This window comes from Bartonella sp. PS7NMGDW, from assembly GCF_042193585.1.
Classification (GTDB): Bacteria; Pseudomonadota; Alphaproteobacteria; order Rhizobiales; family Rhizobiaceae; genus Bartonella; species Bartonella grahamii.
This window is the reverse complement of the sequence record NZ_JBHILX010000013.1, coordinates 1-42531: the sequence shown is the minus strand read 5'-3', so window position 1 is coordinate 42531 and position 42531 is coordinate 1. Positions and strand designations below refer to the sequence as shown.

The 42531-nt window shown below is 36.3% G+C and carries 36 protein-coding genes, 3 tRNA genes and 1 pseudogene; 23 read left to right on the top strand and 17 right to left on the bottom strand.

What is annotated here, in order from left to right; translation table 11 throughout:
* Both ACFIKJ_RS07560 and ACFIKJ_RS07555 read left to right on the top strand, forming a co-directional pair.
* Window positions 1-226, top strand: a pseudogene (locus tag ACFIKJ_RS07560) (DNA adenine methylase); the annotation flags it as partial.
* A 64-nt stretch (window positions 227-290) separates the two neighbouring features.
* Window positions 291-677, top strand: coding sequence for an XRE family transcriptional regulator (locus ACFIKJ_RS07555; protein ID WP_375653761.1), 387 nt, complete (start codon window positions 291-293; stop codon window positions 675-677).
* Window positions 678-766: 89 nt separating this feature from the next.
* Here ACFIKJ_RS07555 and ACFIKJ_RS07550 read toward each other — a convergent pair.
* From ACFIKJ_RS07550 to ACFIKJ_RS07540, 3 genes are all read right to left on the bottom strand, one after another.
* Window positions 767-841, bottom strand: a tRNA-Val gene (locus ACFIKJ_RS07550).
* Window positions 842-937: 96 nt separating this feature from the next.
* Window positions 938-1300 (bottom strand): cell cycle two-component system response regulator CpdR, encoded by a 363-nt coding sequence (gene cpdR / locus ACFIKJ_RS07545; RefSeq protein ID WP_005773448.1) that lies wholly within the window; start codon window positions 1298-1300, stop codon window positions 938-940.
* 789 nt (window positions 1301-2089) lie between these two features.
* Window positions 2090-3007, bottom strand: coding sequence for an alpha/beta hydrolase (locus ACFIKJ_RS07540; RefSeq protein WP_375653759.1), 918 nt, complete (start codon window positions 3005-3007; stop codon window positions 2090-2092).
* Window positions 3008-3287: 280 nt separating this feature from the next.
* Between ACFIKJ_RS07540 and ACFIKJ_RS07535 the strand changes: the two genes are divergently transcribed.
* Window positions 3288-3755: an Hsp20 family protein gene (locus ACFIKJ_RS07535; RefSeq protein WP_375626440.1), complete on the top strand. Its 468-nt coding sequence runs from the start codon at window positions 3288-3290 to the stop codon at window positions 3753-3755.
* A gap of 262 nt (window positions 3756-4017) precedes the next feature.
* Here the strand turns inward: ACFIKJ_RS07535 and ACFIKJ_RS07530 are convergent.
* A tRNA-Pro gene (locus ACFIKJ_RS07530) sits at window positions 4018-4094 on the bottom strand.
* A 605-nt stretch (window positions 4095-4699) separates the two neighbouring features.
* Here ACFIKJ_RS07530 and ACFIKJ_RS07525 point away from each other — a divergent pair.
* A complete protein-coding gene (locus ACFIKJ_RS07525) occupies window positions 4700-5065 on the top strand; it encodes an iron-sulfur cluster assembly accessory protein (protein WP_015856470.1) in 366 nt (121 codons plus the stop codon).
* A 70-nt stretch (window positions 5066-5135) separates the two neighbouring features.
* On the opposite strand, the gene mazG is transcribed toward ACFIKJ_RS07525, so the two are convergent.
* The 8 genes from mazG to ACFIKJ_RS07485 form a co-directional block, all read right to left on the bottom strand.
* Complete coding sequence (mazG, locus tag ACFIKJ_RS07520) at window positions 5136-5951, bottom strand: nucleoside triphosphate pyrophosphohydrolase (RefSeq protein ID WP_375626442.1); 816 nt, start codon at window positions 5949-5951, stop codon at window positions 5136-5138.
* Between the two features lie 33 nt (window positions 5952-5984).
* Complete coding sequence (locus ACFIKJ_RS07515; protein WP_375627364.1) at window positions 5985-6914, bottom strand: lipid A biosynthesis lauroyl acyltransferase; 930 nt, start codon at window positions 6912-6914, stop codon at window positions 5985-5987.
* A 6-nt stretch (window positions 6915-6920) separates the two neighbouring features.
* Complete coding sequence (locus ACFIKJ_RS07510) at window positions 6921-7949, bottom strand: zinc-binding dehydrogenase (RefSeq protein ID WP_375626444.1); 1029 nt, start codon at window positions 7947-7949, stop codon at window positions 6921-6923.
* Window positions 7950-8007: 58 nt separating this feature from the next.
* Window positions 8008-9282, bottom strand: a complete 1275-nt coding sequence (locus tag ACFIKJ_RS07505; protein WP_375626446.1) for a beta-ketoacyl-ACP synthase — start codon at window positions 9280-9282, stop codon at window positions 8008-8010.
* 14 nt (window positions 9283-9296) lie between these two features.
* Window positions 9297-10472 carry a beta-ketoacyl-ACP synthase gene (locus tag ACFIKJ_RS07500; protein WP_375651990.1) on the bottom strand — a complete coding sequence of 392 codons (1176 nt, stop codon included), beginning with the start codon at window positions 10470-10472 and terminating at the stop codon, window positions 9297-9299.
* Window positions 10473-10482: 10 nt separating this feature from the next.
* Window positions 10483-10767 carry an acyl carrier protein gene (locus ACFIKJ_RS07495; protein WP_375626449.1) on the bottom strand — a complete coding sequence of 95 codons (285 nt, stop codon included), beginning with the start codon at window positions 10765-10767 and terminating at the stop codon, window positions 10483-10485.
* A 215-nt stretch (window positions 10768-10982) separates the two neighbouring features.
* Window positions 10983-13301, bottom strand: a complete 2319-nt coding sequence (locus ACFIKJ_RS07490; RefSeq protein ID WP_375627352.1) for an NADP-dependent malic enzyme — start codon at window positions 13299-13301, stop codon at window positions 10983-10985.
* A gap of 1134 nt (window positions 13302-14435) precedes the next feature.
* A complete protein-coding gene (locus tag ACFIKJ_RS07485) occupies window positions 14436-18995 on the bottom strand; it encodes a hypothetical protein (RefSeq protein WP_375670406.1) in 4560 nt (1519 codons plus the stop codon).
* 656 nt (window positions 18996-19651) lie between these two features.
* Here ACFIKJ_RS07485 and hfq point away from each other — a divergent pair.
* From hfq to ACFIKJ_RS07465, 4 genes are all read left to right on the top strand, one after another.
* Window positions 19652-19891, top strand: coding sequence for an RNA chaperone Hfq (hfq, locus tag ACFIKJ_RS07480; RefSeq protein ID WP_005773461.1), 240 nt, complete (start codon window positions 19652-19654; stop codon window positions 19889-19891).
* Window positions 19892-19945: 54 nt separating this feature from the next.
* Entirely contained in the window at window positions 19946-21283 is a 1338-nt protein-coding gene (gene hflX / locus ACFIKJ_RS07475) for a GTPase HflX (protein WP_375627354.1), read from the top strand.
* Window positions 21284-21432: 149 nt separating this feature from the next.
* Window positions 21433-23259 (top strand): hypothetical protein, encoded by a 1827-nt coding sequence (locus ACFIKJ_RS07470; protein WP_375627355.1) that lies wholly within the window; start codon window positions 21433-21435, stop codon window positions 23257-23259.
* Between the two features lie 131 nt (window positions 23260-23390).
* Entirely contained in the window at window positions 23391-24482 is a 1092-nt protein-coding gene (locus ACFIKJ_RS07465; RefSeq protein WP_375648212.1) for a COX15/CtaA family protein, read from the top strand.
* Window positions 24483-24504: 22 nt separating this feature from the next.
* Here the strand turns inward: ACFIKJ_RS07465 and argC are convergent, their stop codons facing one another.
* On the bottom strand, window positions 24505-25437 hold the full coding sequence (gene argC / locus ACFIKJ_RS07460; RefSeq protein ID WP_375627357.1) for an N-acetyl-gamma-glutamyl-phosphate reductase: 933 nt from the start codon (window positions 25435-25437) through the stop codon (window positions 24505-24507).
* Window positions 25438-25758: 321 nt separating this feature from the next.
* Here argC and glyA point away from each other — a divergent pair, with 321 nt between their 5' ends.
* The 6 genes from glyA to nusB all read left to right on the top strand — a co-directional run bounded on the left by glyA (window position 25759) and on the right by nusB (window position 30295).
* Entirely contained in the window at window positions 25759-27072 is a 1314-nt protein-coding gene (gene glyA, locus ACFIKJ_RS07455) for a serine hydroxymethyltransferase (protein WP_375626463.1), read from the top strand.
* A gap of 11 nt (window positions 27073-27083) precedes the next feature.
* Entirely contained in the window at window positions 27084-27566 is a 483-nt protein-coding gene (gene nrdR, locus ACFIKJ_RS07450; protein WP_015856456.1) for a transcriptional regulator NrdR, read from the top strand.
* Entirely contained in the window at window positions 27559-28686 is a 1128-nt protein-coding gene (ribD, locus tag ACFIKJ_RS07445; protein WP_375627358.1) for a bifunctional diaminohydroxyphosphoribosylaminopyrimidine deaminase/5-amino-6-(5-phosphoribosylamino)uracil reductase RibD, read from the top strand. The genes nrdR and ribD overlap by 8 nt, the downstream gene beginning before the upstream one ends.
* Window positions 28668-29285, top strand: a complete 618-nt coding sequence (locus ACFIKJ_RS07440; RefSeq protein WP_375626467.1) for a riboflavin synthase — start codon at window positions 28668-28670, stop codon at window positions 29283-29285. The genes ribD and ACFIKJ_RS07440 overlap by 19 nt, the downstream gene beginning before the upstream one ends.
* Before the next feature lie 81 nt (window positions 29286-29366).
* Window positions 29367-29822 carry a 6,7-dimethyl-8-ribityllumazine synthase gene (locus ACFIKJ_RS07435; RefSeq protein WP_375627359.1) on the top strand — a complete coding sequence of 152 codons (456 nt, stop codon included), beginning with the start codon at window positions 29367-29369 and terminating at the stop codon, window positions 29820-29822.
* A 2-nt stretch (window positions 29823-29824) separates the two neighbouring features.
* Entirely contained in the window at window positions 29825-30295 is a 471-nt protein-coding gene (nusB, locus tag ACFIKJ_RS07430) for a transcription antitermination factor NusB (protein WP_375626471.1), read from the top strand.
* Window positions 30296-30371: 76 nt separating this feature from the next.
* On the opposite strand, the gene ACFIKJ_RS07425 is transcribed toward nusB, so the two are convergent.
* Window positions 30372-30851 carry an outer membrane protein assembly factor BamE gene (locus tag ACFIKJ_RS07425; protein WP_375626497.1) on the bottom strand — a complete coding sequence of 160 codons (480 nt, stop codon included), beginning with the start codon at window positions 30849-30851 and terminating at the stop codon, window positions 30372-30374.
* Window positions 30852-31072: 221 nt separating this feature from the next.
* On the opposite strand from ACFIKJ_RS07425, the gene ACFIKJ_RS07420 reads away from it, so the two are divergent.
* The 5 genes from ACFIKJ_RS07420 (at window position 31073) to ACFIKJ_RS07400 (ending at window position 34961) form a co-directional block, all read left to right on the top strand.
* The gene (locus ACFIKJ_RS07420; protein ID WP_375626473.1) at window positions 31073-31630 is read left to right on the top strand and encodes a DUF177 domain-containing protein; all 558 of its coding nucleotides are present in this window, start codon (window positions 31073-31075) and stop codon (window positions 31628-31630) included.
* 145 nt (window positions 31631-31775) lie between these two features.
* Window positions 31776-32846 (top strand): phosphate acyltransferase PlsX, encoded by a 1071-nt coding sequence (gene plsX, locus ACFIKJ_RS07415; protein WP_375626475.1) that lies wholly within the window; start codon window positions 31776-31778, stop codon window positions 32844-32846.
* 49 nt (window positions 32847-32895) lie between these two features.
* Complete coding sequence (locus tag ACFIKJ_RS07410) at window positions 32896-33870, top strand: beta-ketoacyl-ACP synthase III (protein ID WP_375626477.1); 975 nt, start codon at window positions 32896-32898, stop codon at window positions 33868-33870.
* Between the two features lie 77 nt (window positions 33871-33947).
* On the top strand, window positions 33948-34262 hold the full coding sequence (locus tag ACFIKJ_RS07405; protein ID WP_375670405.1) for an integration host factor subunit alpha: 315 nt from the start codon (window positions 33948-33950) through the stop codon (window positions 34260-34262).
* Window positions 34263-34457: 195 nt separating this feature from the next.
* A complete protein-coding gene (locus ACFIKJ_RS07400) occupies window positions 34458-34961 on the top strand; it encodes a MerR family transcriptional regulator (protein ID WP_375627360.1) in 504 nt (167 codons plus the stop codon).
* Window positions 34962-36084: 1123 nt separating this feature from the next.
* Here the strand turns inward: ACFIKJ_RS07400 and thrS are convergent.
* From thrS to ACFIKJ_RS07385, 3 genes are all read right to left on the bottom strand, one after another.
* Entirely contained in the window at window positions 36085-38061 is a 1977-nt protein-coding gene (gene thrS, locus ACFIKJ_RS07395; RefSeq protein WP_375648216.1) for a threonine--tRNA ligase, read from the bottom strand.
* Window positions 38062-38172: 111 nt separating this feature from the next.
* The gene (yidD, locus tag ACFIKJ_RS07390) at window positions 38173-38523 is read right to left on the bottom strand and encodes a membrane protein insertion efficiency factor YidD (protein ID WP_375627362.1); all 351 of its coding nucleotides are present in this window, start codon (window positions 38521-38523) and stop codon (window positions 38173-38175) included.
* Window positions 38524-38952 carry an iron-sulfur cluster assembly scaffold protein gene (locus ACFIKJ_RS07385; protein ID WP_375626485.1) on the bottom strand — a complete coding sequence of 143 codons (429 nt, stop codon included), beginning with the start codon at window positions 38950-38952 and terminating at the stop codon, window positions 38524-38526.
* Between the two features lie 125 nt (window positions 38953-39077).
* Between ACFIKJ_RS07385 and folE the strand changes: the two genes are divergently transcribed.
* From folE to ACFIKJ_RS07365, 4 genes are all read left to right on the top strand, one after another.
* Window positions 39078-39698 carry a GTP cyclohydrolase I FolE gene (folE, locus tag ACFIKJ_RS07380; RefSeq protein ID WP_375620182.1) on the top strand — a complete coding sequence of 207 codons (621 nt, stop codon included), beginning with the start codon at window positions 39078-39080 and terminating at the stop codon, window positions 39696-39698.
* A gap of 139 nt (window positions 39699-39837) precedes the next feature.
* A tRNA-Leu gene (locus ACFIKJ_RS07375) sits at window positions 39838-39922 on the top strand.
* 191 nt (window positions 39923-40113) lie between these two features.
* Window positions 40114-41286 (top strand): alpha/beta hydrolase, encoded by a 1173-nt coding sequence (locus ACFIKJ_RS07370; protein WP_375627363.1) that lies wholly within the window; start codon window positions 40114-40116, stop codon window positions 41284-41286.
* Window positions 41287-41421: 135 nt separating this feature from the next.
* Window positions 41422-41928 (top strand): hypothetical protein, encoded by a 507-nt coding sequence (locus ACFIKJ_RS07365; RefSeq protein WP_015856440.1) that lies wholly within the window; start codon window positions 41422-41424, stop codon window positions 41926-41928.
* Window positions 41929-42531: the final 603 nt, after the last annotated feature.

The following is a 42531-nucleotide window of genomic DNA, read 5'->3' as shown; positions in this document are numbered from 1 at the left end:
GTAAAGAAGAAGTGTTACAGCTCTGGGAATTTTGTTGAAGATGATTTTGTGAGTATGGCAAAAGTTCTCAAAAGCATCCAAGGTAAATTTGTCTTGAGTCTGAATGATAGTGATGAGGTTCGAGAGATCTTTAGGGATTTTGACTTTTTAGAATTAGAGGCCCTTTGGACATCTGGTTTTGCTAAAAAAAACTCTTCGAAAAGAACTCTTGATTCGTAATAACTGAAAAAAATCATAAAAAGATTTGTTAGAATCAGAAGAAATATTTTTTCTCTAACAGGACTTTTTTGATGCTTACATCCTTTGGTAAAATTTTACGGAAACTTTGTCTTGATCACTCAGAACGCCTCTTAGATATGGCTAAGAAATTAGACATATCTGTAGCATTTTTATCTTCTGTCGAGATTGGCAAAAAATCTGTTCCTGTAGGACAAAAGATAATTGAACTCTATGCTTTAGATCAAGAGAAGGCTTTACTCTTAAGAAAAGCAGCTTATGCTTGTCGCAAAAGTTTTACAATCAAGACTTCTGATCGGTTGAGGCGTGAAGCTGTTGGCATGTTTTCTAGATTTATAGATATTTTTACACAAGAGGATTTAGAAAAATTCAAACAAATACCAGAAGTAATTCGCGAATCAAACAGAGAGAAAAATGCTACCTTTGTAGAGAAATGTTAAAAAACCCTATTCCTCTAACTTTATTCAGACATTCCTCACAGTAAAAAAGATGTATAAATACAGCAAGTTATAGGATAAGAAAAAGAATCTGGTGGGCGTGACAGGGATTGAACCTGTGACCCCTACGATGTCAACGTAGTGCTCTCCCGCTGAGCTACACGCCCATTCATTGATGTTGCATACACCATATAGAATGACAAACGTCAATGCCTAATTTCGTTTTCTCTTTCAACAGATGCAAATAACTTAAAAAATACTTTTTAAGCAGCGATAAGGATCTTTTCAACCTCATTGACGAGTTCACGTAAGTGAAATGGCTTAGAGAGAACCTTTGCATCAGGAGGGGCATCACTATTTGAATTGAGTGCTACCGCTGCAAAACCTGTAATGAACATTACTCGTAAATCGGGGTCAATCTCAGTAGCACGTCGTGCGAGTTCGATTCCGTCCATCTCTGGCATCACAATATCAGTCAGGAGAAGGGAAAATGGCTCTTCTTGTAAACGTTCATACGCGCTAATACCATTATCGAAATCGGCGACTTCGTAGCCTGCACGTTCTAAGGCTTTTACGAGAAAGCGACGCATATCGTTATCATCTTCTGCGAGCAGGATTCGTTTCATGATTATGTTCCAATGGCTCCATTTGTCAGAGTTTTGCCGCATCAATTATACAATATAGAGTATTTATAAAAAAGACGGTAAAATGCTCATAATTGAAATGAATGGCAAAATGGTTAATTCTTACATTCTTATTCAGAATACAGCATATTCGTTGTGAGTTGGTTAAATTCAAAATATATGTGATTTTGAAAAAAGAAGGGGTTCTCTAGAACTTTTAAGGTGATTCATTGCTATCTTTTAAATTCGCTGATTGTTATCAGAATTTCATTAAAAAACTTATGAAAACCGTTACTGTAGGGACTTGCTATATCGAGAAATTAGAAGAATATTATGTTAATTTATTGTTTTTAAAAAGTTCTCCTAAAAATAGAAATTTTATAGTTATTTGTTTTTATAGAGATTTGTAATAAATATTATAAATGCGCTTTATTTTCAGTTTTTTTTCCTTAAATAGATAAAAACTATTATTTTTCTAAATATAATATTAAATTAACACTTAATAATATATCAAAAATAGTATTTTGATGATTTATTTATAAATATGTATCATGCTATATTAAGATAGATTTATTATCTTCATTTTTATTAATTATACAAAATATTTTTATTTATATAATAGTTTTTATTAGAATGCCTGGTGAAATATTTAGGTCATGGCTTGCCTGTAGAGGCTAGAAAACGAATCATATGAGTGGTTGGAAAGTAAAATCCGTTGTATTAAGAAGTGTTTGTAGATCCAACACTCGTAGAAATTTTTTTATGGGGCGGAGTGGAAATTAAGATTTAGTGTTATTTTACAGATACATTATCGGGAATAAATGCATCAAATGCAGCCCAAAATTGCTTTTTATAATTTTCATTAACCATGATTGTGTCCAGTTCAGCGCCTGTAATAGTAATACTTTCTGTCAGGTGTGTGTGTTGGCATAATTGCCGCACTTCAATGTTATTTGCAATATTGTTTTGATTGGCAAGAATAAAGAGTGTTGGAATTCGTAAATCTCCGTGGAGTACATTTCTTTTCATAGAATCGATCGCATTAAATACCGATGCCATCCATTGGGATGTTGGGGGCTTAATGGAATGGAACGGCACTTTATGCATGTGTCCCAATTGTATATTGTTTTGTTTTGTTTTGTTTAATTTTTTCCCATCTTTCGCTGGTATAAAGCCAAGACCTATATCAGAAAGAAATTGTGTTAATTTATGTTGAAAACCATTCGTTTTATTACCGAATGGAGCAAAAAGGGGAGAAACACAGAGCAATTTATTAAACCGATGATTAATGAGATCTAATCCGCTAAGTGCCATCAATCCACCTATACCATAGGCGAGCATAGAGTAAGGAGGCGGACAATTAGGATAAACAATATTTTTAAGAAATTCATATAAGTCATTAATATCACTATTTATATCAAAACAATGATGTCGGCTTTGTTTTCTTATCTTGAAGGATTTTTTTTCTTGATCAAACCAGTCAAATATTGCTGTATGAAAACCGCGGTTAGAAATTTCATTTATTAATAAAAAATATTTTTCTAAAGTACTTGCGTAGCTTTTTAGAATAACAATTGTTCCTTTAGATTTTTCTACCTCAGGATATGTTATCGCAAAACGAATTTCGTGATCTATTGCTATTTTAAGAGTACCATGATGGATATTAGGAGGAGTGGAAGCCCAGTCTATGGGATAAATAGGTGTTTCCAATTGAAATCCTTTACAGTGTATTTGCCGCTTAGTGCAACGTGAGATAATGATAGGACTTTGACATTTATGTAATGAAGAAAAAGGATTTAAAAAGGGGTATATTGCTTTTTAGATAGTTTTTATCAATTTAGGTTCCAAAGAGTTGAAATAAAGAAAAACAATTACCAGATAATATAGTGTGGTTGCCATGATGGGGCCGCAGGTTCACAAGTAAGTTTGCCATTTGGGAACTTTGTGAATTAATTGTTAAATTATAGTCGCTCTAGAGGAGGGCAATATTATGCGTCAGGTAGATTTTTCACCATTTTATCGTTCCACAGTAGGTTTTGATCATCTTTTTAACTGGTTTGATTCTAGAACACAACCAAATGAAGTTTCTTCTTATCCCCCTTATAATATCGAGCGTTTAACTGAAGATTCTTATAGAATTTCTATGGCTGTTGCTGGTTTCTCTCAAGATGAAATTGATATTGAAACGCATTGTAACCAGCTGATCGTTAAGGGAGACAGAAAGTCTGAAAATGATGATGAAGAGCGAGAGTTCCTTTATCGAGGTATCGCTTCGCGTGCTTTTGAACGGCGTTTTCATTTGGCTGATCATGTTAAGGTTATTGGAGCAGAACTTGGAGATGGGCTTCTTCATATTCAGCTTAAAAGGGAAATGCCAGCTGAATTAAAACCCAAAAAAATAACCGTACAGATGTCACCATCCATTACAAAAAATGATAACAGCGATATTGTCGTGTAGGAAAATTTAGAAAATATGAGACCGAATAATTATAAATTTTTCTGAAGAATAAAAAACGCGAGGCAAAAGGTCTCGCGTTTTGTGTGTGTGTTCTCCTCAGAACGAAGCTTATTTTAATAAAACCGCTTATTTCGAGTTTATGATAAAATGTTATTGAACATTATTCTAAGTTGAAGAAAAAATCCATGTATGTGCTAATTGAAATGCATGATAATCCACTTTTTAAGTAAGCTTATTTTTTTATTTTATAGCATTTAAAAAATGGTCGGAGCGGCGGGATTTGAACCCACGACCCCTTGACCCCCAGTCAAGTGCGCTACCAAGCTGCGCTACGCTCCGAGTTTGTGTAAAACGATTAAATGACTGTTTCTTTAAAGGCAAGAGAAAAAATAAACAGAATAAAATCTAAAATGCTCTTGCACTTAGAGCTTTTGAAAGTAAAAATTTTAGACATCACTATTTTGTTATCAATTCAAGATACATAACGAATCTGTAAAATTCTTTGTAATCATTAAATTTTTAGCTCTATAGTTAATAGATCTATGCATTTAATTACTTTTGCAGATTGTGAAGGGTAAGATTGGTGGCTTTAGGGGTATGAATTGGAGAAGGGGGGAGCAAATGAGTACGGGAGGTATATTTTTTCCTTATCTAATCGTTACTTTTCTAAAAAGATAAAGATTTTCAAAAGGAGAGGAGGGAATTATGGTATTGAAACGTTTTCCTTTGTTTAGAGTTTTTATAGACGAGGTATTTTGCGTTTTATGTGGACAAAAAATTGTAAGTTCTGGATTGTATAATCATAAATCTCATTTTACGGGTACGCGTTTTTATCCAAATAAACAAGGTCAGAATACTTTAATTTATGTTTTGTTGTTTTTTTTCTAAAATACTATAGAGGAAAAACTTTCAAAGTGTCTATTGAACTAAGAAAAGAGTAAATGATGAGCCGTTTTTCGGTAATAAATTTGACAGAAGCAGCAGTGGATCGTGTTAAAGCGATTATGGATGCAAAAGATGCACAGGGTATTCTTGTTGGTATCAAAAAAGGTGGTTGTGCAGGGATGGAGTATACAATTACTCTTGTCAAAGAAAAGGGGATAGATGCGGATGTTGTTGAAGTGAATGGTGCCCGTGTTTTCGTAGCACATGATGCGGTGTTATTTTTATTAGGGACGCAGATGGATTATGAAGTGACAACGCTTCGTTCTGGTTTTGTCTTTAAAAATCCTAATCAAGTTTCAGCATGTGGGTGTGGCGAATCGGTGGAACTTCGTCCTGCTACGCAGGATCAATATAAAACAAATTGAGCTGAGCTGAATTATAATTCAGTAATTTTAGAGGAACTTGTTCTTTGAGGTAGAAGAAATCTAGTATTTTTTATTGTTCATTTTTAGCTTGCTTCCAAAGCGCTTCCATTTCATTCAGGGATGCGTCAGTGAGTGTTTTAGATTGAGTGGATAGCTTTTCTTCAATATAGGCAAAACGGTTTCGAAATTTTATATTCGTTTTTTTTAATGCTTTTTGTGAATCTATCCCTAAGTGGCGTGCGAGATTAAGGAGAATAAAGTAGAGATCTCCAAACTCTTCTTCTATCTCTGAATTTTGTTTATTTTTGATGGCTTCTTTAAGCTCTTCGAGTTCTTCTTCTATTTTTTCAAAAACTTTATCACTTTTTTTCCAATCAAAACCTACTTTAGCTGCTGCTTCTTGTAAAGAAAGTGCCTCTTGGTTTGCTGGCTGGATTTGTTTTACTTGTGCGAGTATGCTTGTGGAGGAATTGTTGTTTTTTTCTTCGCACAAACTTTTTTGTTCAACCTGTTCTCTTTTTTTTATATATTCCCACTCCTCTTTTATAAATCCTCGTTTTTTTTGCTCGGCATTTCCAAAAACGTGAGAATGGCGTCGAATCATTTTTGCCGTGATTGCATAAACAACATCTTCAAAAGTAAAGCTGCCTTCTTCTTGTGCAATGGTAGCATGATAGATAACTTGTAAAAGGAGATCTCCAAGTTCTTCACAGAGATCCTTTCGGTTTTTTCGTTCAATGGCATCGATGACTTCGTAAACTTCTTCGAGCATATAGGGTATGAGGGATTCAAAAGTTTGTTTTTTATGCCAGATACAACCGCTATCAGAATTTCGTAATGCAGTGATAATTGCAACGAGATCTTTGATGTCTTTTGAGGCTAACATTTGCACTTCCTTTGTAAGCAATAGAGCCTTATGTTAGATGTCCCAACGTCTATGTAACCACATCCATTGTCCAGGATATTCACGGACCCAAGATTCAACAATATCATTTAATTTTTGCGTAGAAGCAGCTATATCGATATCATTTTTTTCATCACGTGGAAGTTCTATATGTTCATATAATTCTAAACGATGACGTCCATTGGGCAAACGAATACAACGTGCTGGATAAATATCACAGTCATATTGTCGAGCAAGTTTTATAATTAAGGGATTTGTTTTAAGAGGTCTGTTAAAAAATGTTCCCATGATACCGCGGCGAAATTTTTGATCAACGAGCATACCAACATTTTCACCTTCTTCTAATTTGGCTGCTAGTGCCCATGCTGCACCGGCCTTGGAGGGAATAAGATGCCCCATAGAAGTTTGTCGTGCTTTAAGGACTCGTTTGGCAACATAGGGATTATTGGGTGGTCTAAATAATACCGTAACATTAAGATCAAAACTTTGTGCACAAATAGGCAGAAGTTCAAAATTTCCAGTATGTGCGGTGAAAAAAATATGTGGTTTTTTTTCATTTTTTAATCGCTCAAATATTTCAACGCCTTTAACTTCAATGAAACCTGGCTCGTCCGCATGAGGATCAAAATCAAAAATTTTATCAAGAAAAATATATTCGGCTAGGAAACGTCCTATATTTTCCCACATTTCTATTGCAATCGCATGGAGTTCTTGCTCTGTTTTTTCTGGATATGCACCTCTAAGATTTGTAAGTGTGATTTGATGACGATGTAAAAGGGGACCAATTTTTTTTACCAACCAAGAAAAAAAAGAGACTCCCATTTTGGCAGGAAAGCATTTTAGAATAAATAAAGAACCAAAGAGCAGATACGCCCATAACAAGTAGGATATTTTTTTAGCTATAATTTTAATAAGATATATGAGATTTTTAAGAGAAAGCTTCATCATGATTTAATCGACTTTAAGGATAATTTTACCAAAAACATCACGACTCTCCATTCGTTTTAAAGCTGTATCAATTTCATCCAGCCCAACAATTGTATCAATGACAGGGTGTACGGCTTTTTGTGCCATTTTTTGCATGGCATTTTTCATATTTTCCATACGGCAGCCAAATGAACCGAATATCTTAAGCTGTTGCTGGAATAATTGCATGAGATTTATTGGTGCTGAAACACCAGAGGTAGAACCGCAAGTCACTAAGCGTGCTCCTTTTTTCATACATAACAAAGAACCGTTCCATGTATCTACACCAACATGCTCAAAAACAACGTCAACACCTTTTTTTTGGGTTAATTTACGCACTATACCTTCAAAACGATCTTTACGATAATTAATCACATGATCTGCTCCAAGAGAGTGTGCTTTTGCAATTTTTTCATCTGAACCTACAGTTGTGATAACTGTACAGCCCATGTGTTTTGCAAGTTGAATGGCTGCAGAGCCAATACCTGAACCACCAGCCTGTATCAGGATTGTTTCTCCTGCTTGTAGTTTTGCGTTATCGAAAAGCATATGTTCTACGGTACCAAAAGTAATTGGAGCAACCGCTGCCTGCAATTCATCACATTGAGGAGGTGATGGAACTAATAAACGTGCTGGCAAATTGACAAGCTCACACGCAAATCCATCAAGGTGAAAACCGTAGACTCCCTTTACATGGCTGCAAAGATTATCCCGTCCTTCATGACAAGCTTGGCATACTCCGCAGGTTTGTGCACCATAAATTGAGACAATCTGTCCAAGTTGGAGATGTTCAACGCCATCTCCTATTTGTATAACCTCACCAGAGGCTTCTGCACCAATGATGAGTGGCATTTTTCTTTTCGCAAAAGCCATGCCACGCCATCCCCATACATCAATATGATTAAGAGCAACGGCTTTTATCCGCACAGTTACTTCACCTAGACTAGGTGAAGATGGCGGGGAAATATTAGTGATTTCAAGCCGACGATCATCGAAGAGCTGCAGTGCACGCATTACCATCCCCTTTAAATATGTTATTAGGTTAGCGTTATAAAATTTTATTATTAAAGGATTATCCTTTATATGCAGTGATGACAAGACTCATATTTTGACCACCAAATCCAAATGAGTTGGACAAAACCGCATTGACACAGGCTTTACGGCTATGATGAGGAACAACATCTAAAGGGATAGCAGGGTCAGGATTATCATAATTTATTGTAGGTGGAAGTATCCCCGATTGAATGGTTAAAAGCGAAAAAACCGCTTCTATTGCACCAGCAGCAGTTAATGTATGCCCAATCATTGATTTATTAGAAGAGACTGGAATATGCTCTAAAAGATCACCGAATACTGTTGATAATGCAAGATATTCCATTTTCTCATTTTCAGGTGTTGAAGTTCCATGTGCATTAATATAATCAATTTCATTGATGGTTATTTTTGCATCGTCTAAAGCTTTGCGAACGGATTCAATTGCTGGTGATGCATCGGGTTTTGAACGTGTACGGTGGAAATCATCGGCTGTTTCTCCACAGCCAGCTAAAATTCCTAAAACTGTAGCATTACGGTTTAATGCGCTTTGAAGAGATTCAAGAACAAAAGCACCTGAGCCTTCTGCCATAACAAATCCATCTCGATCACGGCTAAAGGGTTTTGCTGCTTTTTCAGCAGGATCATTTTGGGTTGAAAGAGCGGATAGTAACGAAAAACGGATGAGAGATTCTGCTGAAACTGATCCATCTGTCGCAATTATGAGAGCTCGATTTGTCTCTCCCCGTCTAATAGACTCAACACCTAATTGAATTGCTGTTGCACCAGATGCACAAGCAGTGGAAAGTGTAACAGGAAGTCCTTTTGTGCCAAATGTTTTTTGAAGTTTTTCTGCAATTGCACCAAATTGTGTGGTTTCAAAAAGCGTTTCATGGAGTTTATCCTTACAGACTTTAAGAAGATGTGCATAAGAAGGTTCATTATTGAATTCTTGCTCTTGATCAAGACTAAAACGTGCGGTCCATTCAAGTTCAACAGGAGGAGCTGCTAGAAAGAGTGGTCCATTAAAATTTTTTATATCAATAGCAGCTTGTTCCAAAGCTTCTTCAGCAGCAAGATGTGCAAGCTTCTCAGAAAGAGCTGAAGCACCAAGTGTACTTTCTTTGAGAAAATCAATTGTTCCAGCAATATATGTATTTAATCCCTCAACGGGAAAACGTGTTATTTTGTGGATACCGCTTATACCGCTTGTTAATTTTTGCCAATTTTCATGTTTCCCTTGTCCCAGTGATGTGACAATGCCTGCCCCAGTTATTGCGACAAGTGGACGCCCAAAATGATCATGATATTTCACGATAGAAATCCCCTTCAAACAGCTGTAAGACGCACAATACCTTCAGCTCTTTTTATGCCAATAGTTGTAACAAATATTTCACGTACTTCTTTAGAAAAAGGTTTTTCATGAGGACTTAACGCTGGAAAACAGTGTTTTTTTTCAATTGAAAGTGCTGCAAGAGCTAGAGCTAGAGGAAATTGTGCTTCCCGCATATAACCAAATAATGTTGTAATGCCACGGTAAGATAGATCAGCATCATCAAGAGCATTTTGTTCTGCTTTTGTTGCTTCGTGAGCTCCTGAGGCTGCTGAAATGGCTAGGGCAGATTTAGCACTCGCAGTTTTTAACATTGTTGCAATTGATTCTCTAAGTGGAATTTTGGTTCTATCTGTTTGGTCTGTAATAATTTGGCTAATTTCAGCATAAGCACGTGCGTTGCGCTTTTCTGCATGTTCTCCACTTTCAAGAACTAGGAAGATACCACCAGAACCGGCTATAATACCGCCGCCGGGGTGGATTTCACGATTCCACACTGGGCTCCATCCATTATGGGTTAAAAGACCACCAAGCTCATGCGCCAACAACATATCATAACTTTGTGCATTATAGGAACCTCCTACAAGAGCATGGGTACTTTGACCTGATTTAATACGAGCTACAGCAATTTGAAGCGCAGAAAGCCCACTACCTTCTTCTCCCATAAATGTACGAGATGATCCAGTGACTTTATGAACAATTGAAATGTTTCCTGCCAAAAGGTTTGAAAGTTGTGCTAAAAATAATGTTGGACGAAGTTCGGTTGAAAGAGCAACATTTAACATAGAAGCATGATCGGCAACTGTGCGCGCTTTAGAAAGAATCTGTGTATCAACAGTAATATCACGCTCTCCTCCACTTGCTGCTACGATCATATCCATTGTTGAAGTGAGTTGTTCATTATTTTTCATGCCAGCATCATCAAGAGCAAGACCAGCCGCATAGGTACCAAGACGCTGCCATGTTCCCATTTGCCGTTGATCACTTTTTTTAGGAATTTGTAAACTCCAATCAATTTCGGGCAATTTATGAACCGTGTAGGGTGAAAAAGTTGTACAATCTAGGTTTGGTGTACGGATTGGATCGTTTAAAAGATTCCAATGTTGATCAGTTCCTTCCCCCAGAGAGCTTATGAGGCCTATACCAGTGATGAATACAGATTGATCATGCATGGTGAAAAAATTACTCCGCCTGTTTTAAGGCAACGAGATCATCAATTTTTGTACAAAGGTTTTTAAGAACAAAGTATTCTTCTGTTGCAACGGTACCTTCGTTGACTTCTTGTGTCCATTGTTCTAGAGGGACTTTTATTCCGAAAGCTTTATCAATAGCGAAAACAATATCAAGAAAATCAAGACTGTCGATTCCTAGATCGTCAATTGTATGACTTTCAGGTGTAATTGTATTGCGATCAATTTCACTGATTTCTGCAATGATATCAGCAACTTTATCAAACGTGGAAGGCAATGTACGGATTCCTTATTATAGAGTTAGTAAATTCAAAATACATTTAATATTGTTCTTCTAGCCTTTTTTTTATTTTAAAAAAAGACTTAATCCAAAATATAGCTGTCTTTATCTATAGAGATAAGAGGTTTACAGTATCTATAGAGATAAGAGGTTTACAGTACATGAAACACTATATCTCAATTTTTAAAAAACTTTGAAATTTTATTGCGCATTTATTTTACGAGACTATTTTTTCTATTGGCCGCAAGGACAGCAAGGGCTGTTATATTAACAACTCCCCGTGAAGTTACTGAAGGCGTTAAGATATGGGCGGGACGTGCTGCCCCGATTAGAATAGGACCAACATGGAGTGCATTTGTGAGGCTTTTAACAGTGTTGAGCGTGATATTGGCTGCATCAAGTGTTGGAAAGACAAGCAAATTAGCTTCACTTTTAAGACGAGAATCAGGAAAAACACGATCACGAAAAACTTTGGAAAGAGCAGTATCACCATGCATTTCACCATCTGCTTCTAATTCAGGGTGTAATTTGGCAAGAATTTCTGTTGCACGTCGCATTTTACGCGCACTTTCTGTGTTTTTAGAACCAAAGTTTGAGTGTGATAATAAGGCTGCTTTTGGTGTTATTCCAAATGCTTCAACTTCTTGAGCTGCCAATACAGTCATTTCAGCGATTTCTTCTGCAGAAGGATTTTCATTGACGTAAGTATCTGTGAGGAAAAGAGTACGTTGTTGAGAGATAAGCAAACTCATAGCAGAAAAACGGTGAACATTAGGATCAAGACCAATAATTTGTTCAATTAATTCAAGTTGACGTTCAAAACGTCCTTCTAAGCCGCAAATCATTGCATCTGCTTCTTCACGCATGACAGCAAGGGCAGCAATAGCCGTTGTTGATGTTCTCACTACAGTTTTTGCCATTTCAGGCGTAACACCACGTCTTCCTGTATAATGAAAAAATAAATTAACATAATCACGAAAACGTGGATCATCTTCAGGGTTTGTTAATTCAAAATCTATACCAGGACGAATTCTTAAACCAAAGCGTTTTAATCTCGCTTCTACGACATGTGGACGGCCGATAAGGAGAGGCGTTGCTGTTTGTTCTTCAATGACAACTTGTGCTGCACGAAGGACGCGTTCATCTTCACCATTCGCATAGATGACGCGTTTACGTTTTGCTGTTTTTGCTGCAGCAAAAACAGGTTTCATTGTTAAACCAGAAAGAAAGACAAATCGATTGAGGATATCATAGTAGGCTTCCATATCTTCAATGGGACGAATGGCGACACCAGTTGCCATTGCTGCTTTAGCAACAGCGGGAGCAATACGCAGTATTAAACGCGGATCAAAAGGAGAGGGGATCAGATAGTCTGGTCCAAAATTGGGTGGTTCTTTTGAGTATGCACGTGCTACAACATCTGAAGTTTCTTCACGTGCAAGGGCAGCAATCGCATGAACAGCGGCCATTTTCATTTCTTCATTAATTGCACTAGCACCTACGTCTAATGCACCACGGAAGATATAGGGAAAACAAAGGACATTATTAACTTGATTGGGATAATCAGAGCGTCCTGTACAGATCATTGCGTCTGGTCGTATAGAGCGTGCTTCTTCAGGCATAATTTCTGGTACTGGATTAGCCAGTGCTAAAATGAGTGGATTTTGAGCCATTCTTTTAAGATATTCAGGCTTTAAAACACCACCCGCAGATAGGCCTAGAAAAATATCTGCATCATCAATAATATCAGATAAAGTTCGTGCGTCTGTTTTTTGTGCGTAATTGATTTTCCAACGATCCATAAGGGTCTTGCGATCTTCATAAACAACTCCCTCTAAGTCACTAAGCCAAATATTTTCAACTTTCGCCCCAAGACGAACCAAAAGATTAAGACAAGCTAGGGCAGCAGCACCTGCACCTGAGGTAACTATTTTTGCATTTTCAATTTTTTTTCCTGAAAGATTTAAGGCATTTAATACAGCCGCAGAAACAATAATGGCAGTTCCATGTTGGTCATCATGAAAAACTGGAATATTCATTTTAGCACGAAGCTTTTCTTCGATGTCAAAACATTCAGGAGCCTTAATGTCTTCAAGATTAATACCACCAAATGTAGGTTCTAAGGTCGATATTGTTTGCACCATTTGTTCTATATCGGATGCATCAATTTCAATATCAAAAACATCAATATTCGCAAATTTTTTAAATAAAACTGCTTTGCCTTCCATAACTGGCTTTGACGCCAGTGGACCAATGTTTCCTAAACCAAGAACAGCAGTTCCATTGGATATAACAGCGACTAAATTAGCACGGGAGGTATATTGAGCAGCAAGATTGGGATCTTCATGAATCGCAAGACATGGTGCTGCAACGCCTGGAGAGTAAGCAAGAGCTAAATCACGTTGATTATCAAGAGGTTTTGTTGCTTGTATTTCCAATTTTCCAGGTTTTGGGTATTGGTGATAAAAAAGTGCGGCACTGTCAAGTTCAGCTTTTGGTGAACTGAAATCACTATTTCGTTCTCTAGGCATTTTTATGATATCCAAGTTAGCGTATGTGTATATGAAATGTTCCATCTACGATAAGGTTTTGTCCACTAATAGATCCTCATTTCTCTGAATATCAAAATGCATGAGCATGAGCAAACTCTTCTGGATCGTAAAACCAGTTTGATGATTCTTTTTGTTTGTGTGCATGAATAATTTCATTGATAGCAGCACTTTTCTTTCTCTCTCCTTAATAAAACTCATAAAAATTGATTAGTTTACAAAAAAATAAAATATTTTCTAACGATTACATTATCAAGCCATTATTTTTTTGCAATGTTTACAAAATAAGGAAAGAACAGAAGAACATTTCCTATCAATTTCATCCATTTTTTATAAAATATATATTTTATTTAAAGTTTCATACGGAGGTACAAGAAATTTTAAATAACAATTTGTAATTTATAAATTGTTTATTCAGCTATTTTAAAGGAGACTGGAATGTTGAAAATGGAAGTGGTGTTGTTCATTGTTTAATTGGATTCTTAATAGTGAAAGCTGTATTTTTTATATACTAACAATTATGTGTTTTAATAAACAAAGATATGGCTGAAATGGCTGTAATTGCGGATTTTATAACATGAAAATCATATATTTTCCATAACGCTTTTCTTTATAATTTATAATGCATCATTTCGTATGTTGGATGGGAAATTTGAATACAATAAGATTCTTTTATTTAAAATTCACCTAATATAATAAAAAATATTTACTTACATAATTCAAACGAGAGTAATGTGTGGATAAAAAACATTAAAAAAATAAATAGAAATGTTTCTATGAGCTATTTTAATGTAAAAGCACGGAATTTTTTCACAATTAGCAAAAATAATTATTACCTATTTTGTACCTTTATGAAACTATGAAAAATAAAGGAGTTAAGAAAAAGATAAGGAAATAGAAAATATGCTTTATCATTCTTAGAATGATATGTTGTTTTATAAGTCATTACGCTTCTTTAGGGTTATTGCTTAGGATATCACAGAAGACCGCACGCCAATTATCCCAGCCTTTGAAGTACAAAGCTGCAGTTAAAAGCAAAGTACTCTACAATGAGCCATTAAAACAACTGGAGAGGAAAAAAGTGGAAAAAATATCTTTTTCCACTTTTTTTATTTTTTATTGGATTCGACCACTTGCATGAGCAAGCATAGTATAAACTTTTCCGGTATCTGATATCAGGTATTTGCGAACTGAGCTGGAAGAACCAGAACTGCGCGATATATCACGTAAGAGTTTTTCAAAATCTGTAACATATTGATTCACTGAACGTTTAAACTCAAAATCGCTCATATATTTTCTCTTAATCATTTCAAATATTTTTTGTCCATTTAAGGTATAAAGGCGTTCTGTTACGATGTTTTTTTGTCCACGTTGATAATGATCCCATAGCTCAACAATGGCATTGTGATTAATAGCTTGCACTATACCAGAAGCTAATGAATTAAGAGAGCAGTTTGCAGGAGATGGTTTTGTTTGCACTGATGTTAAAACATCATCACTAGGGGGAGCATCATAAAACGTTTCTTCACGTGAAGCTCTTTCTAAGAGATTTGACACCCATTTATTTGGTCTTTTTTTGCTTTGATCTTGTTGCAGAATAGGCTTAGGTGGTACGATCTTTTTAACGGACTCAGTGGATTTGTCACTTCTTTGATTAAACATTGATGATGCAGGAAATTCTGATATCAGCTGTTTTTTTGCGCCCTTTTGATCATTTTGTATAACACTGACTAGATCTTGTAACGCTGTAATCTGTTCATTCAAAGCTGTGCGAATTGTTTGCGTTGTTTCTTTTGTCTTTTCCGGAAGTTTTTTAACATTTTCATTGATATCATTATTAATCTTTGAAAGCTCTAAACGAACTTCATCAGCGGAGCGACGTATGTCTTCTGCTGCTTCTGAAAAACGCGCCGATGCTTCACTAACAAGCCTATTAAGTGATTGTTGGAATGAATTTGTGGAGTTACGTGCATTCTTATCAGAGCGTTCAAGTGCTGAGTTGAAGATTTTTTCATAATGCCCAATCATTTGATTAATTTCATGAGACTTTGAAACAAGAGCATCACTTAATACAGAAAGCGTATTATGTTTTTCTTCAAGTGTTGCACTCAGTGAATTTTCAGACTGTTCAAGAACATGAATAGTTTGGGAAAGTGTTTTTGCATGTTCACCAAAACTGCTCGTTATATGATTAATTTGTTCAAAGGTATTCTTTGAAAGTCCTTGCAGAATTTCAACATTATTATTGAGCACTTGATTTGAGGCTGACAGACGCTCTGCTACTTGGTCCGTGTTGCGGAAAAAATTACTCGCACTCTCATTAAACTGACCATCAATATTTTGAACAGCTGATAATAAAACATTACTATTTTCGTGAAAATTGTAAATTGATTGATTCAACTGTGTTAAGACGGATGAGACATTATTAACAAGTTCTTCCTTCATAACCGTTATTGTTTGAAGTGTTTCAGAGTTAGCTTTTGTTAAGCTATTCACTAAAAATTCATTGTGTGCATAAATTCTTTGTTCAGCTTCTTGTGTGGAGAGAGAGAGTTGTTCACCGATATGCTGTGTTAAAGAATCAATTGATTCTGTCGTATTTTGCGCTGCTTGATTTAAGTGATTTGTCAGCTCTGTTATTTTTCCAACATGTTTTGAAATTTGTGTTGCTGTTTGATTTTCTGCAACTTCCAGACGGCTCGTTACATCAGAAAGTTGATAACCTAAATTATTTTTAAAATTTTGCATAGAGTGATGAAGAACATCACAGCGTTCATTAAGAACTTGCTCTATTGCTGTTGTTGATGTGTGAATGGTTTCGTTCAATAATGCTTGTGCATTATGACTGGCTGTTGCGAAAGCTTCGACAGTATGCGCTGTTTGTTCAGACAGAACGGACAGAACTTTTTCACTGGTATCATAAACAGTTTTTTTGACATTTGATACAATGCGATTGCCTGATTCTGAGAGAATATTTTCTGCTTGTGCAGTAACATTTGTAACAGATGAAAGAATTTGTTCACTCGTAGAAGAAAGAATATCAGAAGCTTTTATAATCTTATTATGCAGGTTATCTGTAACTATATTAACAGAGTCTTCTAAGGTTACACGCATATTGTCAACACTGCTTTCCAGTGCTTGTTGAATTATCTGACTTTGCTCATTATTAAGCATGAGAGACGTTTTTAACGTGTCAGAACGTTCCTCAATAACAGATGTTTGCATATCAATGGCTTCACAGATTTGGCTAAATTTTTCAGATAAGGTTTCCTCTAGCGTTGTTGTTCGTTCAAAAATTTTGTGTGCACGATCTTCTAGATCTGTATCGAATGATTCCATACGTGTTTCAAGGGTTTCAAAGAAAACACCACTCGATTGAGAGAGAGTGTTCTTTAAAATTTCGGCATGGTTTTCAAGGTTTTTGATATGATCTTGAACCGTTTCAGTAATGTTCTTATTATTGGCGACAATTGCACTTTCAACTAAATCTATTTGTTGTTTCAATGCAACATCGACACGTATATCACTTTTTGCAATGAGATTATGGATTGTTTCCATGCGTTGCTCAAGTGTGCGTGCTTGATCGGCAAGAACTTCATTGAGAGAAAAACTATTAATCGCTAAAGAGTCACGCAGAGCATCGGCACGGATATCAATGTTTCTCGCTTGTGCTTCTAAAGCATCTTGGGTTGTATTGCAGCTTTGTACAATGACATCTTGTAGTTTTTCAGTGCATTGAATGATGTTTGTAATATGATTTTCAGCTTGTTTATCAACGACTTGAATATTGTCAGCCAAAACTTTTTCAATATGAGAAGTGTTTTGGGACAAGACATCAATTTGATTTCTTAATGTATCCGCAATTTTATTCTTCTCGTTATCGAGCATGTCTGCCATAAGAGCTCGTTGATCAGAAAGTTGTACTTTAAAATCTTGTGAACGTTCTTGGATGATATCAACAATGGCATTGTCGACATACTGAATTTCTTCTCTCAGGCTTTCTTTACTTTTATCAATTGCAGAAAGAATAGCTTCACGTCCATTTGTAAATGCATGGGTAATGTCTGCTGTTTTTTCTTGGAGGTTTTCATTTATTTTCAAGACATGAGATTCCAAGAAGTTACCAAGTTTTTCAGCATTATCCTCTAAAGCCTGACTGCGTTCTATAAAGGAATCAATGATGGAATCACTATGTTCTTTAAGAGAAAGATCAACAGTGGCTAAACGTTGTTCAAAGGCTCCAATTGCTTGCGAGGTTACGTTATCAAATTTAGAAGAGAGTTTATGTGCTTGGTCGTCGAGCTTTAAGATCTTCTCATCAAAATTCTGTAGAGATTGATTATTACGATCAATAAGAGCTTGATCCAAGGCTTTAAACTTTTCATCGACAGCGTGCAAAGTTTGATCTGTTACTGCTTGTATATGTGTGGCAATTTTAGCAACATGTACTTCCGCTTTTTCAGCTGTTTCATTAAAGGTTTTTTCTATTTGCTTTTCATTATGATCAAATCGTTTTGAAAAACCATCGAAGTTTTTTCCTAATTCATGAAAAAATTCTGTGTTTTTCTGCTGAATTTGTGTTGTTGTTTCGTTAAATTTTTCAACAAGCTGATTTGTTACGCCATCACCGGCATAGGAAAGTTTTTCAACAAGGTCTTCACCTTGTTTTTGTAAAGTTTGAGAGAGAGTTTGTGCAAGCTTCTCAACATTGGTTACAATTTTAGAGGTAACTAAACCAAATTCATCACTCAGTTGTTCTTGGGTTCCTTTAATTGTTGATTGTACGCGATCTGCGTGATTCAAAATGGCGATGCGTTCATTGCTCAATTCTTTGATTAATGTGTGAATACGTGATTCATTCTCAGCATAGGCTTGTTCTAGGTTGTGAACTTCACCTTGTATGATTGCTTCAAGTTCAACAGCACGTCCGAGGGTACGTTCAATACCTTCGTTCATTGCCGCTACTTCTTCACGAATGGTTTGCCCTATAGCAATAGCTTGTTTTTCAGATAAATGTTGTGGTTCACTAAGGCGCTGCGCAGCATTTGTCATAAGAAGAGCAATATTATGCAAGTCGTTTGAACGTTTTGTTAATTGAGCAACGCCCCAAGATATAAGGATAGGAATTGCTGTTCCGGCTGCTACAGCGAGTCCTGTTGGGGATGTAACAAAAGTGCTGATATTGGATAAGGAGCTGAGTCCGGTAGGTGCGAGCTTATGCGCAATAAAAGCTCCTCCCGTTGCCCATAAAGCACTAAGCGCTGTTGTATACCAGTAGACTCGAGAGGAAGAACGCTGCTTTAATAGTCCAAAATTTACAGGGGTTGTTATATCATCATTTGCAGGAAGAAGTTTTGTAGATAACAATGTATTATGAACAGTCCCACCTGAAATATCAGGTGAAGGTTTTGGAGCAAAAAGCTGTTCAACAACGGATTTATCAACAACAGCTTCATCATGAATATTAGAAACAAAAGTTGACGTACCGTTTTCAGCAAAGAATTCTTCTTCTGCCATTGCAATTTTTTGAATCAGATCATCGACATTAACAATATTTTCAGAATTATTTGATGATATTGTTTCAAATTCTGTGTCATTGAAATCAAAGTTCATAGCTTTTGTGAGGGCTTCTTCAACTTCAACTTCAAATGTTTGCAATTTGGTTCTGCGTGCCATACTCGCCTCGTACTCTTACAGACGGAAAAGGGATACGTCCTCTTCCACATAATCTCTACATACTAGCTGTTAATTATTTAGAAAGGAATATGCTTAGGGAAAAATTTTAAAAACTTATCAAGATAAAGTTAACGCGGTTTCTTATACCCTGTTTAAAAATGTTATAAAATATAGTAAAAACAATTTATTATTTGAATCTAACAAAAACAAAAATACTGTTTACAACTTGTGTTTATAAAAAACTTTATAAGCCGCTAGTCTTTGAAACAAGGATAATTTAATAGCCGTTATATACACAGTTAAGGTGCGAACACCTCTCTATTAATACCGATGATCGTTAATAAATATTGTTGTCCGTTTACTTTTATTGATTCTAAACGAAGCAGATTCATCATCACATATAGTCTGTAATAGCTTAGGATATATAAAAGTATGCCTTTGGACTGTAAGATTATAAAAGAATAAACGTGGAAAAATTTTTAATTTAATATAGCTTTTTGTAAGTTGCGCTTTATTATTGCCTTAAAGAGCCGTTTTTTCTCTAATTTCAGTTGTTTGTTGCTAAATTTTGAAGCTTCTACGTTGACAATTAGATATTTTTCAGTCGATATGCATGCACGAATATTTTATGCAATCGAGATGAAGGTGTAAGAATAATGGCAGAGCGATCACAACACCTGCAAGATGTGTTTTTAAATACGGTGCGTAAGCAAAAAATTTCCCTTACAATTTTTCTTGTCAATGGCGTTAAACTCACGGGTATTGTAACTTCATTTGATAATTTTTGTGTTCTTTTGCGCCGAGATGGACATGCGCAATTGGTTTATAAGCATGCTATTTCTACGATTATGCCTGGACAGCCTGTGCAGATGTTTGAGGGTGAAAGTCCTGAGTAAACATATCATTTTAAGATAAACCTCTTATCCCATTTTAAAAGTACTTAGATTGCTATGATAAATAAAAATGAGAGATTAGGAGGGGTGTTTTCGCAGAATACAGGGCAGGTGCGCGCACTTGTTTTGATACCGATTTTTCAAGAAAATAGAAGTGAAAGCTCTTTGAGAGAGTGTTCTATATCTTCTCGTGTTAAAGAGTCATTAGGCTTAGCGCGTGCTATAAGGTTAGAAGTTGTTAATTATGAAACGGTTAATATTGCAACGCCTCGCTCTGCGACTCTCTTTGGAAAAGGTAAAGTAGATGCGTTAACCTGTTATATAGATGAATATTCTATTGAGCTTACGATTGTAGATCACTTTTTAACGCCAGTACAGCAGCGTAATTTAGAAAAATTATGGAATTGCAAAGTTATCGATAGAACGGCTTTGATTCTTGAAATTTTTGGGGATCGTGCACGAACAAAAGAAGGAGTTTTGCAAGTAGAGTTAGCGCATTTGTCTTATCAAAAAGGGCGACTTGTGCGTAGTTGGACGCACTTGGAAAGGCAACGGGGGGGACGTGGCTTTCTAGGTGGACCTGGTGAAACGCAAATTGAAGCAGACAGGCGTCTTTTACAAGAGAAAATTATTCGTATTCGACGCGAATTGGAAACGGTTATTAAAACACGTGCACTACATAGAGCAAAAAGGAAAAAAACATCTTATCCTGTTGTGGCACTGGTAGGATATACGAATACAGGAAAATCAACTCTCTTTAACCGTTTAAGTGGTGCAGATGTATTAGCAAAGAATATGTTATTTGCAACGCTTGATCCGACTTTGCGCAAAGTTGTTCTTCCCCATGGAAAAACTATTCTTTTGTCTGATACTGTAGGGTTTATTTCTAACTTGCCAACAAATTTGATTGCAGCTTTTAGAGCAACCCTTGAAGAAGTGGTTGAAGCGGATCTCATTCTTCATGTAAGAGATATGTCAGATCTTGATCATCGTGCACATGCTCAAGATGTTTTAGAAGTGCTTTCAAGTCTTGATATCGATATTGATGATATGGAGCATATCATAGAGGTTTGGAATAAGATTGATATGTTGGATGAGCAGGCATTGAATGTTTTACAAACAAGCGCAAAAACACGATTAAATCCTGCTCTCATGGTATCAGCGCTTAAGGGGGATGGACTCGATCAATTATTAAGAGCCATTGAAAAGCGAATTTTTGGAGAGGTGCAAAGCATTGAATATCTTTTAAAACCTCATGAAATGTCGCTTATCGATTGGTTTTATGAAAACTCTTCGGAAATAATGCAAGAAGGACATGATGATGGGTCTGTTACCATTAGAGCCGTTATTACTTCTGAAGCAAAAAAACAATTAGAGAACATCAAAAAAATATGAATTAAGTTCTTTAAAGCTATTGCTGAACATTTGTGCTTAAATTTTATGTTTTTATTATCTGAAAATAATATGACAGCAAGTTAAGAGGATAGTTACTACTTTCTCTTAATAAAACAATATGAAGAAGTATTTTGCTGGTTAAAATAAAGATGAGTCTTAAGTGTAATAAAAGACTATTCCTACGTACTGTATGGCGAAGCATTTTGATTGTTTTGCTATTACAAATGCTATGTATATCTTTGATTTGGTTGTATTATTTTTTTCAGCCCCGTGGTTACCAAGCAACTTTAATATTTTCATTATCTGATTCTGTAGGAAAACCGTTACCAATCAAAAAGCAAGACAATGTTATCGCTTTTTTGTTTTCACAGCCTATGTTCTTCAATGATTCGCAATTTTCTTTAAGTGCTTTTAATAAGAAAAAAAATCATGAAAATATCCGTTTATCGCGTCGTGGTGATTTTATCGATTTGACTTTTGAAGCTGAGACACTTGAAGCAGCTCAACGTGGGTTGGAAACTTGGTTTTCCGCATTTTCACAAGCAATCATAAAACAGAAACAATTCTTGTTAAATGATAAATTAGAAGACAAACAATATGATAATACTGCAATCGTTAATATCATGCAGGGATTTCGTACATCTGTTGAGTCTTTTATTCAGCAGGGTGTAAAACAAACAGAGCTTCATGATCTTTCTATGCAATTAACGGAAGCAACTTTAAAGCGTATTCATTTAACAAGTTTGAACTCAACGATTAACGCGATGCGTGAAAAGGGACAGTCTTTATTGTCTTTATCGTTTATTGCAGGTAATTCAGCAATTGTTGCTCTGGAATCTAAACGTGATCTTTTGGAAACGCAAAGAGCACATATGGCGGTGCAATTGGGGTGGACACATCCTCAAATTAAAGCAATGACTGCGGAATTAGAAACAGTTTCTCATCAATTAAAAAATAAAATTTTACAAATCGTTTATCAAGTTCATTCAGATGAGGTTATTGCAACGGAATTAGAAAAACAGCTCAAAAAAAGAATGAACTTTTTTGTAAAAGATCAATCCCAATCTTTGAATGAAATATTTAACGAGTTTGAAAATAAAATAAAAGCAGCAGTCGATGCACAAAATAAAGCGATGAGTAAGTCTGCTCAACGAAGAGAAAAAATTATTGGTTCATATCGGAGATTGAGTGATAATCCTCTTCTTTTACAAAACACAAATATCCACGTGGTTATGCCAACAACGTTAGCACCAATTTCTTTTATGGCTCTTTATGGAAAAAATATTTTTGTGAGTGCATTGGCTAGCTTCCTTACTCTTTTACTAGGAATATTGTTATTTTATCCGTGCTTTAAAAGCAAAAAAGATCAACCTTCAGAAGAGGATTTGAGATCAAAAGAAAATGCTCTTAAGAAGAACGAGAGTATTTTAGTCTCTCAAGAAATGAAAAATCTTGAAGCTTTTATTACGATAGAGGGATTATCTGATGTTTTGAAATGGCGTGCTTCAACCATTATTTCAATCATTGGACCAGAGGCTGCACGGACAGCGGCAAAGCTTTCACTTCATCTCACAAAAGAGAACAAAACAATTCTGTTGGTCGATATTTCTGGTCAACAAATAGAGAAGGTCATTGGTCCACATCGCGGACTGAGTGATATTTTAACGGGCAATGCCCAGCTGCATGATGTTATTTACCGTGATTATGATACGGGGGTTGATATTCTTCCTCAGGGGTTAACAAGTGCTATTTCTGCACAAGATTTTTCAAATGACATTTCTCATATATTACAAGAATTTAAAAAAGAATATGATTTTATCATTCTAGAGATGGCAAGCGAACCAAAATATGGATTTGAGCAATTTGCAGAGCTAACAGACTATTATATTTGTAAGACTGTTCTTAATGAACAAGAATGGATGATGCGGATGGTAAGCAGCTTTCCAAAGGCTGTTTATCGCGTTGTTGCATCATAAACTTTATAAAAAAGAAATATGTATCGCATGTTATAGTGGTACGCTTGTTTTTTGCTAAAGTTATAGTACATACTAGAATACACAATGATTTGATGTTTAAATTTTAAAATGCATTGTAGTTGGAGAGAAGCGTGGGGCAATCAGAGATGGCAGTAAAGAGATTAAACAATAGCATTTTAACGCCCGTGCAAAAGAAAAATAGAAAACAAATACAGGTGTGGCTTTACTCTATTTTATTGCTTTGTTTAGCAATTGTCTTAGTAGGTGGCGCTACTCGTTTGACGGGATCAGGATTATCTATAACGGAATGGAAGCCAATACACGGCGTTATTCCACCGATTGGTGTGGATCAATGGCAAGAGGAATTTTTAAAATATCAACAGATAGCACAATATAAGCTGCTTAATCCTGATATGACCTTAAGTGCTTTTAAGGTCATATTTTGGTGGGAATGGGCGCATCGTGTTCTTGGGCGTCTTGTTGGTCTTGTCGCTTTATTGGGGCTCATTTGGTTTTGGGCGACTAAGCGTGTTGAAAAAAATATCTTACTCCCGCTTATTGTCGTGCCTATTCTTATCGCCTTTCAAGGCTTTATTGGTTGGTGGATGGTTGCTTCAGGGATTGGGCAAAGTAATTTAACAAGTGTGAGCCAATATCGTTTGGCATTTCATCTTATAACGGCATGTTTTGTTATTGTTTTTGTTACTTATTTATCTCGAGGACTTGCAGAATATTCAGAAAAGCCAGCAAATAAAAAGGTGCAATATTTTGCGGCTTGGCTTGTTGTTCTCGTTTTGATAGAGATTTATTTCGGAGCTTTGGTTGCAGGGCTTCATGCTGGAAAAGTCTATAATACATGGCCTCTTATGGATGGGCAGATTATTCCTGATGGTTTGTTGCAGCTTCGTCCTGTTTGGCTCAATTTATTCGAAAATTCATTAATGGTTCAATTTATTCATCGATTTTTTGCTTATTTTGTATTTATTGTTTCAGTTGTTCATGCTTTCTATGTACAAAAAAACATTCCACATTCAACCCATTCTCGTCGTGCATTTCTTATCTGTGTTATGATTATTATCCAAGCACTCTTGGGTATCTTAACACTGTTACATGAGGTTCCGATAAGTTTAGGGCTCATTCACCAAAGTATGGCACTAGCAGTGTTATGTTTTGCGGTTGCGCACTGGCGAGCAACGAAAGGGGCATATCGCGTTGTTGAATAAAAGTTTGTATTTATAGGGAGTTTTAGTTGCTTGAAAGCATTAAATCGAGGTTCTGGATAGCCGCAGCTGATGCGCCTTTTCCTAAATTATCGAATATGGCGCTGAGATTAAAAATACCTTCACGATCATTTCCAAATACGAACAGTTTCATATTATCTTTATTGGCTAAACACTCTGGATTAAGTCTTTGAAGTGAAGCAGTTTCTTCTTGTGATGCAACTAAAATGGTATTTTGTCCATCGTAATGGTTTGCGAGAATTTCGCGCAAATCAGAACAGTTTGCTGATTTTGTGAATAAATGGCGATGCAGAGGAAGATTCACAATCATCCCTTGGGGAAAACGACCAACACTTGGTATGAAAATTGGGGTTTGGTTGATTTGTCCATAGATTTTAATTTCTGGCACATGTTTGTGTTCAAGATTAAGACCATAGATAAAATAATTGTTCTGAATATTTTGTTGAGATTGATTTTCCATTTCTAAAATCAACTGTTTTCCACCACCAGTATAGCCGGAGATTGCATTAATCGAGATGGGATAATAGGCGTCTAGCAGTCCTGCTTCACGGAGTGGGCGAATCAAACTAATGGCACCGGTAGGATAGCACCCGGGATTGGTTACATAATGTGCTGCTTGGATGCGCTTTCTTTGTCCTGTTGTCATTTCAGGAAAACCGTAAACCCAGTCTGGTGCAACACGGTGGGCTGTCGAGCTATCAATAATCCTAATGTTTTTATTTTTTTTAAGCCAATGAACTGTTTCGCGTGCAGCATCATCTGGAAGACACAAAATAGCAATATCGGCTTGATTAAGATAGTCTTGTCGCAGATGGACATTATGGCGATCTTTATGAGCAAGAGAGAGTAGTTTTAAATCTGTACGCCCCTCTAAGCGTTTTTGTATTTGTAGTCCGGTTGTGCCATGTTCACCATCAATAAAAACTTTAGTTAGCATTCTTATTTGCCTTGTATTAACTTTGCCTATTATATTCAGTTTTTCACATTATAAATTATTTTTAATCATTAAATTATTGAATTTCTTTAGATTATAGATACCTTTTGTAAAAGGTGTAAACAAATAAGAGTGTAAAAAAAGAAATGTAATCTCATTTTTTACCATTCTTGAGAGGGAAGTTTTTTGTTTTTTTTATAACAAAGAATAAGATAAATATTTGCGTCATTATTTTTGAGTGTAAGCGGTTTAAAATGTTTGGTTTGCATGGTTTGCTGTGTTATCGTTCAGTGATTTTATTTTTTTATGTTAGGAATGTGTTTTATGACTCAGCAAGAAAATGACGCACAAAAGCGCTTTTTTAATGATAATTTACAAACTGTTGATGGTGCAATCTTTGATGCAATTAGAGGGGAGTTTGAGCGTCAACAACATGAAATTGAGCTGATTGCTTCAGAGAATATTGTTTCAAGAGCGGTTCTTGAAGCGCAGGGGTCTGTTTTAACTAATAAGTATGCAGAAGGTTATCCAAGAAAGCGCTACTATGGCGGGTGTCAATTTGTTGATGTCGTTGAAGATTTAGCCATTGAAAGGGCAAAACAGCTTTTTGGTGCTGCTTTTGCGAATGTACAGCCTAATTCTGGTAGCCAAATGAATCAAGCTGTCTTTTTAGCTTTACTTCAGCCTGGTGACACATTTATGGGATTAGACTTAAATGCTGGTGGTCACCTTACGCATGGTTCATCTGTTAATATGTCAGGAAAATGGTTTGATGTTGTTTCCTATGGTGTGCGTCAAGAAGATCAGATTATTGATATGGATGAGGTTGAGCAACTTGCAAAAGAACGTAAGCCCAAACTTATTATAGCGGGTGGCTCATCTTATCCACGGCTATGGGATTGGAAACGATTCCGTGAAATTGCAGATAAGATTGGTGCTCATCTACTCGTTGATATGTCTCATATTGCCGGTCTTGTTGCTGGTGGCGTGCATCCTTCACCCGTTCCACATGCGCATATTGTAACAACAACAACACATAAGTCGCTTCGAGGTCCTCGTGGTGGTTTAATATTGACAAATGATGAGTCTTTATCCAGGAAAATTAATTCTGCAATTTTTCCTGGTCTTCAAGGTGGTCCTTTAATGCATGTAATTGCTGCAAAGGCTGTTGCATTTGAGGAGGCTTTGCGTCCCTCTTTTAAGAGTTACAGTGCCAATGTGGTCGCTAATGCGAAAACTTTAGCAAAAATATTACAGAGTAATGGTTTTAATATTGTTTCTGGTGGTACAGATAATCATTTATTGTTGGTTGATCTACGTTCCAAAAATCTAACAGGTAAACGTGCTGAATTGGCTTTGGGGCGCGCTCATATTACCTGCAATAAAAATGGTATTCCTTTTGATCCTGAAACGCCATCTATAACATCGGGAATTCGCTTGGGATCACCTGCTGCCACAACACGTGGTTTTTCAGAAAAAGAGTTTATTCAAGTTGGTCATCTGGTTTCAGAAGTTCTTGATGGTCTTCGGAGCGCAAAAAGTGATGAAGATAATTATGCCGTTGAAATGGCTGTTGAGAAAAAGGTAAAAGATATAACGAGTCAATTTCCTCTTTACTCTTATCTTAGTAATCGTTAAGGACACAAAAGATGCGCTGTCCTTACTGCCAATATGAGGATACACAGGTTAAAGATTCACGTCCAGCAGAAGAGGGGGCAGTGATTCGCCGCCGCCGTGTGTGTTCCGTTTGTGGTGGTCGTTTTACAACTTTTGAACGTGTTCAGTTGCGTGAGCTATTGGTTGCTAAAAAAAGTGGACGATGTGAACCATTCGATCGTGATAAGTTAATGCGATCAGTTGATGTGGCTGTACGTAAGCGCAATATTGATCCTGATCATATTGAACGAGCAATTTCTGGCATTGTGCGCCAGCTTGAAAGTTTGGGAGAACCGGAGATTGCTTCAGAAAAAATTGGACATCTTGTTATGGAAGCATTGAAAAGAATTGATGATATTGCTTATATTCGTTTTGCTTCTGTGTATCGAGATTTTCGTAATGCAAGCGATTTTCACGATGTTATAGATGAATTGTCAAAGGGTATTGCGGATACAGAATCTCGTTTTGATGAATAAAAAATTGCAAGATGAACGGTTTATGGCTGCAGCTATTCGTCTAGCAGAGCGTCATGTCGGTCTTACAGGTGAGAATCCTTCCGTTGGTACGTTAATTGTGCGAAACGATAATAGTGCGGGGGCATTTATTGTTGGCTATGGCATAACAGCTATTCATGGGAGTCCTCACGCCGAAGTGCAAGCTTTACATATGGCTGGTTCTTTGGCTCAAGGAGCGACTGCTTATGTTACTTTAGAACCTTGTGCGCATTATGGAAAAACTTCGCCATGTGTGAATGCACTCATTGATTCAGGTATTTCTCGAGTTGTTGTTGCGTTGACTGATTGTGACAAGCGTGTTGATGGTCATGGTATTGCTCTTTTGCGAGCGGCGGGTATTGAAGTGGTTGAGGGCATTTTAGCTGAAGAGGCTTTTGAATCTTTATGGACGCATTGGTGCATAAGGAAGATACAACGCTGTGCGGTCACTTTTAAAATGGCAATTTCTGCTGATAATGGTGTTGGGAAAAGAGAAAAGGGCAGCGTAAAAATTAGTGGAACACTTTCTCATGCCCATACGCATATTTTACGCGCTCAAAATAATGCTATCCTCGTTGGTATTGGTACTATATTAGCAGATGATCCACAACTTAATTGCCGCTTGCCAGGGATGGAGATGCGCTCACCAATTCGTATTATTTTGGATGCAGATTTATCTATCCCCCTTGATGCAAAAGTTGTCCAAACAGCTATGAAAATTCCTACATGGGTTATTTGTGATGTGGATCTTTCAAAGAAAAGCAAAAAAAATGCATTGGAGCAATATGGTGTGTCTGTTTATTCGGTAGAGATGAACAATGGTTGTGTGGAACCCTTTGCTCTTTTACAGATGCTTTATAAACATGGGATTAATAGTGTTTTATTGGAAGGGGGCGTAAAGACAGGGGAAAAGTTTTTGAATGCTGGTTGTGTTGATCATTTGATATGTTTTCATACCCCCATGGTTTTAGGAAAAAATCGTATTGAAGCCCCTCATTTTGGAAATTATCTCTCGCAGTTTTATGAGATTGAGACAAGAATGTTTGGAAATGACCGTTTTTATAAATGGAGACGTAAGACATTATGTTCACAGGAATTATAACGGATATTGGTTGTATTGAAGATGTTCAACCTTTAAAGCAGGGGATGCGTTTAAAGATTTCTACACGCTATGCTATAGAAAGCTTAGCAATTGGCGCATCAATTGCTTGTTCAGGAATTTGTCTGACAATTGTAGAGCGAGGATTAAAACAAGAAGATTCTAATTGGTTTGTTGTCGAGGCGTGGGAAGAAACATTACGTTTAACGAATCTTGCACAATGGACAAAAGGAACTTTTGTTAATTTGGAACGTTCGCTTCGATTAGGTGATGAAATGGGAGGACATTTGGTTTCTGGTCATATTGATGGTTTGGTTGAAATCATTGATCAAAAAAATGAAGGGGATGCAATTCGTTTTTATTTAAAAGTTGCAAGACAATTTATACCTTTCATTGTCAATAAGGGATCTATTGCACTTAATGGGACATCTTTGACTGTTAATGGTGTTGAGGATTGTGTTTTTGATGTTCTTATTATTCGCCATACACTCGAAATGACAACGTGGGGACAGGCTAGAATTGGAGATCGGGTCAATTTGGAAATTGATCAACTTGCTCGTTATGCTGCGAAACTTTTTGCTTTAAAAAGAGAAGATGAATAAACCAAAACTCTATTGATCGTTTTCAGAATTTTATGCTTTATAACCTTGATTTTTTTGATTCGTTTTTTGTGGAATTCCATTATGATGAAAGAGATACGTAAAAAGCCTCACGTATTGATTGTTGAAGCACGTTTTTATGAGGGGATTTCTGATGCGCTTTTGAGAGGTGCAGTGAATACTTTGCAAAAAGCTGAAGCAAGTTATGATGTTGTAACGGTTCCTGGAGCATTAGAAATACCAAGTGCAATAGCTTTTGCTGAACAAAATAAGATATCTTATGATGGTTATGTTGCTCTTGGTTGTGTTATTCGGGGCGAAACATATCACTTTGAAATTGTTGCTAATGATTCTTGTCGTGCATTGATGGATTTAACTATTCATCAGCACTTGGCTATTGGAAATGGTATTTTGACTGTTGAAAATGAAGAACAAGCATGGGTGCGTGCGAATCTAGATGACAAAAATAAAGGTGGTTTTGCGGCTGAAGCTGCTTTATGTATGATCGCTCTAAAAAAGAGATTTGGAGATAATCGTTAAATATGGCTGATATAAAAAGCAGACATTTTCCGCGTTCAGCCAATAAACGTGGAGCAGCAAGACTCGCTGCAGTTCAAGCCCTCTATCAAATGGATATCGTGGGTTCGGGGGTGATGGAAATAGCAGCTGAGTATGAAGCTTATCGTTTGGGAAAAGATATCGATGGAGACCAGTATCTTGAAGCTGATTTTCAATGGTTTTTGGCTATTATAACGGGTGTTGTAAAAGATCAAAAGCAGCTTGATCCTCTGCTTCATCAACAGCTTTCTGCAGAGTGGTCTCTTTCACGTCTTGATTCTATATTGCGAGCAATTTTACGAGCAGGTTTATGGGAGTTGATCAACCGTAAAGATGTTCCTGTTGCGGTTGTCATGAATGAATATGTTGACATAGCTAAGGCGTTTTTTGAAGGTGATGAGCCAAAACTTGTTAATGCAGTTCTCGACAGTATGGCAAAAAAAGTCCGCCCATAAGAGCTAGAAATCCCCCATTATTAGGTCAGATATTATCAGACCTAATAATATTGAGACGGTATGTAGACTATATGATTTAGTTATGGGGTGGCAAATTCGCAGGGCCTTTTATAATTTGAATTAAAAAAGGATGTTCTTTTGTTACAGTTGGTGTTGTTTGTGCAATAAAATCAAACACTTGACCGTCTTGTAATCCGTAATTAGCAACTTTTGCAACCTGATTATTTTTATTGAAGTAAATGGCTAAAACTTTGCGATCAATAATCTTTGTTTTCATAAACTGCATCCCACGATAGCGTGTCTGTGAGATGTAATAAAAAACTTCATTATCATATTTTGTTTTTAATGAAGGGGTCCCTAAAGTTAAAAGAACTTGCTCTTGACTTGAGCCAACAGAAATAGAACTTAGAGCATTTCTATCAAGAACATAGCCCTCTCTATAAATTTGGCTCGAACCTGAAGAATCGAGAAGACCACATCCAGCAAGCATTCCTATGCTTGTTATTGATAGACCAATCAATAATTTACGTTTGATTAAGGCTATTATGTGAGGCATTTGAAACAATGATATCTCCTTTTTATACTGAGATGTAGGACAAGAAGGCAACCTCAAGTTTTTTCTAATTTTAGCTTAATCTACCGTAGCTTACACTGAGCTTCCCTGTTATAAAGTGAATTATGCCATATAGAATTTCTTTAGAAAAGAAAAAAATGCATGAATACTTGATATAAATAAAAACACAGTGCTTTATGCGTTTTTATCTTTGGGAGTTGTCAATGAATGTTAAAAATATTCCTCAAATGACATTTGCTTTGGCTTATCCAATATCCGTACGTTCTCTACCTGCTAAAGGTATAAGGGTTCATTTTTGTGCAAACAAAAAAGAATGTACAAATTTAGCTCAGAACCATGATTTAATTGAAGTAAAATCTTGTGAGGGAAATTTCCATATTTTCCCGTGGAAAAAACGCGGAGTACGTATAAAAGGTCTGTTGCAAGCGCGCATACTACAGTTATGTGTTGTTACATTAGAACCATTAGAAAATATCCTTTGTGAAAATATTGAGGTTGTTTTTGTTCCTGAAGATTCAAATTTGATGAAGCCCAAAATATCAGAGGATACAGGAGAATTGTTTTTAGATGTGGAGGGGCTTGATACTCCTGAAGTGTTTTATGATGATAAAATTGATATTGGTGCAATCATGGAAGAGTTTTTTGAGTTGTCTATTAATCATTATCCACGTAAAGAGAGAATAAAGATGGATATGGTTGAAAATTTAGAAGAAGCAGAGCAAAAATTCTCGCCATTTTCTGTTTTGAAAAATTGGAAGTGATTGTAAAAACATAAAATATCTATTGTATGCTAAACGATATTTTCTGCGGAGCGATTTTTGCAAGATTTGCTTTGTGAGTGTTCAGGAGCCAAAAATCATAATATGTGTTTAAAGATGTAAATGAAAAGATGTGGGATATGCAAGCGTGATTAGAATTTCTGTGGATGTCATGGGCGGTGATTACGGTCCAGAAGCAGCTATTGCAGGAGCAGCAATTGTACAAAAATATTTATCAAATATTTATTTTCTGTTTTATGGAATAGAGGAGGACGTTCGTCCAGTTTTAAAAAAATACCCTTGTTTGGATTCTGTATCGCGCTTTTGCCCTACAGAAAGTTATACACGCATGGATGAAAAGCCAAGCCAAGCACTTCGTAATGGACGTGGTAAATCATCAATGTGGTACGCCATTGAAGCGGTAAAAAATGGTGAAGCTGATGCTTGCATTTCTGCTGGTAATACGGGTGCACTCATGGCCATGTCTTATTTTTGTTTGAAAATGCTCGCAGAGGCTGAACGTCCTGGTATTGCGGGTATCTGGCCAACACTTCGCAGTGAGAGTATCGTTTTGGATATTGGGGCAACAATTGGTGCCTCTGCTGGTCAGTTGGTTGATTTGGCGGTTATGGGAGCGGGTATGTTTCGCGCTTTATATCACACTGAAAGACCAAGTGTTGGGCTTTTAAATGTGGGGGTGGAAGAGGTTAAAGGACTTTATCAAATAAAAAAAGCAGGAATGATATTGCGTGAAGTGCAATTAGAAGGATTGGAATATAAAGGATTTGTTGAGGGCAATGACATTGGAAAAGGAACAGTCGATGTTGTTGTAACAGAGGGGTTTTCTGGTAATATTGCTTTAAAAACCGCAGAAGGAACCGCGCGACAGATAGGAGAGATTTTAAACTCCGCACTGCGCAGTTCTTTTTTAACATCTCTTGGCTATTTTTTATCGCGGGGTGCTTTTCGTACGCTGAAACACAAAATGGATCCCGATAGGGTGAATGGAGGAGTGCTTTTGGGGTTGAATGGTGTTGTGATCAAAAGCCATGGGAGTGCTAATGCTAACGGTTTTGCTTCTGCTATCCGCGTTGGTTATGAGATGGTTAATAATGGACTTTTGAAAAAAATAACAGCTGATTTGCGACGGTTTCATGAGAATAAAGAAACACTTTTTGATCAAGAAGGTGAAGAGACAGTGAATGGAGAGTCCTTATGATAAGCTCTTATAATAGAAATGAAAAATTTGAAGAAAAGGTAAGAGCTTAATGATTCGGTCAATTATACGTGGTGTAGGAAGTGCTTTGCCGAAGAAAAGTTTATCAAATGATGAGATTGCAAAGTTTGTTGAAACGTCAGATTCATGGATTGTTCAGCGTACAGGAATACGCCAACGTTATATTGCCAGTGAAAATGAAACAACTGTTTCTTTAGGAGTTGAGGCTGCGCAAGCAGCACTTACAAATGCTGGTTTAACAATAAAAGACATTGATTGTATTATTTTAGCAACGTCCACCCCGAATCGTACTTTTCCTGCTTCTGCTGTTGAAATTCAGCGTGCTTTGGGAATGAGCCATGGATTTGCTTTTGATATTCAAGCTGTTTGCTCTGGTTTTATTTTTGCTTTAACAACAGGAGATTCTTATTTACGGTGTGGAGCGGCTAAAAGAATTTTAGTTATTGGATCCGATACATTTTCTCGAATTTTAGATTGGGAAGATCGTACGACATGTGTTTTGTTTGGTGATGGTGCGGGTGCTGCTATTTTGGAAGCACAGGAAATTGAGGGGGGTATTGCTTTTGAGCGTGGTATATTGTCTGCGAAATTGCGCTCTAATGGTGCTTATATAGATAAGCTATATGTTGATGGTGGACCTTCAACAACACAAACGACAGGCTATTTGCGTATGGAAGGACGAGAAGTTTTTAAATATGCTGTTGGTATGATAACGGATGTGGTTGATGATTGTTTTGCAGCTGCAGGTATGGATTCTTCACAACTAGATTGGTTTGTACCTCATCAGGCTAATAAGCGCATTATTGAAGCATCTGCTAAAAAACTGGGAATTTCACTAGATAAAGTTGTGATTACCGTTGATCAACATGGTAATACGTCTGCGGCATCAGTTCCGTTGGCTTTAACAACAGCTGTTTGCGATGGAAAAATAAAAGAAGGAGATCTTATCATGTTAGAGGCCATGGGAGGTGGATTTACATGGGGAGCAATTCTTATTCGTTGGTAAATTATGGCTACTTGACCATATTTCAAGAAAACGTATAAGTCATTTTGTAATTTTTAATATTTTAATAGGTGGTTATAATGACAAGTAAGACAGTAACGCGTGCAGATTTAGCGAGCGTAGTTTGTAAAAGAGTGGGCTTGTCACATACTGAATCAGCAGCTTTAGTCGAATTGGTTTTGGATGAGATTTGCAACTCACTTGTAAAAGGTGAAGCGGTTAAATTATCCTCTTTTGCAACTTTTCAGGTTCGCAGTAAAAATGAACGTGTTGGACGTAATCCAAAAACAGGTGTTGAAGCACCTATTCCGCCGCGACGTGTTGTAACGTTTAAGGCTGCCAATGTCCTTAAACAGAGAATTTTAGATTCGCATCGTGCAAGACAGAAAAAATGATATCTCATAAATAAACGCTATGGTATGTTTGGTATTTGTTAAAAAAACGATAAAATAAAGGTCTTTGTTTTTTAGAAAAAGACAGTTGTGTAAGTCGTCAATGATGGTCTTATTTTTGACTAATCTTGTTGAGAAATTGAGACGGAATGAGTCATTGTAAAGTAATTTATTTTGTTTTAAATAAGGTGTTGCAAAATGGATAAAAGCTCTGATGCTTTTCGCACAATTAGCGAAGTAGCCGAGTTATTGGAGCTTCCGCAGCATGTGTTAAGATTCTGGGAAACACGTTTTAGGCAGATTAAACCAATGAAACGTGGGGGAGGAAGGCGCTATTATCGTCCGGTCGATGTTGATTTGCTCAATGGTATTAAGCAGTTATTATATGATCAGGGTTATACGATAAAAGGTGTGCAACGCCTTTTGAAAGAAAATGGTGTTGCTTTTGTGACTGCATTGGGTAATGGTGATCTTGATGCTATGAATGTGGTCATAGAGAAGAAACATGCAGGACAAACTTCTGAAAATGCTAGCAATAAGCCTAAAAAATCTTCTTTTGGGCTTTTGAATTTCATGAGGAATGAAGGAGAAACATCTGTTGGTTCTGTGAATCTTTACAAAGATAAAACTGATAAAGCATTGTTGCAAGAAATCCTATTTGAACTCATTGAATGTAAGCGTGTTCTTGATAGAGCTCGATAGCAATAATGTTTTTTGTTTTATATGTGTTGCTTTTTTAGCAAAATATGTGTTTTGAAATTGTTTTACAAATCAATATCTTGCGTCTAGCATAGCAATGTGTTTCGTAGATATTTAGATGTTTTATGGGTGTGCCCAGAGTTTTATACGTTTAACGAGTAGTAATGTATCGTATGTGTATATTTAACGAGTTTTTTATAAGAGTTTTTAATTTGGTAAAATATGAAGAGGGGAAAGAATAGGCGCTGAGTTTTGCCATTTTTCTCTGATTTGACTTTATGAAAGCTAATGCAATATCTCATCAGTGTAGATTGCAGGATGTAGAATGCCATTGATTCACCAATTCATCTGCTTGTTTTAAAGAGATGTTTCTTAAGGCTTCTTAAGCTTATTTCACCATGATTTCTCGTGAATGATATAATGGTAAACCCGTTGAGTACTGTTATTTTTACATTTATGAAGGAGCAAGTCGGCATCAGCATTATAGTTTAGCCTACCCTCAATGATTGCAACAATCCTTAGCACTTTAGGCGGTTCATTGTGGGCATTTTAAAAGTCCTTTCTCAATAATTTTTAACCACACACTCATTCCGCTTGTCTCGTGCCAAAAAATAATTTTGATAGATTCAACATAAACATATCTAAAATGAGACAATCCTATGATATTCGAAACCTTATTTAATATGAATAAAGATATATTATCATTATAAATCAATATCTTGTCTTTTTATAAGAGCTTATCTTACGAATAAGACATATCATTGTTCAGCTAATTTTACATATTTTTTATTAATAAATATAATCTTGTTTTCAGCCTTCTTGCTTGATGTTGCTATAATTATCGTAATGATCTATCCATGATAATAGCACCATCTTTTCATTATAAAGGTAAAAGATTAATGTTATTATTAATATTCAATTGTCTATGATTTTTGCATTAAAAAAGCTCATAGCTCACATTGATTTTTTTCATCAATCTACCTTGTAGAGAGTGATCACGTGATTCTTTCTGATTATAGGTAATTGTGCATGAAACCAAAACACACTACAATATCAAACCCTCTCATTTTGTACAAAATTTGAAGATTTATAGTAAAAAATTAACGTATTACCACCTTCTGCGATGTTATGCATTTATTACACGTTGCAAATCCGGAGGTGTTGCCTCATTTGAGAGTTGTTTAATCACATCTTCTACAGATAAAAGGGTTTTATTCGTACTTCCTAAACGGCGCATATTTACGCTGTTTGTTTCAGCTTCACGTTTACCACATACCAAAATTACGGGGACTTTTTGTAAAGAATGTTCTCGTATTTTATAGTTAATTTTTTCATTGCGGAGATCTGTTGTTGCGGAAAGTCCAATAGCTCTAAGTTTTGCTGTTATTTTTTGGGCATATTCATTTGCTTCGGACGTAATTGTTGCAACAACAACTTGTTCAGGAGCAAGCCAAAGTGGCATATGTCCAGCAAAATTTTCGATTAATATACCAAGAAAACGCTCCATTGATCCAAAGATAGCACGGTGGATCATAACAGGTTGACGTTTTTCTGAATCTTTATCAATATAGAATGCACCAAAACGTTCGGGGAGATTAAAGTCTATTTGTGTTGTTCCACATTGCCATTCGCGACCGATAGCATCCTTTAATGTATATTCAAATTTTGGACCATAAAATGCTCCTTCACCTGGAAGGATGCTTGTTTTGATTTGTCCTGCAAATTTTGTTTCAATCGTTTTAAGGACAGATTCCATGATACTTTCTGCATGATCCCATAATGCATCAGACCCAACTCGTTTTTCTGGACGTGTTGAAAGCTTAAGACTAATTTCTTTAAAACCAAAATCAGCATAAGTTGATAAAATAAGATCATTAATACTGAGACATTCATCGGCTAATTGTTCATCAGTACAAAAAATATGCGCATCATCTTGCGTAAAACCACGCACACGCATAAGACCATGTAAAGAGCCCGAAGGCTCATAACGATGAACAAGTCCAAATTCAGCAAGTCTGATAGGCAAATCACGATAAGATTTTAAACCATGTTTAAAAATTTGCACATGACCAGGGCAATTCATTGGTTTAAGGGCATAAATATTCCCATGATCTGAATCTTCTGCTGCTGGAGTTACTTTGAACATATTCTCCTTATACCAGCCCCAATGGCCAGATATCTCCCAGAGTGACCTATCGAGAACTTGTGGTGCATTAACTTCAGCGTATTGATGATCATCAAGGCGTCTACGCATATAGTTGATCAAATTTTGGAACATTTTCCAACCTTTTTTGTGCCAAAAAATCATTCCTGGCCCTTCTTCTTGAAAATGAAATAAGTCCATTTCACGTCCCAAGCGGCGATGATCACGTTTTTCAGCTTCTTCTAGCATATGGAGGTAGGCTTTTAAGTCATTTTCATTTGCAAATGCTGTTCCATAAATTCTTGTGAGCATTGGATTATTGGCATCGCCACGCCAATAAGCTCCTGCGACTTTCATTAATTTGAAAGCATTCCCAATTTGCCCTGTAGATTGCATGTGTGGTCCGCGGCAAAGATCAAACCATTTTCCTTGATAATAAATTTTTAAATCTTGATTTTCAGGAATGCTATCAATAAGTTCAACTTTATAAAATTCCTTTTTCTCAGAAAAAATTTTTCTCGCTTTTTCACGAGACCAAATTTCTTTTCTGAAAGGTTTATTGCGTTGGATAATTTCACGCATTTTCTTTTCAATGACGGTGAGATCATCTAATGTAAAAGGTTGTTGGCGTGCAAAATCATAATAGAATCCATTCTCAATGACAGGACCTATTGTTACTTGCGTTTCAGGAAAGAGTTCTTGCACTGCTTCAGCAAGGACATGGGCGCAGTCATGCCTTATGAGTTCAAGAGCGCGTGAATCTTCTCGGGTAATAATCTCTACTTGACCAGATTGTTCCAATGGATCCGATAAGTCTCGCGTGATACCATCAAGCCTATAGGCGACAGCTTTTTTTGCGAGTGATTTAGAAATGGATTCTGCTAATTCCAAACCAGTCATTTCGGAGGGGTAATTACGTTTTGAACCATCAGGAAAAGAAAGAGAAACAGAGCAAGACATAAAAACACCCTTTTAATCCAATTCCGCTAACGATTGCGGATGGTTTCGTGAAAATTGAGTAAAAAGCTTATAGACTGATTTTTTATCAATACATACGAAAAAAGAAAAGGATTATTTGTTGTGTTTGTCAGAAATTTTCCAGTAACGCCAAGGTTTATAAAAACAGCAAGAATTTCCAAGAGAAATAGGTACTGGGTCAAAGCCATCTGTTCCAAAGGGCCCACAACGTATGATACGAAAGAGTCCCATCCATGCACCAGCCCAAAGCCCATGGCGTGCAATCGCTTCATATGTATATTCTGAACAAGTCGGGGCATGGCGACATTGATTGCCTATAAGATTTGAAAGTGTTATTTGATAGAAACGTATTAAGAAAATACCCAATAATCGTCCAGGTGTTTTTTGCCAATTGCCTGTGTAATTTCGAGTCAATTTTTTTTGTCGAGATTGTGATTTGAACATTTATTTTTCTTCAATTTTTTGAATGCAGTCTATCGTTGCATCAAAGGGTAGTAGTGTTGCTGCATGGCGCATTTTATAATCTTTAATGGGCTGTAAGCAAGAAAAATCCTTAAATGGAGCTTGAGGAGAAGGACCATTTTGCGTTAGCATTTGATAAATAACTTCACGCAATATTTTAAGATCTTGTGTTGTTTGTCCGATGATATGAGATGCTAAAAGTGAAGCCGATGCTTGCCCTAGCACACATGCGTGTATTTCATGGGCAAAATCCGTAATAATACCATTTTCCACTTTTAAATCTACAGTGATTGTCGAACCACAAAGGTGTGCATGTTTTTTTGATGTTGCATCAGGATTATTAAGACGCCCAATTTTTCCTATATGTGCAGCATATTTAAGTATTTTATCATTATAGATATTATCAATCATGCGCTATTGCCTGAAATTTTGAGAGTCGTGATTGTTTAAACTTTTAATTCGCTTATATAGAGATTATACAAAATGAAATAGGTATGGAGCAAATGCTTTGTATAGAGTAAGCTTGGAGTTTTTGAATGCGTAATGTTGTTAAAGAAGACGCGAAGGATTCTTTTTTATCTGAAGAAAAGCGTCCGAGTATTGAAGAGGTGGAAGAAGCGATTCGTACATTACTCTTATGGATAGGGGAAAATCCAAATAGAGAAGGGCTTTTAGATACTCCAAGACGTATAGCCAAGGCATATCGCGAGCTTTTTAGTGGTTATAGTCAATCGGTTAAAGAAACCTTAGGTACAGTTTTTGAAGAGGTTTCAGGATATAATGAAGCCGTAATCGTAAAAAATATACCTTTTTATTCACACTGTGAGCATCATATGATCCCAATTATTGGGAAAGCACATATAGCATATCTTCCTAATGAAAAAATTGTTGGCCTTTCAAAAATTGTGCGTGTTGTAGATATTTTTTCTCGTCGTTTACAAACACAAGAAGCCATGACAGCGCAAGTGGCTCACGCGTTAAAAACGTATCTGAAGCCTCATGGTGTAGCAGTATTGATTGAGGCGGAGCACATGTGTATGGCTATGAGAGGAATCCAAAAACAGGGCTCTACAACAATTACAAAAAACTTTCATGGTTATTATGAAAAAGATCAAGCTGCACAAGCACACTTTATGATGATGATTCAAAGATCGTAGTAAAGTCGATATTTTTAGTAATCTCTATTAAGTTATAAATCGTTCGGATAAAAATAAATTATGAGAAAGAGAAAATTGGCTTGTACCTTTCTTTATGATTTGTTAAAGGCTAAAAACCAGAATGTTTTTCTTCCCACGTGCGGTCGTGGCGGAATTGGTAGACGCGCAGCGTTGAGGTCGCTGTGGGGCAACCCGTGGAAGTTCGAGTCTTCTCGACCGCACCAGTTAGCGGTGAGTCTCTGTAATGAGATGAAGTTATGTAGAGAGAGGGGATTTATGCGCATTATAGAAAAATCTTTTTTGTATGTTATTTGTTGATGTGTTGCTAATAATGTTTCATTTTTTATTACTTTATCTGTGCATTTGAAATGTTATATTTTTATAGGGTGGGGGTAAAGTTGCAGTGAGAAGTATAATGATTTTGAGATATTTAACACTTCTTATTTGTATTTCTTTATTGTCAGCATGTAGTGATTCACGCGCTGTGCTTTGGCATGGAGTGCATGCAACTCCTTCTATGACTGCAGTAGAAAGAGAAGTTGAAGAGAACCCAGTTTCTCCAAAAGCCATCATTCCAGTGTATGTTGCAACAAGTCGTATGATGCAAAATAATTACGCTCAACCTTATGGTGCAGAGCGATCAAATAAAGTACATTACAATCGCGTTGACGTAGGAATTCCTCAGCAACATACAAAGGGAGTTGTTGAAATAAATGCCTATAAACCTACGCATGATAAGTATTTTGCAGCAGTAGCATTGCAAAAATACGATAATAAAGAACAGTTTAAACAGCAATTAAATGCTGCTTTAGAAAAAAAGCCAAAAGGAAAAAGAGAAATTTTTCTTTTTATCCATGGGTATAATAATAATTTTGCAGATGGTACATTTCGTACAGCACAGTTTGCACATGATTATTCTTTAAATGTTGTCGCTGTGCATTATTCTTGGCCTTCTGCCGGATCTGTTCCTCTTTATATTTATGATCGTGACAGTGCTAATTTTGCCCGTGACGGATTGATAGAGCTTTTAACACTTATTAGTGAAACCAATGCTGATCAGATTTCGGTTATTGCGCATTCTATGGGCAATTTTGTTATAATGGAAGCATTTAGAACTTTAGCCTTACAGAAAAAATATAAGCCTATTCGTCGTATTACAAGTTTATTAATGGCGGCACCAGACATTGATGTTGATGTATTTGAGCGCCAACTTAATGATATAAAAAAACTCCCGCAGCCAACAGCTATTTTAGTATCTAGAGCGGATAAAGCTCTCGCGGTTTCAGGACGTCTTACGGGTGGACATCATCGTGTGGGCGATGGCTCAGATATTGAAATGTTGCGTAAAAATGGAATAGCTGTTCTTGATTTCTCTCATGTGGATGGGGGAGCACACAATGTCTTTGCATCTTCACCAACGTTGATGGCTCTTTCTCGAGAAGGTTCTTTGGCTTCCACAATTATGCAAGGTACAGAATTGTCACCTAGTCAAGCTCTTCTTGCTGATGGTAGTAGTGTGTTGGAGAAAACAACACATCTTATCCTTTATACACCTGTACGTTTTCTCTCTCCACGGATTCCACGTTGATAGTGAAAAGAGAGAAGGGGACATCGAATAATGCATTGGAGGTAATATTTTTTAGCACTTTCTTTAGAATGGCTTTGTAAAATGGAAAATAAATAGCGGGATGAATGTAAAAAACAGTCATTAGGTGAGTTTGTGATGATTGCACGGAAACGCTATGTTAATACGCCTACAGTTGTTGATTATTTATCTCATTCCGCAATTAAGTTGTTAGATATTCATGCTATGCTTGTGAAGGTGAGAAAAGGTGATATGGGGGAAAAACCAAATTTATTGCGTCAAATTGATTCTACAAAAAAACAGTTAGATGAGATAAGCCATGCTCTTATTTTAGAATATCGTAAACGCCAAGAAAATGAGCGTTTTTTAAAACAAATTCTGCTATCCATTTCCGATCAACTTTTTGCACTTAACAATGGTTTTAAGGAAACAGGACGTCTTTTTTTTCAAGAAGTTAGAATACTTCAATCTCAGATGCAATGTTTATATGAGGGAAAGGAGAGGCTGCATTTGTTGAATAGCCAAGAATCTTTTTGTTCTCCTTCAAAGATTGATGAAGTTATTAAACAGTTACAAAAAGCACGAGAAAAGCTTATTCTTGAAAGCCCACATCTCTTTGAAAAAAGCACAAAAGCTAAACAATAAAGTTCTTTTAGTTGAACAGACAGATAATTTGAGTTTTACAGCAAAAAACGCTGTTAAATAGAAGGCTATAATCGTTTAAAAGAAAAAAATTGCTTTAATAAATGAAACGCATGTATTTTATAATCATACTCCTTATCCGATTAAAGCTTTAAAAGACTTTAAGGCTGATTCATTAGGTGGTTTTATTGAAGAAAATGTTTGTGGTAAGAACTTTACAAAAAACTTTCTGATTCTTAATAATGGCTCACCGGATAATTTTGCCAATGTTACGGAGTTGTTAGTATATTCATTAGAAACTTAAACTCTAACATATTTTCTTAATAGGAATTAGTTGAATTTAAAGCATTAAAAAAGAAGTTTGATAAAATAATACGTTTTATAAATTCACGTTTAGCTCTACCTTCTCCTGAATTTAAAAAGGATCGGAAAATGAATAAGCTACACGTAATTAAAAAATCATATGGTGCCCCCAGAGAGCGAATCAGGCTTTAGCAACAAGATTCAAAGTATATAAAGATGTGTAAGGGCGTATTGATGTCTATAGCTTTTTATGATTCAATAAAAAAAGTAAGCATTAAAGGAAAAATCTCAAATCAGAAATTA

Excerpts from the sequence above, each read along its gene's own strand:
- ACFIKJ_RS07555 (WP_375653761.1), top strand. The coding sequence starts at position 291 with ATGCTTACATCCTTTGGTAAAATTTTACGGAAACTTTGTCTTGATCAC.
- cpdR (WP_005773448.1), bottom strand. The coding sequence starts at position 1,300 with ATGAAACGAATCCTGCTCGCAGAAGATGATAACGATATGCGTCGCTTT.
- ACFIKJ_RS07535 (WP_375626440.1), top strand. The coding sequence starts at position 3,288 with ATGCGTCAGGTAGATTTTTCACCATTTTATCGTTCCACAGTAGGTTTT.
- ACFIKJ_RS07525 (WP_015856470.1), top strand. The coding sequence starts at position 4,700 with ATGAGCCGTTTTTCGGTAATAAATTTGACAGAAGCAGCAGTGGATCGT.
- mazG (WP_375626442.1), bottom strand. The coding sequence starts at position 5,951 with ATGTTAGCCTCAAAAGACATCAAAGATCTCGTTGCAATTATCACTGCA.
- ACFIKJ_RS07515 (WP_375627364.1), bottom strand. The coding sequence starts at position 6,914 with ATGAAGCTTTCTCTTAAAAATCTCATATATCTTATTAAAATTATAGCT.
- ACFIKJ_RS07510 (WP_375626444.1), bottom strand. The coding sequence starts at position 7,949 with ATGCGTGCACTGCAGCTCTTCGATGATCGTCGGCTTGAAATCACTAAT.
- ACFIKJ_RS07500 (WP_375651990.1), bottom strand. The coding sequence starts at position 10,472 with ATGCATGATCAATCTGTATTCATCACTGGTATAGGCCTCATAAGCTCT.
- ACFIKJ_RS07490 (WP_375627352.1), bottom strand. The coding sequence starts at position 13,301 with ATGCCTAGAGAACGAAATAGTGATTTCAGTTCACCAAAAGCTGAACTT.
- ACFIKJ_RS07485 (WP_375670406.1), bottom strand. The coding sequence starts at position 18,995 with ATGGCACGCAGAACCAAATTGCAAACATTTGAAGTTGAAGTTGAAGAA.
- hfq (WP_005773461.1), top strand. The coding sequence starts at position 19,652 with ATGGCAGAGCGATCACAACACCTGCAAGATGTGTTTTTAAATACGGTG.
- hflX (WP_375627354.1), top strand. The coding sequence starts at position 19,946 with ATGATAAATAAAAATGAGAGATTAGGAGGGGTGTTTTCGCAGAATACA.
- ACFIKJ_RS07470 (WP_375627355.1), top strand. The coding sequence starts at position 21,433 with ATGAGTCTTAAGTGTAATAAAAGACTATTCCTACGTACTGTATGGCGA.
- argC (WP_375627357.1), bottom strand. The coding sequence starts at position 25,437 with ATGCTAACTAAAGTTTTTATTGATGGTGAACATGGCACAACCGGACTA.
- glyA (WP_375626463.1), top strand. The coding sequence starts at position 25,759 with ATGACTCAGCAAGAAAATGACGCACAAAAGCGCTTTTTTAATGATAAT.
- nrdR (WP_015856456.1), top strand. The coding sequence starts at position 27,084 with ATGCGCTGTCCTTACTGCCAATATGAGGATACACAGGTTAAAGATTCA.
- ribD (WP_375627358.1), top strand. The coding sequence starts at position 27,559 with ATGAATAAAAAATTGCAAGATGAACGGTTTATGGCTGCAGCTATTCGT.
- ACFIKJ_RS07440 (WP_375626467.1), top strand. The coding sequence starts at position 28,668 with ATGTTCACAGGAATTATAACGGATATTGGTTGTATTGAAGATGTTCAA.
- ACFIKJ_RS07435 (WP_375627359.1), top strand. The coding sequence starts at position 29,367 with ATGATGAAAGAGATACGTAAAAAGCCTCACGTATTGATTGTTGAAGCA.
- nusB (WP_375626471.1), top strand. The coding sequence starts at position 29,825 with ATGGCTGATATAAAAAGCAGACATTTTCCGCGTTCAGCCAATAAACGT.
- ACFIKJ_RS07425 (WP_375626497.1), bottom strand. The coding sequence starts at position 30,851 with ATGCCTCACATAATAGCCTTAATCAAACGTAAATTATTGATTGGTCTA.
- ACFIKJ_RS07420 (WP_375626473.1), top strand. The coding sequence starts at position 31,073 with ATGAATGTTAAAAATATTCCTCAAATGACATTTGCTTTGGCTTATCCA.
- ACFIKJ_RS07410 (WP_375626477.1), top strand. The coding sequence starts at position 32,896 with ATGATTCGGTCAATTATACGTGGTGTAGGAAGTGCTTTGCCGAAGAAA.
- ACFIKJ_RS07405 (WP_375670405.1), top strand. The coding sequence starts at position 33,948 with ATGACAAGTAAGACAGTAACGCGTGCAGATTTAGCGAGCGTAGTTTGT.
- ACFIKJ_RS07400 (WP_375627360.1), top strand. The coding sequence starts at position 34,458 with ATGGATAAAAGCTCTGATGCTTTTCGCACAATTAGCGAAGTAGCCGAG.
- thrS (WP_375648216.1), bottom strand. The coding sequence starts at position 38,061 with ATGTCTTGCTCTGTTTCTCTTTCTTTTCCTGATGGTTCAAAACGTAAT.
- yidD (WP_375627362.1), bottom strand. The coding sequence starts at position 38,523 with ATGTTCAAATCACAATCTCGACAAAAAAAATTGACTCGAAATTACACA.
- ACFIKJ_RS07385 (WP_375626485.1), bottom strand. The coding sequence starts at position 38,952 with ATGATTGATAATATCTATAATGATAAAATACTTAAATATGCTGCACAT.
- folE (WP_375620182.1), top strand. The coding sequence starts at position 39,078 with ATGCGTAATGTTGTTAAAGAAGACGCGAAGGATTCTTTTTTATCTGAA.
- ACFIKJ_RS07370 (WP_375627363.1), top strand. The coding sequence starts at position 40,114 with ATGATTTTGAGATATTTAACACTTCTTATTTGTATTTCTTTATTGTCA.
- ACFIKJ_RS07365 (WP_015856440.1), top strand. The coding sequence starts at position 41,422 with ATGATTGCACGGAAACGCTATGTTAATACGCCTACAGTTGTTGATTAT.